Annotated in this window: 46 protein-coding genes and 1 tRNA gene (1 of these 47 running past the window's edge); 35 read left to right on the forward strand and 12 right to left on the reverse strand. The window is 73.7% G+C overall.

Going from position 1 to position 57,671, the window contains the following annotated elements; translation table 11 throughout:
* Positions 1-631: hypothetical protein (locus tag ACFT5B_RS08895; RefSeq protein WP_386797637.1), on the forward strand; the 631-nt coding region annotated here is incomplete at its 5' end.
* 126 nt (positions 632-757) lie between these two features.
* On the opposite strand, the gene ACFT5B_RS08900 is transcribed toward ACFT5B_RS08895, so the two are convergent.
* Entirely contained in the window at positions 758-1,438 is a 681-nt protein-coding gene (locus ACFT5B_RS08900; protein ID WP_386797638.1) for a TetR/AcrR family transcriptional regulator, read from the reverse strand.
* Positions 1,439-1,612: 174 nt separating this feature from the next.
* Here ACFT5B_RS08900 and ACFT5B_RS08905 point away from each other — a divergent pair, with 174 nt between their 5' ends.
* From ACFT5B_RS08905 to ACFT5B_RS08915, 3 genes are read left to right on the forward strand one after another with little or no spacing between them, the layout of a single operon-like run.
* Complete coding sequence (locus tag ACFT5B_RS08905; RefSeq protein WP_386797639.1) at positions 1,613-1,978, forward strand: hypothetical protein; 366 nt, start codon at positions 1,613-1,615, stop codon at positions 1,976-1,978.
* Between the two features lie 33 nt (positions 1,979-2,011).
* Positions 2,012-5,347, forward strand: coding sequence for an ATP-dependent helicase (locus tag ACFT5B_RS08910; RefSeq protein WP_386797640.1), 3,336 nt, complete (start codon positions 2,012-2,014; stop codon positions 5,345-5,347).
* On the forward strand, positions 5,344-8,880 hold the full coding sequence (locus ACFT5B_RS08915; protein WP_386797641.1) for a UvrD-helicase domain-containing protein: 3,537 nt from the start codon (positions 5,344-5,346) through the stop codon (positions 8,878-8,880). The genes ACFT5B_RS08910 and ACFT5B_RS08915 overlap by 4 nt, the downstream gene beginning before the upstream one ends.
* Before the next feature lie 37 nt (positions 8,881-8,917).
* Here the strand turns inward: ACFT5B_RS08915 and ACFT5B_RS08920 are convergent, their stop codons facing one another.
* Complete coding sequence (locus tag ACFT5B_RS08920; RefSeq protein ID WP_386797642.1) at positions 8,918-9,844, reverse strand: phosphotransferase; 927 nt, start codon at positions 9,842-9,844, stop codon at positions 8,918-8,920.
* Between the two features lie 66 nt (positions 9,845-9,910).
* Between ACFT5B_RS08920 and nudC the strand changes: the two genes are divergently transcribed.
* Positions 9,911-10,966, forward strand: coding sequence for an NAD(+) diphosphatase (nudC, locus tag ACFT5B_RS08925; protein WP_386797643.1), 1,056 nt, complete (start codon positions 9,911-9,913; stop codon positions 10,964-10,966).
* Positions 10,967-10,992: 26 nt separating this feature from the next.
* Entirely contained in the window at positions 10,993-11,844 is an 852-nt protein-coding gene (locus ACFT5B_RS08930) for a class I SAM-dependent methyltransferase (RefSeq protein WP_386797644.1), read from the forward strand.
* A gap of 21 nt (positions 11,845-11,865) precedes the next feature.
* Here ACFT5B_RS08930 and ACFT5B_RS08935 read toward each other — a convergent pair whose 3' ends face one another.
* Entirely contained in the window at positions 11,866-12,084 is a 219-nt protein-coding gene (locus tag ACFT5B_RS08935; protein ID WP_386797709.1) for a mycoredoxin, read from the reverse strand.
* A gap of 234 nt (positions 12,085-12,318) precedes the next feature.
* On the opposite strand from ACFT5B_RS08935, the gene ACFT5B_RS08940 reads away from it, so the two are divergent.
* Positions 12,319-14,406, forward strand: coding sequence for an ATP-dependent helicase (locus ACFT5B_RS08940; protein ID WP_386797645.1), 2,088 nt, complete (start codon positions 12,319-12,321; stop codon positions 14,404-14,406).
* Positions 14,407-14,994: 588 nt separating this feature from the next.
* The gene (locus tag ACFT5B_RS08945) at positions 14,995-15,288 is read left to right on the forward strand and encodes a WhiB family transcriptional regulator (protein WP_386797710.1); all 294 of its coding nucleotides are present in this window, start codon (positions 14,995-14,997) and stop codon (positions 15,286-15,288) included.
* Positions 15,289-15,338: 50 nt separating this feature from the next.
* Here the strand turns inward: ACFT5B_RS08945 and ACFT5B_RS08950 are convergent, their stop codons facing one another.
* On the reverse strand, positions 15,339-16,403 hold the full coding sequence (locus ACFT5B_RS08950) for a ThiF family adenylyltransferase (RefSeq protein WP_386797646.1): 1,065 nt from the start codon (positions 16,401-16,403) through the stop codon (positions 15,339-15,341).
* Between the two features lie 163 nt (positions 16,404-16,566).
* On the opposite strand from ACFT5B_RS08950, the gene ACFT5B_RS08955 reads away from it, so the two are divergent.
* Positions 16,567-17,073 carry a SprT-like domain-containing protein gene (locus tag ACFT5B_RS08955; protein ID WP_386797647.1) on the forward strand — a complete coding sequence of 169 codons (507 nt, stop codon included), beginning with the start codon at positions 16,567-16,569 and terminating at the stop codon, positions 17,071-17,073.
* Positions 17,074-17,083: 10 nt separating this feature from the next.
* Here ACFT5B_RS08955 and ACFT5B_RS08960 read toward each other — a convergent pair whose 3' ends face one another.
* Entirely contained in the window at positions 17,084-18,565 is a 1,482-nt protein-coding gene (locus ACFT5B_RS08960; protein WP_386797648.1) for a zinc-dependent metalloprotease, read from the reverse strand.
* A gap of 237 nt (positions 18,566-18,802) precedes the next feature.
* On the opposite strand from ACFT5B_RS08960, the gene ACFT5B_RS08965 reads away from it, so the two are divergent.
* The 4 genes from ACFT5B_RS08965 (at position 18,803) to ACFT5B_RS08980 (ending at position 24,327) form a co-directional block, all read left to right on the forward strand.
* The gene (locus ACFT5B_RS08965) at positions 18,803-19,795 is read left to right on the forward strand and encodes a nucleoside-diphosphate sugar epimerase (RefSeq protein ID WP_386797649.1); all 993 of its coding nucleotides are present in this window, start codon (positions 18,803-18,805) and stop codon (positions 19,793-19,795) included.
* Positions 19,796-19,844: 49 nt separating this feature from the next.
* Entirely contained in the window at positions 19,845-20,993 is a 1,149-nt protein-coding gene (locus ACFT5B_RS08970) for a PDZ domain-containing protein (protein WP_386797650.1), read from the forward strand.
* Between the two features lie 127 nt (positions 20,994-21,120).
* Positions 21,121-24,165: a UPF0182 family protein gene (locus ACFT5B_RS08975; RefSeq protein WP_386797651.1), complete on the forward strand. Its 3,045-nt coding sequence runs from the start codon at positions 21,121-21,123 to the stop codon at positions 24,163-24,165.
* An 85-nt stretch (positions 24,166-24,250) separates the two neighbouring features.
* Positions 24,251-24,327 (forward strand) — tRNA-Met (locus ACFT5B_RS08980).
* A 44-nt stretch (positions 24,328-24,371) separates the two neighbouring features.
* On the opposite strand, the gene ACFT5B_RS08985 is transcribed toward ACFT5B_RS08980, so the two are convergent.
* Positions 24,372-24,986 carry a low molecular weight phosphatase family protein gene (locus tag ACFT5B_RS08985; protein ID WP_386797652.1) on the reverse strand — a complete coding sequence of 205 codons (615 nt, stop codon included), beginning with the start codon at positions 24,984-24,986 and terminating at the stop codon, positions 24,372-24,374.
* Between the two features lie 91 nt (positions 24,987-25,077).
* On the opposite strand from ACFT5B_RS08985, the gene ACFT5B_RS08990 reads away from it, so the two are divergent.
* Together ACFT5B_RS08990 and ACFT5B_RS08995 are read left to right on the forward strand one after the other, a co-directional pair.
* Positions 25,078-26,961, forward strand: coding sequence for a DUF4012 domain-containing protein (locus ACFT5B_RS08990; protein ID WP_386797653.1), 1,884 nt, complete (start codon positions 25,078-25,080; stop codon positions 26,959-26,961).
* Between the two features lie 143 nt (positions 26,962-27,104).
* Positions 27,105-27,623 carry an LPXTG cell wall anchor domain-containing protein gene (locus ACFT5B_RS08995; protein WP_386797654.1) on the forward strand — a complete coding sequence of 173 codons (519 nt, stop codon included), beginning with the start codon at positions 27,105-27,107 and terminating at the stop codon, positions 27,621-27,623.
* A 54-nt stretch (positions 27,624-27,677) separates the two neighbouring features.
* Here ACFT5B_RS08995 and ACFT5B_RS09000 read toward each other — a convergent pair whose 3' ends face one another.
* The gene (locus ACFT5B_RS09000; RefSeq protein WP_386797655.1) at positions 27,678-29,174 is read right to left on the reverse strand and encodes a polysaccharide biosynthesis tyrosine autokinase; all 1,497 of its coding nucleotides are present in this window, start codon (positions 29,172-29,174) and stop codon (positions 27,678-27,680) included.
* Positions 29,175-29,471: 297 nt separating this feature from the next.
* Between ACFT5B_RS09000 and ACFT5B_RS09005 the strand changes: the two genes are divergently transcribed.
* The 8 genes from ACFT5B_RS09005 to ACFT5B_RS09040 all read left to right on the forward strand — a co-directional run bounded on the left by ACFT5B_RS09005 (position 29,472) and on the right by ACFT5B_RS09040 (position 37,059).
* Positions 29,472-30,857 carry a sugar transferase gene (locus ACFT5B_RS09005; RefSeq protein WP_386797656.1) on the forward strand — a complete coding sequence of 462 codons (1,386 nt, stop codon included), beginning with the start codon at positions 29,472-29,474 and terminating at the stop codon, positions 30,855-30,857.
* Positions 30,858-30,903: 46 nt separating this feature from the next.
* Positions 30,904-32,124 carry an O-antigen ligase family protein gene (locus ACFT5B_RS09010; protein ID WP_386797657.1) on the forward strand — a complete coding sequence of 407 codons (1,221 nt, stop codon included), beginning with the start codon at positions 30,904-30,906 and terminating at the stop codon, positions 32,122-32,124.
* Positions 32,030-32,809, forward strand: a complete 780-nt coding sequence (locus tag ACFT5B_RS09015; RefSeq protein WP_386797658.1) for a glycosyltransferase — start codon at positions 32,030-32,032, stop codon at positions 32,807-32,809. Before ACFT5B_RS09010 ends, ACFT5B_RS09015 begins: the two co-directional genes overlap by 95 nt.
* Positions 32,810-32,849: 40 nt before the next feature.
* Positions 32,850-33,803 carry a glycosyltransferase gene (locus ACFT5B_RS09020; protein ID WP_386797659.1) on the forward strand — a complete coding sequence of 318 codons (954 nt, stop codon included), beginning with the start codon at positions 32,850-32,852 and terminating at the stop codon, positions 33,801-33,803.
* Positions 33,800-34,765, forward strand: coding sequence for a glycosyltransferase family 2 protein (locus tag ACFT5B_RS09025; protein WP_386797660.1), 966 nt, complete (start codon positions 33,800-33,802; stop codon positions 34,763-34,765). The genes ACFT5B_RS09020 and ACFT5B_RS09025 overlap by 4 nt, the downstream gene beginning before the upstream one ends.
* A complete protein-coding gene (locus ACFT5B_RS09030; protein ID WP_386797661.1) occupies positions 34,762-35,847 on the forward strand; it encodes a glycosyltransferase in 1,086 nt (361 codons plus the stop codon). The genes ACFT5B_RS09025 and ACFT5B_RS09030 overlap by 4 nt, the downstream gene beginning before the upstream one ends.
* Positions 35,826-36,359: a CAP domain-containing protein gene (locus ACFT5B_RS09035; RefSeq protein WP_386797662.1), complete on the forward strand. Its 534-nt coding sequence runs from the start codon at positions 35,826-35,828 to the stop codon at positions 36,357-36,359. Before ACFT5B_RS09030 ends, ACFT5B_RS09035 begins: the two co-directional genes overlap by 22 nt.
* A 76-nt stretch (positions 36,360-36,435) precedes the next feature.
* Positions 36,436-37,059 carry a class I SAM-dependent methyltransferase gene (locus tag ACFT5B_RS09040; protein WP_386797663.1) on the forward strand — a complete coding sequence of 208 codons (624 nt, stop codon included), beginning with the start codon at positions 36,436-36,438 and terminating at the stop codon, positions 37,057-37,059.
* A gap of 4 nt (positions 37,060-37,063) precedes the next feature.
* Here ACFT5B_RS09040 and ACFT5B_RS09045 read toward each other — a convergent pair whose 3' ends face one another.
* Positions 37,064-38,821, reverse strand: coding sequence for an ABC transporter ATP-binding protein (locus ACFT5B_RS09045; protein WP_386797664.1), 1,758 nt, complete (start codon positions 38,819-38,821; stop codon positions 37,064-37,066).
* Positions 38,822-39,021: 200 nt separating this feature from the next.
* Here ACFT5B_RS09045 and ACFT5B_RS09050 point away from each other — a divergent pair, with 200 nt between their 5' ends.
* The 3 genes from ACFT5B_RS09050 (at position 39,022) to ACFT5B_RS09060 (ending at position 40,894) form a co-directional block, all read left to right on the forward strand.
* Positions 39,022-39,969, forward strand: a complete 948-nt coding sequence (locus ACFT5B_RS09050; protein WP_386797665.1) for a class I SAM-dependent methyltransferase — start codon at positions 39,022-39,024, stop codon at positions 39,967-39,969.
* A gap of 119 nt (positions 39,970-40,088) precedes the next feature.
* The gene (locus tag ACFT5B_RS09055; RefSeq protein ID WP_386797666.1) at positions 40,089-40,622 is read left to right on the forward strand and encodes a dsRBD fold-containing protein; all 534 of its coding nucleotides are present in this window, start codon (positions 40,089-40,091) and stop codon (positions 40,620-40,622) included.
* Positions 40,619-40,894, forward strand: a complete 276-nt coding sequence (locus ACFT5B_RS09060; protein ID WP_386797667.1) for an acylphosphatase — start codon at positions 40,619-40,621, stop codon at positions 40,892-40,894. Before ACFT5B_RS09055 ends, ACFT5B_RS09060 begins: the two co-directional genes overlap by 4 nt.
* 6 nt (positions 40,895-40,900) lie before the next feature.
* On the opposite strand, the gene ACFT5B_RS09065 is transcribed toward ACFT5B_RS09060, so the two are convergent.
* Positions 40,901-41,890: a LacI family DNA-binding transcriptional regulator gene (locus ACFT5B_RS09065; protein ID WP_386797711.1), complete on the reverse strand. Its 990-nt coding sequence runs from the start codon at positions 41,888-41,890 to the stop codon at positions 40,901-40,903.
* Between the two features lie 159 nt (positions 41,891-42,049).
* On the opposite strand from ACFT5B_RS09065, the gene ACFT5B_RS09070 reads away from it, so the two are divergent.
* From ACFT5B_RS09070 to ACFT5B_RS09095, 6 genes are all read left to right on the forward strand, one after another.
* On the forward strand, positions 42,050-43,360 hold the full coding sequence (locus ACFT5B_RS09070) for an ABC transporter substrate-binding protein (RefSeq protein ID WP_386797668.1): 1,311 nt from the start codon (positions 42,050-42,052) through the stop codon (positions 43,358-43,360).
* Between the two features lie 9 nt (positions 43,361-43,369).
* Positions 43,370-44,395, forward strand: coding sequence for a carbohydrate ABC transporter permease (locus ACFT5B_RS09075; RefSeq protein WP_386797669.1), 1,026 nt, complete (start codon positions 43,370-43,372; stop codon positions 44,393-44,395).
* Complete coding sequence (locus ACFT5B_RS09080; protein WP_386797670.1) at positions 44,395-45,279, forward strand: carbohydrate ABC transporter permease; 885 nt, start codon at positions 44,395-44,397, stop codon at positions 45,277-45,279. The genes ACFT5B_RS09075 and ACFT5B_RS09080 overlap by 1 nt, the downstream gene beginning before the upstream one ends.
* Positions 45,276-47,576, forward strand: a complete 2,301-nt coding sequence (locus ACFT5B_RS09085; RefSeq protein ID WP_386797671.1) for a glycoside hydrolase family 3 N-terminal domain-containing protein — start codon at positions 45,276-45,278, stop codon at positions 47,574-47,576. Before ACFT5B_RS09080 ends, ACFT5B_RS09085 begins: the two co-directional genes overlap by 4 nt.
* A complete protein-coding gene (locus ACFT5B_RS09090; protein WP_386797672.1) occupies positions 47,573-48,868 on the forward strand; it encodes an endo-1,4-beta-xylanase in 1,296 nt (431 codons plus the stop codon). Before ACFT5B_RS09085 ends, ACFT5B_RS09090 begins: the two co-directional genes overlap by 4 nt.
* A 113-nt stretch (positions 48,869-48,981) precedes the next feature.
* Positions 48,982-50,124, forward strand: a complete 1,143-nt coding sequence (locus ACFT5B_RS09095; RefSeq protein ID WP_386797673.1) for a DUF2235 domain-containing protein — start codon at positions 48,982-48,984, stop codon at positions 50,122-50,124.
* A gap of 243 nt (positions 50,125-50,367) precedes the next feature.
* On the opposite strand, the gene ACFT5B_RS09100 is transcribed toward ACFT5B_RS09095, so the two are convergent.
* Positions 50,368-53,067 carry a phosphoenolpyruvate carboxylase gene (locus ACFT5B_RS09100; protein ID WP_386797674.1) on the reverse strand — a complete coding sequence of 900 codons (2,700 nt, stop codon included), beginning with the start codon at positions 53,065-53,067 and terminating at the stop codon, positions 50,368-50,370.
* Between the two features lie 140 nt (positions 53,068-53,207).
* Here ACFT5B_RS09100 and ACFT5B_RS09105 point away from each other — a divergent pair, with 140 nt between their 5' ends.
* A complete protein-coding gene (locus ACFT5B_RS09105) occupies positions 53,208-53,747 on the forward strand; it encodes a DsbA family protein (protein ID WP_386797675.1) in 540 nt (179 codons plus the stop codon).
* A gap of 170 nt (positions 53,748-53,917) precedes the next feature.
* The gene (gene nhaA / locus ACFT5B_RS09110) at positions 53,918-55,312 is read left to right on the forward strand and encodes a Na+/H+ antiporter NhaA (protein ID WP_386797676.1); all 1,395 of its coding nucleotides are present in this window, start codon (positions 53,918-53,920) and stop codon (positions 55,310-55,312) included.
* 24 nt (positions 55,313-55,336) lie between these two features.
* Here nhaA and ACFT5B_RS09115 read toward each other — a convergent pair whose 3' ends face one another.
* Entirely contained in the window at positions 55,337-56,185 is an 849-nt protein-coding gene (locus tag ACFT5B_RS09115; RefSeq protein WP_386797677.1) for a hypothetical protein, read from the reverse strand.
* 165 nt (positions 56,186-56,350) lie between these two features.
* On the opposite strand from ACFT5B_RS09115, the gene ACFT5B_RS09120 reads away from it, so the two are divergent.
* On the forward strand, positions 56,351-57,265 hold the full coding sequence (locus ACFT5B_RS09120) for a VOC family protein (RefSeq protein ID WP_386797712.1): 915 nt from the start codon (positions 56,351-56,353) through the stop codon (positions 57,263-57,265).
* A gap of 12 nt (positions 57,266-57,277) precedes the next feature.
* On the opposite strand, the gene ACFT5B_RS09125 is transcribed toward ACFT5B_RS09120, so the two are convergent.
* A protein-coding gene (locus tag ACFT5B_RS09125) for a universal stress protein (RefSeq protein WP_386797678.1) crosses the window boundary here: on the reverse strand, positions 57,278-57,671 show its 3' portion. It continues 2 nt past the right edge of the window; 394 of the gene's 396 nt are visible here — the last part of the coding sequence; the start codon is cut by the window's right edge — 1 of its three bases falls inside, at position 57,671; its stop codon occupies positions 57,278-57,280.

A 57,671-nucleotide genomic window follows, 5' to 3' on the forward strand; every position in this document is an offset into this window, starting at 1 on the left:
CGCGTTCGCCGAGGGTGACGCTGGGTTCGCCGAGGGTGACGCCGCGTTCGCCGAGGGTGACGCTGGGTTCGCCGAGGGTGACGCCGCGTTCGCCGGCGGTGACGCTGGGTTCGCCGAGGGTGACGCCGCGTTCGCCGAGGGTGACGCTGGGTTCGCCGAGGGTGACGCCGCGTTCGCCGAGGGTGACGCTGGGTTCGCCGAGGGTGACGCCGCGTTCGCCGGCGGTGACGCTGGGTTCGCCGAGGGTGACGCCGCGTTCGCCGAGGGTGACGCTGGGTTCGCCGAGGGTGACGCCGCGTTCGCCGAGGGTGACGCTGGGTTCGCCGACGGTGACGTGTGGGCCGGTGCGCCGAGCCTCCGGATCGTGTGGGGTTCTTCGGCTCGGGGCAGCAGATTCCGGAGAGTCGCGTGCACGGCATCGCGCGCGGCGCCGAGCATGCGAGCATCCCCATGCTCGGTCGGACCCTTCTCGGTGAGTGCGTACTCTTTGCGCGACTCGCCGGGTGTGTCGCGCAAAGAGTACGCACTCACGGGAGAAGGGGGCCGGGCGCGCGCGTGGCTGATCGCATGCTCGACGGGCGTGCGGGCGGGCGAGACCACGGCCGAGCGGGTGGGTGCGGGGAGGTGGTGAAGGGCGTAAGGGAGTGCGCACGGCCCTAGGGCCGCAGCACGACAGCCCGAACCACCTGCCCGCGCCCACCCGCGCACCCGACCCCGCGGGCGTCGCACTCGGCGAACGCCCGAGCCGCACGGGGCGTCAGGTGGCGGGCGCGACGAACGAGCGCAGACCTCGCCACGCGAAGGTCGACAGGATGCTGCTGATGGTCGCGTCGTCGACGCCGCGACCGTCCCGACCGCCGTGGTCCTTCCGGCGGGCGGCGAGGCGCGCCTGCTCAGCGACCTCCGTGGCCGCGGACCGGGCGATCGCGGTGCACGTGCGCCCGAGGACGAGAGCCTGCTCGCGGTCCATGCGGCAGCGCAGGACGAGCACGTCGGCGAAGGCGTCGGCGTTGACGGCGTCGGGCCGGAGGACACGCTCGCGGACGGCGTCGTCGCGCATGACGTCCGACTCGAAGAGCAGCGCTGCGGACTGCCCGGCGTCCACGGCGAACGACACGTACGCCTCGACGACCGCCTGCACGACGTCGCCGCCGTCGAACGACACGGACGGGTCGGCGTCGCGGGCGGGCGCCAGGGCGGCGTCGACCGCGGCGACGAGCTCGGCGCCGCGCGCGTCCACGACCTCGAGGTAGAGCTCGAGCTTGGAGGGGAAGTGGCGGTACAGCACGGGCTTCGAGACGCCGGCCTCGTCGGCGAGGTCGTCCATCGAGATGTGGTGGTAGCCGTGCGCCGCGAACAGGCGCGTGGCGATGCCGAGGAGCTGGACCCGACGTGCGGCACGCGGGATCCGGTGGGTCAGCGTTGCGGTGGCGGGCACGTCGTTCCCCCCTTCGGGCCTGGCTTGCGAGCCGGTCATCGGATGGTAGAGGGCTCCGGTCGGGTGTCCAAGGGCTTGTACGCCTGGTGAGACGGCGGGCCGCTGACCTCGGTGAACGTTCCTTTCGTGGTGTCGCCGCGGCGTGGACATCTCGCCCGTGGCAGGATCCCGGCCATGTCGACAGGACCGGAAGGGCGCCGCGCGGGGACGTCGGGACGGCGCCTGCGGAGCGCGGCGCTCGTGCTCGCGCTGGGCTGCGTCATGACGGTCGCGTGGTGGAGCTGGGACGTCGAGGTCGGCGGCGGGATCTGCGGCAGCGCCTTCCACGTCCACCCGGGGAGCGGATACGCGGTCACGGGCGGGGAGATGTCCGACGACGTCCGTCGTGACCTGCGTGACGGGTGTCAGCAGGCCGGCGCGTGGCCCTGGCGGGCCGGCTGGGCGTCGCTCGGCGGGTGCGGCCTCGTCGCACTCGGGCTGGTCGCCGCCCCGCTCGTGCCGCACCCTCGCCGCGGTGAGGCTGGGTCCCCGCTGCCGTGACGTGGTGTCGGCGGCGCGTGGTGGGATGAGCCCGTGCCGCCCGCTCCCGCCGTCAGCCTCCTGCCGCCCGCACCGCTCGACCTGGGTGCCGCGGCGTCGGGCACCGGGCTCGACGGGTCGCAGACGGCGGCGCTCCAGGCCGCCGGGGAACTGGCGCCCGGGGAGGCGCTCGTCGTCCTGGGCGCGCCCGGCACGGGCAAGACGACGGTCGCCGTCGAGGCCGCCGCGCAGGCGCTCGCCCTGGGAGTAGCCCCGCACGAGGTGCTGCTCCTGGCGCCGTCGCGTCGTGCGGCGAGCTCCCTGCGCGACGTCCTGACGTACCGGGCGGCGCGGACCCTCTCGGCACCCCTCGTCCGGACCGCGGCGTCCGCGGCGTTCGCGGTGCTGTGCTCGCGCGCCGAGGCTTTCGGTGACCCGCTGCCCACCCTCGTGTCGGGCCCGGAGCAGGACCTCCTGCTGTCCGAGCTGCTGGCCGGCCACGTCGCCGGCGTCGGCGTGCCCCTGACGCTCCCGCCGGGCCTGCCCGACGACGTCCTCGGGCTGCGAGGGTTCCGCCAGGAGCTCCGCGACCTGCTGATGCGCGCGGCGGAGCACGATCTCCTGCCGTCCGAGCTCGCTGCGCTCGGCCGCCTCCACGACCGTCCCGAGTGGGAGCTCGCGGCCCAGCTCTACGACGAGTACCTCGCCGTCATGGCGCTCGGCACGGGAACCCCGGACCGGGGCGCGCGGGTCGACCCGGCGGTCGTCGTCGCCGAGGCCGCCGACGCGCTGCGCACCTGGGACGCGGACCTGCCGGGCGTGCCGCGCCCGCGCTGGCGGCTCGTCGTCGTCGACGACTACCAGGAGGCCACCGCGGCCACCGCGTCGTTCCTCGAGGTCCTGCGCGGCGACGGCGCGCGCCTCGTCCTGGTCGGCGACCCCGACGTCGCGGTGCAGACGTTCCGCGGCGCGAGCCCGGCCCTGCTCGGCCAGGCGGGCGCGCGGCCCGGCGCCGGGCCAGGGCACGTCGGCGCGTTCGACGCCCGGACGGTGCACCTGGCTGCTGCCTGGCGGCACGCCGCCCCGATACGAGACGTCGTCGCGCGGGTCGCGTCGGCCGTCCCGACGCTCGGTGCGGCGGCGCACCGGCGGGCGTCCTCGACTCCCGCGCCCGAGGACGAACCGAGCCCGCACGAGCCCTCCGTCGAGGTCGCGACGTTCGTCTCGGGAGCCGAGGAGGTCGCGCACGTCGCGCGCGTGCTGCGGGCCGAGCACCTCCTGCACGGCACGCCCTGGGAGCGCATGGCCGTCGTGGCGCGCGCCGGCGGACAGCTCGCGGCGCTTCGCCGCGGACTCCTCGCAGCCCAGGTGCCCGTCAACCTCCTGGGCTCCGACGTGCCGTTGCGCGACGAGCCCGCGGTGCGGCCGCTGCTCGCCGTCGTGGCGCTCGCCCTCGACCTCGAGGACGCGGCGGCGACGCCCGAGCCGGCCGACGGAGCCGCCACCGCGGCTGACCCGATCGTCGTGGCCGAGCTCCTCACGTCGCCGCTCGGCGGGCTCGACGTCGTCGGGCTGCGCCGCCTGCGCCGGGCGCTGCGCGCGGAAGAGCGTGCGGGCGGTGGCGGCCGGGCGTCGGACGCGCTGCTCGCGGAGGCCGTCGAGCACCCGGCTCGCGCGGCCACCCTCCCGGCCACTGTCCGCACCCCGGCCGAGCGGGTGGCGCGCGTCGTCGAGGCGGCCCGGGTGGCGTCGCGCGAGCCCGACGCCGACGCGCAGTCCGTCCTCTGGGCCGCGTGGGAGGCCACGGGGCTCGCCGACCGGTGGCAGCGCCTCGCGCTCGAGGGCGGGACGGCCGGGGCGCGCGCCGACCGCGACCTCGACGCCGTCCTCGCGCTGTTCCGCGCCGCGGAGACGTTCGTCGACCGGCTCCCGCAGGCGCCGGTCCGCGCGTTCCTCGACTACCTCGGCTCGCAGGACCTGCCCGCCGACACGCTCGCGGCCCAGGCCGTCGGCGCGGGCTCCGTGTCGGCGCTCACGCCCGCCGGCGCGGCGGGCGGCGAGTGGGACGTCGTCGTCGTGACCGGCGTGCAGGACGGCGTGTGGCCGGACCTGCGCCTGCGTGACTCGCTGCTCGGCTCGCAGGCCCTCGTCGAGCTGCTCGCACGACGCGAGGTCGGTGGCACCGAGGGCGAGACCGGGGCCGCGGCGCGCCGTGCCGTCCTCGCGGACGAGCTGCGCGCCTTCGCGGTCGCCGTCTCTCGCGCGCGGCGCCGGCTCCTCGTGACCGCCGTCGACGACGCCGACGAGCGCCCGTCCGTCTTCCTCGACCTGGTCGAGGCGCCGCCCGAGGAGGGGCGCACCCCGCGTCGCCGGGAGGCGTCGCTCGACCTGCGGGGTCTGGTCGCGTCGCTGCGGCGCCGGCTCGTCGAGGTCGAGGCGACGGGACCGCAGGCGGGAGGCGACCCGCCCGTCGCGCTGCCGCCCGACCGGGCCGCCGGGCTGCTCGCCGACCTGGCCCGCGCCGGCGTCCCCGGCGCCGACCCCGCTCACTGGTACGGCGCGGGCGACGTCACGAGCGACGCCCCGCTCCACCCGGGTGACGACCGCGTCGTCGTGTCGCCGTCGCGCGTCGAGCTCGTCGACGCGTGCGCGCTGCGGTGGGCGCTCGAGACCGCGGGCGGCACCGCGCCCGACGCGACGGTCCAGACGCTCGGCACCCTCGTCCACGCCGTCGCCGAGACCCTGCCCGACGGCGGCCACGCGGCGCTCGCGGCCGAGCTCGACCGGCGCTTCCCGGAGCTCGGGCTCAAGCCGGGCTGGCCGGCGACGCAGACGCGCCGCCGGGCCGACGCGATGGTCGAACGCCTCGCCGGGTACCTCCAGGGCCGCACGGCGCTCGCCGTCGAAGTGCCGTTCCGCGTCGACGTGGGGGAGCGCGCGACCCTGCGCGGCGTGATCGACCGCGTGGAGGCGACCGAGGATCCCGGCGCCGTGGAGGTCGTCGACCTCAAGACGGGACGCAACGCGCCGTCGAAGGCCGACACCGAGCAGCACGCCCAGCTCGGCGCCTACCAGCTCGCGGTCGAGCTCGGCGGCCTCGACGGCTCGAAGCAGCCCGAGGGCGGCCCCGGCGCCGACCTCCCCGACGGTGCTCGCCCGGCGGGGGCGCGGCTCGTCTACCTCGGCACGGGCCGGAACGCCGCGCTGCGCGACCAGCCCGCCCTCGACGACCAGCCCGACGGGGGCGCGTGGGCGGCCGAGCTCGTCGACGGCGTCGCGCGCACGATGGCCGGGTCGGCGTTCCTGGCGCAGGAGAACCGGCTGTGCGGGTCGTGCCCGGTGCGTCGCACGTGCCCCGCCCAGCCCGAGGGACGACAGGTGATCGCGTGACCGAGCAGCTCGACCGCATCCTCCCGCCCCCGGCCGTCCGCCGGCCGTACGCGGCCCTCGAGATCGCCGACGTCCTGGGCCGGCCGGCCCCGACGCCCGAGCAGGTCGCCGTGATCGAGGCCGACCCGGCCGCGCCGCTCCTCGTGATCGCGGGCGCCGGCTCGGGCAAGACGGAGACCATGGCGTCGCGCGTGGTCTGGCTGATCGCGAACGCGCACGTGCGGCCCGAGGAGGTCCTCGGTCTGACGTTCACGCGCAAGGCTGCCGGCGAGCTCGCGCTGCGCGTCCAGGACCGGCTAGCGCAGTTCGCGCGACGGACGGGCGCGGCGAGCGACGGGCTGGCGCTCCTCGACCGGCCCACCGTGTCCACGTACAACGCGTACGCGGCGGGGCTCGTGGGCGACCATGCCCTGCGGCTCGGGATCGAGCCGGGCTCCCGGCTGCTGTCCGAGGCGAGCCAGTGGCAGCTCGCGGCGGAGGTCGTGGAGTCCTGGGCGGGGGACCTCGGCACCGACGCGGCGGTGTCGTCCGTGATCGACGCCGTGCGGTCGCTGTCCGGGGCGCTCGCGGAGCACCTGCTCGAGCCCGCGGAGGCGAGGGCGCGGCTCGAGCGCCTCGCCGACGGCATCGCGGCCGTCCCGCTCGGCCGGCGCAGGACGCACTACGCCGACGTCACGAGCCTGCTCGCGAGTCTCGGCGAGCGGGGCCGCCTTCTCGACGTGGTCGCCGCGTACAGCGAGCGCAAGCGGAGGCTCGAGGCGCTCGACTTCGGCGACCAGGTCGCGATCGCGGCCCGGCTCGCCCGCGAGGTGCCCGTCGTCGGACGGCTGGAGCGCGGGCGGTACCGCGCCGTGCTGCTGGACGAGTACCAGGACACCTCGCACGCGCAGGTCGAGCTGCTCGCGGCGCTGTTCGGCGCGGGGCACGGCGTGACGGCCGTCGGCGACCCCAACCAGTCGATCTACGGGTGGCGCGGCGCGAGCGCCGGCGGCATCGGGCGCTTCCCCGAGCGGTTCCGCCTAGCGCCCACGTCCGCGAGCCCGCACGGAGCCCGCGCGCGCGTGCTCAGCCTGTCGACGTCGTGGCGCAACGACCGGGCGATCCTCGACGTGGCGAACCGGACCGCGGAGCCGCTGCGCGCGTCGTCCCAGGTGCCCGTGGACCGGCTCGCGGCTCGTCCCGGGGCAGGCGAAGGAGCGGTGCACGTGACGTTCCACGCGACGGAGGACGAGGAGGCCGCGCACCTCGCCGACGTGGTCGCTCGCGCACGCGACGAGGCGTCCGCGGCGGGCCGCCCGATGCCGTCCGCGGCGGTGCTGTGCCGTGCGCGACGCCAGTTCCTGCCCGTCGAGGCGGCGCTGCGCTCGCGCGGGATCCCGGTGGAGGTCGTCGGGCTGGGCGGGCTCCTGTCGACGCCCGAGGTCACGGACCTCGTCGCGTTCCTGCAGGTCGCGCACGACCCGTCGCGCGGCGACGCGCTCGCCCGCCTGCTCACCGGTCCGCGCGTCAACCTGGGCGCGGCCGACCTCTTCGCGCTCGCGAGCCGCGCGCGGGACCTCGCCGACGCGCAGGACCGCCGCGCGGGGCGAGCGGCCGACGGCGCCGACGGGCCCGACGCCACCTCGTCGGACGGTGGGGACCCGGCCGGCCGGGACGCGGCGCCGACCGACGGGCTCCCCGACGACGAACCGGCGATCCTCGAGGGCGACGTCGTCGACCACCGCTCGCTCGTCGACGCGCTCGACGACCTCCCGGCCCCGGGGCGCGCGGCCCGCGACGGCCGGACGCTCACCTCGGCGGCCCACGCGCGGCTCGGCTCGCTCGCGCGCGACCTGCGGGCCGTGCGCGCCCAGACGTACCTGTCCCTGCCCGAGCTCGTCACGCAGGCGGAGCGCGCGCTCGGCCTCGACATCGAGGTCGACGTGGCCGCAGCGCTGTTCGACGCGGGAGCGCAGGGCGGCAGCGAGCTCGGACGCGCGCACCTCGACGCCTTCCGCGACGTCGCCGTGGAGTTCTCCCAGTCCGCTGACACCCCGACCCTGGGCGCGTTCCTCGCGTGGCTCGGTGCCGCCCAGGCGCAGGAGGGCGGGCTCGACCTGCCGCTGCGCGACGTCGACCCCGACGCCGTCCAGGTCATCACGGTGCACGGCGCGAAGGGCCTCGAGTGGGACGTCGTCGTCGTGCCGGGGCTCGTGCAGCAGGCGTTCCCGCAGGTGCGGTTCGGCGAGGACGGCCCGACCGACTCGGGCTGGCTGACGGGCCTCGGCAACCTGCCCTACCCGCTGCGCGGCGACGCGCGCGACCTCCCGCGCCTCGCGTACGACGACGCCGAGGACGCCACCGGGCTGCGTGACGCTCTCGCTGCGTTCAAGCTCGCCTCGGGTGAGCACGAGCTCGCCGAGGAGCGGCGCCTCGCCTACGTGGCGTTCACGCGGGCCCGGCACGACCTGCACCTGTCCGGGTCGTGGTGGCGGACGGGGACGCGGCCGAGCGAGCCGTCGGTGTTCCTCACCGAGCTCGTCGAGTCGGGGGTACGGCCCGACGCGTGGGCCGACGTCCCCGAGGACGGCGCGTCGAACCCCCTCGCCGACCGGGTCCGCACCGGCTGGTGGCCCGCGGTCGCCGCCGACAGCCAGACGGCGGCGGACGGCGAGGCGGCCACCTCGGACGGCACGGACCTCGACGAAGCCCTCTCACCCGGTGTGGCGTCCGCCGGGGACGGTGCGGAGCCGGGCCCGTCGCCCGCGGTCCGCGCGGTCCGAGCCGCGGCCGCGGCGGTCCGCGACGCGGTCGCCGTCGGTGCGTCGGTGCTCGCCGCCGACCCCGCGGACGACGACGACCTCACCGCGCTCGCCCGCCTGCTGCTGGCCGAGCGCGCGACCCACGAGGCGGCCCGCGCCGAGGTGCCGTTCCCGGCGCACGTCTCGGCGTCGGGGCTCGTGGCGCTCGCCGCGGACCGGGACGCCTTCGCCCTGTCACGCCGCCGTCCGGTCCCGCGCAGGCCGTCGTCGCACGCGCGCCGAGGCACGGCGTTCCACGCGTGGGTCGAGCGGTACTTCGGTGCGGCGGCCCTGCTCGACGTCGAGGACCTGCCCGGCGCCGACGACGCCGACGTCCGCACCGACGAGCAGCTCGACGCGCTCCGGGCCACGTTCATGGGGTCCGTGTGGGCTTCGCGCGAGCCGCTCGCGATCGAGGTCGACGTCGAGACGCCGGTCGCGGGCGTCGTCGTGCGGTGCCGGATCGACGCGGTGTTCCCCGAGCGCATCGAGCCGCGGCAGGGCGAGCACGCGGGGCGTACGGGCGCCGTCGTCGTGGACTGGAAGACGGGCCGCGCCCCGCACGACGCCGAGTCGCGGCGGGCGCGCGAGGTGCAGCTCGCGGCGTACCGGCTGGCGTGGTCGCGGTGGTCGGGTCTGCCGCTCGAGGACGTCTCCGCGGCGTTCTACTACGTCGCGGACGACACCGTGGTGCGCCCGGTCGACCTGCTCGACGAGGCCGCGCTCGAGGCCCTGGTGCGCGGCGATCGTTGAGCCGCTCCGCCGCCACCGGCCCCCGGCGGGGGCGGGCCTACGACTCGCCGGCCCCCTCCTCGACGGCCTCCTCGAGCTCGTGGAGCATGTCGATGGCGTCGGCGACGACGTCGTCCTGCCCGGTGCGCACCCCGTGCAGCAGCCAGCGGACGAGCTCGAGCTCGCCCGCGAGCAGCGCGCGCTCCTCGAGGTGCGGGTCGGCGAGCTCGGTGCGGCGCAGCCGGTACGCCTCGAGGATCGAGTCGGTGGCGTCCTCGGGCGCCGCGACGAGCAGCCAGGCGAGGTCGTCCGCGGGGTCGGCGACGCGGGCGTCGGCCCACCCGGTCACGGTGCGCACGCGCGTCCCCGAGGTGAGCACCTGCTCCGGGCCGAGGTCGCCGTGCACGACGACGGGCTGGTACTTCCAGAGCGCGACGTCCTCGAGGGCGTCCTCCCAGCGGCGCAGCAGCATCGCGGGGACGTGGCCGGTCGCGGCGGCGTCGTCGAGCTCGGCGAGCCGGCGGTCGCGGTACTCGTCGGCGGTGTAGACGGGCAGCCCGGCGTCGGCGACGACGCTCACCGGCAGCTCGTGGATCGCGGCGACGACGCGGCCGAGGTCGGCGGCGAGGCCCGGGCCGGGGCCGAGGCGCTCGAGCTCGAGCGCCGCCCCGTCGAGCGCGGCGTGCACGACGGCGCGCCCGCCCTCGGGCAGGCGCGCGTACCCGCGGGGCGCGGGGACCGCGAACGGCAGGACGCCGGCCTCGACGTACGGCACGAGCCGGGCGAGCAGCGCGACCTCGGCCTCGAGCGACGCGCCCGCCCCCACGGTCCGGGGGGCGCGCACGACCCAGCGGGCGCCGTCCTCGTCGGTGACGACGGCGACGTCGAAGTCTCCGCGGTCGCGCACCGGCTCGACGGTCACCGCCTGCAGCCCACGCACCGCCTGGGTGGAGAGCGCAGCGAGGACGAAGGGCGAGCGGGTCACCCGCCCACGGTAGCGGGCGCGGGGGGACGCGCGGGGATCGACCCGCGGCGCGGCTACGGTGGGCGGGTGACCGACCTGCCGTCCGTGCTCCCGCTCGCCACCCCGCTGGCCCGGAGCGCCGAGCGCCGGGCCCTTCCCGGCGAGCTCGCCCGTTCCCTCGCCGACGACGCGACCCGTGTCCTCCTCGTGCATCGCGCGCAGGTGCCGGTGTCCACGGCCGACGGCGCGGCGCCCGTCGACGACGCCGGCTGGGGCGCAGGTCCGCAGGCCGCCGCCACCGAGCGGCTCGACCTCCTGCCGGCGTCCGCCGTCCGGGACGACGCGTTCGGGGCCCCCGACGCCGCCCAGCCCGTCGCGCGCTGGCTCCTGCTGGGCGAGCTCGACGGCGCGACCGTACTGGCGCTCGTCGTCCCGGACGCCGCGGACGCGACGGCTCCCGGCATCGAGGGCATCGCGCCGCAGGACGCGTGGTCGGGCCTGCTGCGTGAGCGGCGCTGGCGGACGGTCCGTGAGGCCGCCGTGACCGTGCCCGCCGACGAGGCGGCGCTCGCCGCCGAGGCGACCGCCCTCGCGCAGTGGCACGAGCGCAGCCCCCGTTGCCCGCACTGCGGCGAGCCGACCGTCGTCACCGACGCCGGCTGGGTCCGGCGCTGCGAGGCCGAGGGCCTCCAGCACTTCCCGCGCACGGATCCCGCGGTGATCATGGCCGTCGTCGACGACGGCGACCGGCTGCTGCTCGGCCGGTCGACCGCGTGGCCCGAGGGCCGGTTCTCGACGCTCGCGGGGTTCGTCGAGCCGGGGGAGTCCGCCGAGGAGGCGGTGCGCCGCGAGGTCCGTGAGGAGTCCGGCGTGGACGTCGGCGAGGTCGTCTTCCGGGCGAGCCAGCCGTGGCCCTTCCCGTCGTCCCTCATGCTCGGCTTCCGGGCGCGCGCCCGCTCGACGGCGCTCCACCCGGACGGCACGGAGCTCGCGGAGCTGCGCTGGGTCACGCGCGACGAGCTGCGGGACCAGGTGACGGCCGGAGCGTTGCTGCCGCCGGGGCGCGTGTCGATCGCGAGGGCGCTGATCGAGGAGTGGTTCGGTGGCCCGCTGCCGAGCCCGCTCGTCGGCGAGCGCCGGTGACCGCGCCGAGGGCCGAGCCGTCGGCCGTGGCGACCGACCTCGCGACGCCCTTCGACCGCTCGGAGCGCCAGATCTGGCGCGGCTCCGCGGACGCCTACGCCCGGTCGTTCGCGCACCTGTGCGCGCACCTGGCCCCCGACCTGCTCGACGCCGTGCTCGCGGACGGGGACCGGACGCCTCGGCTGCTCGACGTGGGCACGGGCACCGGCACGGTCGCGCTCGGAGCGCACGAGCGCGGCGCGGACGTGGTGGCGTGCGACGCGGACCCGGGGATGGTCGCGGCGGCCGTCGCTTCGGCCGGGGTTGGCGGTGCGCCGCGCCTGCCGGGGGTCGTCGCCGCGCTCCCCGCGCTGCCGTTCGCGGACGGGTCGTTCGACGCCGTCACGGCGGGCTTCGTGCTCAACCACGTGGGGCGCCCGCGCGCCGCGGCCACGGAGCTGGCGCGCGTCGTCCGGCCGGGCGGGCGCGTCGCGGCGACGATCTGGGCGGCTCCTCCGGCGGCGGGCCAGACGCTCGTCGGCCGAGCTCTCGCGGCGGCCGGCATCGAGCGACCCGCGAGCTTCCCGGCGCTCGACCGCGACGACGACTTCCCCCGCACCGTGGACGGCCTCGCCGAGGTGCTGCGGGGCGCCGGGCTGGTGGACGTCGTCGTCGAGGAGCGCCGCTGGGAGCACCGGGTGGACGCGGACACGTGGTGGGCGGGGCCGGCGTCGGGGGTCGCGACGACCGGCAAGACGCTCACGAGCGCAGCGCCGGAGGCGCAGGCGTCGGCGCGCGCGCACTTCGAACGGCTCGCGGACGAGCTGCGCGCCGACGACGGGCTGCTCGCGCTCCCGCACGTCGCGCTGCTCGGGTACGGGCAGCGGCTGCACGGCTGACGCGGTCGCCGCCGCGGCCCGTCAGAGGCGCGAACGGACCTCGGCGAGGCTCGGGTTCGTGGCCGCGGTGCCGTCCGGGAAGACGACCGTCGGGACGACCTGGTTGCCGTCGTTGATCTGCTCGACGTACGACGCCGTCTCCGGCTGCTGCTCGATGTCGACGACCGTGTAACCGATGCCCGCGGAGTCGAGCTGGGTCTTGAGGCGGCGGCAGTAGCCGCACCACGTCGTCGAGTACATGACGACGGTCCCGGGCTCGGGCAGGACGGGGGAGACGGCGGTCTCGGTCACGGAGCAACTCCTCAGCTGGTGCACGTCGAGCGCGGCAACACCCGCGCCAACCCCGTACAACGCCCACCCACCCAGGGTTCTTCCCGACTGCCCGGGCCGGGAGCCCGACCGTCCGGCCCCGGCTGCCGGCCGCCTGGGGACGAGCGCCGCGCCTGTCACCCGCGGCTGCGAGAATCGCAGGCGATGTCCACGTCCACGACTCCCGGCCCCGTCTCTCGCCCCGACGCCGCACCTGCGCCACCCCGCACCGCCGACGCCATCCTCGACGCGCTCGACCCCGAGCAGCGCGACGTCGCGGTCACGCTGCAGGGACCGGTGTGCGTCCTGGCCGGTGCAGGCACGGGCAAGACGCGCGCGATCACGCACCGCATCGCGTACGGGGTGCGCACGGGCGTGTACTCGCCGACCAGCGTCCTCGCGGTGACCTTCACGGCGCGCGCCGCGGGCGAGATGCGCACACGGCTGCGCCAGCTCGGCGTCCAGGGCGTCCAGGCCCGCACGTTCCACGCCGCCGCCCTCCGGCAGCTCGGGTACTTCTGGCCGCGCGTCGTCGGCGGGGCGCCGCCGCGGATCCTCGAGTACAAGGCGCCCGCGGTGGGCGAGGCCGCCCGCCGTCTGGGCGTCGCGGTCGACCGCGTGGCCGTCCGCGACCTCTCGTCGGAGATCGAGTGGGCCAAGGTCTCGCTCGTCACCGCGGAGGACTACGAGCGCGCGTGCGCCGCGGTCGACAGGGAGACGCCCGCCGGCTACGACGCGACCACGATCGCCCGCCTGATCGCCTCCTACGAGGAGGTCAAGACCGAGCGCGGCGTGATCGACTTCGAGGACGTCCTCCTCCTGCTCGGCGAGATGCTGCGCTCCACGCCGGCCGTCGCGGACGAGGTCCGACGCCAGTACCGGCACTTCGTCGTCGACGAGTACCAGGACGTCTCACCGCTGCAGCAGTTCCTGCTCGACCAGTGGCTGGGCGGCCGCAAGGAGCTGTGCGTCGTCGGCGACCCGAGCCAGACCATCTACTCGTTCACCGGCGCGACGCCGCACCACCTGCTGACCTTCTCCAAGACCTATCCGGAGGCGCACGTCCTGCGCCTCGTTCGCGACTACCGCTCGACGCCCGAGGTCGTGACGCTCGCCAACCGGCTCCTCGCGAGTACCGGTCGGCGCCGCGGCCCGGGCGCGCCCCTCGAGCTGATCGCGCAGCGCCCGTCCGGCCCGCCGGTCGCCTACACCGCCTACGACGACGACGAGTCCGAGGCCGCGGGCATCGCCGCCCGGGTGGGGCGTCTCGTCGCCCAGGGCGTGCCGGTCTCCGAGATCGCCGTGCTCTACCGGACGAACGCGCAGTCCGAGGCGTTCGAGCAGGCCCTCGCCGACGCCGGCATCGGCTACCTCGTCCGCGGCGGAGCCCGGTTCTTCGAGCGCAAGGAGGTCCGCGACGCGATCGTCCTCCTGCGCGGCGCCGCGCGGTCCGCCGACCCCGACCAACCCATGCCCGAGGCCGTGCGCGACGTCCTCATCACGGTCGGCTGGGCGCCCCAGCCCCCGGCCGCGCGCGGCGCCGTCCGCGAGCGCTGGGACGCGATGCAGGCCCTCGTGGCGCTCGCGGACGACCTGCCCGACGGTGCGACGCTCTCGGACCTCGTCGCCGAGCTCGACGAGCGCGCCTCCGCGCAGCACGCCCCCACGGTCGAGGGCGTCACGCTCGCGTCCCTGCACGCGGCGAAGGGCCTCGAGTGGGACGCGGTGTTCCTCGCGGGGATGAGCGAGGGCCTCATGCCCATCTCGCTCGCCGAGACCGACGACGCCGTCGCCGAGGAGCGGCGGCTCCTGTACGTCGGGATCACGCGGGCGCGCGAGCGGCTCGAGCTGTCGTTCGCGCGGTCGCGCCACCCGGGCGGTCGGGCGACGCGCAAGCGGACCCGCTTCCTCGACGGACTGTGGCCCGACGACCCGGCCGACCGGCAGCGCCGGGCGCGCGGCACGGGGTCCCGGACGGGCGGCGGCCGCGGCGGGCGCGCGGGAGTCCAGCTCACGGGCGAGTACGACCAGGCGCTGTTCGAGGCGCTGCGCGAGTGGCGCTCGGGCGTGGCGCGGGAGATCGACAAGCCGGCGTTCACGGTGCTCGTCGACTCGACGCTCGCCGAGATCGCGGAGTCGCGGCCGACGTCGGTCGCGGAGCTGGCGCGGGTCAACGGCATCGGGCCCGCGAAGATCGACCGCTACGGTGCGACGCTGCTCGAGCTCGTGCGCGCCGCGGCCGGGCCGTCGTGACGGGCCGGGTCGGGTTCGTCCGCGCGCGTCCGGTTGCCCGGGACGAGCCGCGTTCGCAGCGGAGAAAAACTTCTCGAGAACTCGTCCGTTAATAAGTTGTGCGCGCTGTGTGACGGGGCGTACGGTCGACGAGTCCGATGCCCGAGGGTGTCGTGCGGAACACCTCCGCACGGTGCCGAACGAGAGAGGAGGTGGGTGCACCGATGAACATCACGATGATCGAGATCATGGCTCCGAAGACCGGCTTTGCGCAGTCTGCGGGCTACAGCTCTGTCTCCACGCGTTCCCGGAAGCGCGGGACGCGCGGCGATCTCCCCGCACCCAGCTCCGTACCCTGGACATCCTTGTAGGTCGAACCGACCGAACAGCCTCCAGGCCGCGGAGCCCCGACAAGGATCCGCGGCCTTTCTCATGGGACCGGCGCCACCGGCGCCGTACCGAGGCCCTCCGGGTCCCTGTCGAAGCAGTCACACAAGCAACGACAGGACGAAACTGGAGGACATCGTGCGGCTCACGACGCTGCTCGACTCGATCCCGCAGGGCGGTTCCGGACCGTGGAACCCCGCCCCCGACACCCTCGCCCCGACCATGTCCGAGGCCGTCGGAGGCACGGCTGCCGAGTTCGACCGCATCCTCGCCGAGATCCTGCCCTGCCGTACGAACGACGCCGAGCTCTGGTTCGCCGAGCGCCAGGCCGACGTCGAGCGCGCGAAGGCGCTGTGCCACGACTGCCCGCTCATCGAGGGCTGCCTGGCGGGCGCCGTCGAGCGCCGGGAGCCGTGGGGCGTGTGGGGCGGTCAGGTCTTCGTGGACGGCGTGGTCGTCGCCACGAAGCGTGGGCGCGGCCGGCCTCGGAAGGTGCAGCCGGCCCAGGCCGCCTGAGCCTCGACCGGCGAGGACTCGAGGTCGAGGACCGGACCAGAGGATCGAGATCACATCTCAAGACCGTGGCACCCGCATCGTGGATGCGGGTGCCACTGTCGTACCCGGGGGACGGCGGCGGGCAGCCGGACCTCGAGTGTCGCGGTCGCGGTCGTCGTCGGCACGCCGTCGAGGTGGGCGAGGACCTGGCCGGCGGCGAGGGCCGCGGCCGTGGTCGCCGTGACGGTCTCCTCGGGGGCCGCCGCCCCGTCGTAGCGCTGCCGCAGCTGCACCGCCATCGTCGGCCAGCGGGAGTCGGCGTCGCGGCGGTGCAGGTCCACGCACCGCAGGCACGGGCCCTGCCCCGGCACCACGAGCGGCCCGACGACGGCGCCGGCCTCCTCCAGCACGACCGCGAGGTGGTGCGTGCCCGCGCCGACGAGGCGGGTGGCGCGAGCGACGTCTGGCGCGCGGTGCGTGACGAGGACGACGAGGTCCGGCTCGACCGACCCGGCCGCCGAGCCGGTGCGCACGCACGTGGCCGGCGAGCTGGACGCGACGTGGGCGGCGACCGACGCGTCGCGACGCCGGCCCACGTCGGCGAGCGTGAGCCCGCCCACCCCGACGTCCGTCCCGAGCACCGGGCGCGCGTCCTGCAGCAGCAGCGTCCCGACCCCGGCCGCCGCGAGCGACTGGGCGAGCGCCGCACCGGTGCGCCCGACGCCGGAGACGAGGACCGCGCGTCGGGCGCGGCGCTCGAGCACCGCGAGGCCGTGCGCGGCGTGCACGGCGCCGAGCGCCGGCGCGTCACCCGCACCCGCGCCGGGCGCCGTCACGCGGGCCGACCGGCGGGGGCCGACGGTCACCCCGGCCCGGTCGAGGACCGCGACGAGCTCGCGCGCGCGTCCGCGGTCGACCCCGGCTCGGGCCGCCGCCGGTAGCAGCGGCTTGTCGCCCGACGACGACAACCACCGGGTCTCGTGCGCCGCGAGGCCCTCGAGCCGCACGGCGCTGCGGGGGTCGGAGCCGAGCTGGAGCTCGCCCGTCGAGCGCCACAGCACCTCGAGGCCGGGGCGCAGGCGCAGCCGGTCGAGCCGGCCGGTGCTCGGCCTGGTGCGGGCGGTGCTGGTGGTCATGGCGACCTCCGGAATGGGCGGCAGGTGCCGCCCACCGTGGCACGTCCGCGTCACACGTGGGGCGTCGTCCACAGGGGTGCGTGCGGGCGTTCCCGCAGGCCCCGGCCGCGCCGCGCCCGACGTGGTCCTTTCGCCCGAGGTCAAGGGCGGTTATGGTCGGGACGTGGCCGACGTCACGCGCACGGTCGAGGTGCGACGCAGCCGGCGGCGGGTGAGCACGGTCAGCGCGTACCGCGACGGCGAGCGGACGATCGTGGCTATCCCGGCGCGCTTCTCGCGCGCCCAGGAGCGCGAGTGGGTCGAACGGATGTTGGCCCGGCTCGAGGAGAAGGAGCAGCGTCGCCGCCCGTCCGACGGGCAGCTGCTGCAGCGGGCGACCGAGCTGTCGGAGCGCTACCTGGAGGGGCGCGCCCACCCGTCGAGCGTGCGGTGGTCGACCAACCAGGGCCGGCGGTGGGGTTCGTGCACCCTGCTCGACGGCTCCATCCGGATCTCGGACCGCGTGCAGGGCATGCCGGGCTGGGTCCTCGACTACGTCCTCCTGCACGAGCTCGCGCACCTGCTGCACGCGGGGCACGGGCCCGAGTTCTGGGAGCTGCTCGAGGCGTACCCGCGCACCGAGCGGGCGCGCGGGTACCTCGAGGGCGTGACCTTCGGGAAGTCGTCCTGACGCGAGGCCCTCAGGCCTTCGGCTCGTCCTCGCCGGGCGCCTGCGCCCCGTCGTCGCCCGGAGCGCCGTCTCCCAGGATCTCGGCGAGCGCCGCGTCGAGGTCCGCGGACGACTCGGCCGCCTCGGTGCGCCGCGAGGCGTAGCCGGCGGGGTCGTCGAGGTCCTCGGCGGTGGGCAGCAGGTCGGGGTGGTCCCAGATGTGGTCGCGAGCCGCGGGCCCGCTGTCGGCACCGATGCGCGCCCACAGCGCGGCCGCGTCGCGCGACCGCCGGGGTCGCAGCTCGAGGCCGACGAGCGTCGCGAAGGTCTGTTCCGCGGGGCCGCCGGCGGCGCGTCGACGGCGGAGCATCTCGCGCAGCGGCACGGCGTGGGGGAGCTGCGGGAGCGCGGCCGTCGCGGTGACCTCGTCGACCCAGCCCTCGACGAGCGCCAGGGTCGTCTCGAGCCGCGCGAGCGTGGCCGTCTGCTCGGGCGTGTGCTGCGGGCTGAACACCCCGCCGCCCGAGAGCGCGCCGCGCAGCGCGTCCATGTCGGACAGGTCGACGTCCGCGACCTTCTCCTCGAGCGCCTGGAGGTCGATCGTGATCCCGCGGGCGTACGCCTCGACGAGGCCGAGGAGGTGGGCGCGGAGCCACGGGACGTGCGTGAAGAGGCGTGCGTGCGCGGCCTCGCGCAGCGCGAGGAACAGGCGGACCTCCTCGAGCGGCGCGTCGAGGCCCTCGGTGAACTCCGTGACGTTGCGCGGGAGCAGCACGGTCAGCGGGTCGGAGACCAGGGGGAGGCCGATGTCGGTCGCGCCGAAGACCTCGCGGGACAGCGTGCCGGCCGCCTGGCCGACCTGCATCCCGAACATCGCGCTGCCCATCGACCGCATCATGGTCGCGGGGTCGAGGCCGGAGAGCCCGCTCAGAGCGCCCGCGGGGAGGCCGGGCAGGTCAAGGCCGGGCAGCCCGGGCGCGCCCTCGGGCAGGTCGCCGAGCTGGTCGGCGAGGATCCCGGAGAGGGCGTCGGCCATCGACGCCGCCACGGGGGCCGCGAGCGCGTTCCACGCGGGCAGCGTCCGCTCGACCCACTCGGACCGGCTCCAGGCGGCGCGCGTCCCGCCCGCGGGCGGGAGCTCGGTCGCGGTGTCGAGCCACAGGTCGGCCACGGTCAGCGCGTCGACGACGGCGCGTGCCTCGCCCGCGGTGACCACCGGGTCGCCGCCGGTCACCGCGACCTGGCGGGCGACGTCGTGCGCGAGGTCCGTGTTGACGGGGCCCGTGCCCGGCTGCGTGAGCATGCGCTGGACGCGCTCGAGGATGGGCCCGAGGAGCTGCGGGTTGGCCGCCAGCTCGCTGTTCGCGCCGAGCGCCTCGGGGTCGAAGCCGTGGGCGCGCAGCTCGCGCATCGCCTCGTCCGCGTCGGCGCCGAAGACGGAGCGCAGGAGCTCCTCCCAGCCCGACCGGTCGGGCGAACCGCCGCGCGCGGCGTCGTCGGGCAGATCGGTCATGACTCCTCCTGGGAAGGTCCGCGGTTGCGCCTGACCCCGGTGTTACCTTGGTCATATCTGGCCGTCAGGGCAGGTCGTGGATGCAGCTGCCGGCGGCCTCGGTGCTTTTCACCGTAGCCGCTGCGGGGGTCGGAAGGGTGGTGGTGCGGCGTGCCGGACGCCGGACTTCGCTCTCAGCGCAGCCCGCGCCCCGCACCCGCTCCGGACGCCGGGACGAGCCGTGACCGCGTCGTCGTCGTGGGTGACGGCAGCCTCGCCGAGCGGGTCGCCGTGGGCCTGGGCGCGACGCACGTCCCTGAGCTCCCCGACGACCCCTCGGACCTCCTGCGCGACGCCGGCGCGCTCGTCGCCGTCGCGCACACGGCGGACTTCGCGCTCGAGACGACGGAACGGAACCGGCGCGAGCGCCTCGTCGAGCAAGCCCGCCGGGCTGCCCGCGCGGTGGTCGCCCACGGGCTGCACGGCGTCGTCGTGAGCTCCGCGATGGTGTGCGGCGCCTCGCCGGGCCGAACCGTCATCCGCGACGACGACCCGCGCGACGAGGTCGCGTCGACGTCGCCCGGCGTCGTCGGGCGGATCGCCGCGTTCGAGCGGGCGTTCGAGGCCGAGCTGACCACGGCAGAGGGCGGCCGGCACCGCTCGTCGGTCCTGCGGTGCGCGGCCGTCGTCGGGCCCGGCGTCGACACGCTCGTCACCCGGCACTTCGAGGCCCCACGCCTGCTCGTGGTCCGCGACGCCGCGCGCGAGTGGCAGCTCCTCCACGTCGACGACCTCGTCTCGGCCGTCCGCACGACGCTCGTGCAGGGGCTCACGGGCGTGCTGACCGTCGGCCCGGTGCACGACGACGGCACGCCCGACGCGCTCACGTCGGCCGAGGTCGCGGACCTCGCGGGCAAGCGCCTGCTCACGCTGCCGGCGTCGACGGCGTTCGCGCTCGCCGAGAGCCTGCACCGGGTGGGTGCGGTGCCGGCGCCGCCGGACGAGCTCGCGTTCGCTGTCTACCCCTGGACCGTCGACCCCGCGCGCCTCGTCGCCGCGGGGTGGCGGTCGTCGTGGACGACCGCGCGAGGCGTGGGCGCGCTCGTCGAGGGGCTGCGGTCGGGCCTGACGCTCGCGGGACGGCGCGTGGGGGCGCGCGACGCGGCCGCGCTCGGGGCGGCCGGGGCGGCCGTCGCGCTGCTCGGCACCGCCGCGGTGTGGCGCCAGGCGCGCGGGCACGGCCACCGATGACGGGTGCTACGGCCCGCCGGTTCGCTTCCTCCCAGGTTTCTCCGACAGGATGTCCCCTGTGTCCGGACCGATGAGCCCGCAGGGGGGCGCCAGCCCGTCCTGGGACGGCGCGTCCGGCCGTGCGCCCGAGGCTCCACCCGGGCCCGTCGTGACCCCGCGCACCCGGACCCTGTCGTGGGCCGGGCTCCTCACCGTCGTCCTGCTCGCCGTGCTCGTGTTCCTGCCGGCGCCCTTCGTCGTCAACAGCCCCGGTCCCACGTTCGACACGCTCGGGACCTCCGGCGGCAAGCCGGTCCTCCAGGTCTCGGGCGCGAAGACCTACCCGACGACGGGCGAGCTCCGGCTCGTCACGGTCCTCGAGGCGGGCGGGCCGGGATTCGCGGTCACGCTCGACCAGGCGGTCGAGGGCTGGCTCCGCAAGGACACCGTGATCCTGCCGCGCGACCTGGTGTTCCCCCCGGGGACGACCCAGGAGCAGGAGCAGCAGGAGTCCCACCAGCAGATGGTCTCCTCGCAGGAGTCGGCGACGGTCGCCGCCCTGACCGAGGTGGGCTACGAGGTTCCCGCGAAGCTGACGATCGTCGGCGCGGTGCCCGGCTCGGGCGCCGAGGGCGTCGTCGAGAAGGGCGACGTCGTCACGACGTTCGACGGCGCGAAGGTCACGACGTACACGGGTCTGCTCAAGGCCCTGGACGACACCACGCCCGGCGCCACCGTGACGCTCGGGGTCACGCGCGACGGCGCGAGCAAGGACCTCGCGGTCCGGACGTCGCGGGGGAGCGACGGCAACGCCCAGCTCGGCGTCTACATCGACCCGACGTTCGACTTCCCGGTCGACGTCACGATCAACCTCGCCAACGTGGGCGGGCCGAGCGCGGGCCTCATGTTCTCGCTGGGGATCGTCGACAAGCTCACCCCGGACGACCTCGCGAAGGGCAAGGCCGTCGCCGGCACGGGGACCATCGACGTCGACGGGACCGTCGGCGCGATCGGTGGCATCCGTCAGAAGATGGTCGGCGCCCGGCGCGACGGCGCGACCTGGTTCCTCGCCCCCAAGACGAACTGCGACGAGGTCGTCGGCTACGTGCCGGACGGCATGCACGTGATCGCCGTCGGGACGCTGCACGAGGCCCGCGAGGACCTGCGCTCGATCAAGAACGGCACCGCCTCCGGGCTCCCCACCTGCCAGGGACCCTGACCTTCTACCGCCCCCGGGCCCCGGACGCCGCGGACCGGTCGTTCCGACCCGTCCCGATCCGTCCACCTGTGGGAGCCTGAGGGCAGCCGCACGAGACCCCGCGTCCCAGCCATCCGAAGAGGTCGCCTTGTCCTTCGCCTCGTCCCCGTCCCAACCGCGCCGGCCTGCGTCCGGCGCCCGCACCCGCCGGCGCAGCCCCCTGCTGATCACGCTCCTCGTCCTCGTGGCGGTCGTCGTGGTCGTCGTGGTGGCGTCCCAGCTCGGCACCGAGGTGCTCTGGTTCAACCAGCTCGGCTTCGGCCGCGTGCTGCTGACCGAGTGGAGCACCCGGCTCGTCCTGTTCGTCCTCGGGTTCCTCGTCATGGCGGGCGGCGTCTACGCGTCGATTGCGGTCGCGTACCGCAACCGCCCGCTGTACGCGCCGAGCACGCCCGAACAGGCGACCCTCGACCAGTACCGCGAGGCGATCGAGCCGCTGCGCCGCGTCGTCACGATCGGCCTGCCGATCCTGCTCGGCCTGTTCGCGGGCGCCTCCGCCGCCGGCGCATGGAAGAAGGTGCAGCTCGCGCTGCACTCCCAGCCCTTCGGCACCAAGGACCCGCAGTTCCACCTGGACCTCGGGTTCTACGTCTTCTCGCTGCCGTTCTGGCGATTCGTCGTGGGCTTCCTGGTCGCCGTCATCATCGTCTCGGGCCTCGTGGCGATCGTCACCCACTACCTCTACGGCGGGATCCGCGTCGGCGCGGCGGCCGGCGGCCGCCTGGCGACGACGCGCGCCGCGCGCGTCCAGCTCTCGTTGACGGCCGCCGCCCTGCTGCTGTCGATGGCCGCGAACTACTGGCTCGACCGGTACTCGCTGCTCACCAAGAACGGCACCGACTTCGCGGGGGCCGGGTACACGGACGTCAACGCGGTCCTCCCGTCCAAGCTCATCCTCGCCGGGATCGCGGTGCTCGTGGCCGTCATCTTCGTCGTGACGGCGTTCCGCGGGGACTGGCGGCTGCCGGTCATCGGCGTCGGGCTCATGGTCGTCGCCGCGATCGCCATCGGGGGCATCTACCCGGCGGTCGTGCAGCGCTTCACGGTCAACCCGAACGAGCAGGCCAAGGAGTCGCCGTACATCCAACGGAACATCGACGCCACCAAGACGGCCTTCGGGCTCGACGACGTCGACGACCAGCAGTACAAGGCGACGACGACGGCGCAGAAGGGCGCGCTCAAGGAGGACTCGCAGACCACCGCGCAGATCCGCCTGCTCGACCCGCAGATCGTCAGCCCGTCGTTCCGCCAGCTCCAGCAGAACAAGCAGTACTACGACTTCCCCGACACGCTCGCGGTCGACAAGTACACGATCGACGGGAAGAGCCAGGACACGGTCATCGCGGCCCGCGAGCTCAACCTCGCCGGCCTGGGCGCGGACCAGCAGAACTGGACCAATGAGCACACCGTGTACACGCACGGCTACGGCGTCGTCGCCGCCTACGGCAACACGACGACGTCCGACGGGCAGCCGGCCTTCTTCGAGCGCGACATCCCGTCCGTCGGTGCGCTGGGCGCCTACGAGCCGCGCATCTACTTCGGTCAGAACCTGCCGGGCTACTCGGTCGTCGGTGCGCCGAAGGGCACGCAGCCGTGGGAGCTGGACTACCCGGACGACTCGTCGAAGGGGCAGGTCAACTACACCTACACGGGTGACGGTGGCCCGTCCATCGGCAACTTCGCGTCCAAGGTCGCGTACGCGATCAAGTTCGGCGACGAGCAGCTCCTCTTCTCCGACCGTGTCACGTCCGACTCGCAGATCCTCTACGACCGCGACCCGCGCGAACGCGTCCAGAAGGTCGCGCCGTACCTGACGCTCGACGGCCGGGTGTACCCGGCGGTCGTCGCGGGGCGTGTGGTCTGGATGGTCGACGGGTACACGACGTCGAACGGCTACCCGTACTCGACGGGCACCGCGCTCGACTCGGCGACGGCGGACGCGCTGACGCAGCGGTCCGACGTGATCGCTGCGCTCGCGCCGCAGGAGGTCAACTACATCCGGAACTCGGTGAAGGCGACCGTCGACGCGTACACGGGCAAGGTCACGCTCTACGCGTTCGACGAGACGGACCCCGTCCTGAAGGCGTGGCAGTCGATCTTCCCGAACACCGTCGAGCCGATGTCGCAGATCTCCGGCGCGCTCATGAGCCACGTGCGCTACCCGGAGGACCTCTTCAAGGTCCAGCGGACCCTGCTGTCCCGGTACCACGTCGACGACGCGTCGCGCTTCTTCCTCGGGCAGGACTTCTGGAGCGTGCCGAAGGACCCGACGGTCTCGACGAGCACCGGGGTCTCCGCCCCGCTCCAGCCGCCGTACTACCTGACGCTGCAGATGCCGGACCAGGATGCGCCGTCGTTCTCGCTCACCTCGGCGTTCGTGCCGGGCGGCAACACCGACAGACAGATCCTCACCGGGTTCCTGGCGGTCGACGCCGACGCGGGGAGCGAGGACGGCAAGGTGGCGTCGGGCTACGGCAAGCTCCGGCTCCTCGAGCTGCCGCGCAACGCGACCGTCCCCGGGCCGGGTCAGGTGCAGAACAACTTCAACACCAACGCGTCGGTCTCGGAGCAGGTCGGGCAGTTCCAGCGGTCGAACGCGCAGGTGCTGCAGGGCAACCTGCTGACGCTGCCCGTCGGTGGAGGCCTGCTCTACGTGCAGCCGATGTACCTCAAGTCGACCGGCGACACGTCGTTCCCGCTGCTCCGCAAGGTGCTGGTGGGCTTCGGTGACCAGGTCGGCTTCGCCGACACCCTCGACGAAGCGCTCAACCAGGTGTTCAAGGGCAACTCGGGCACCAGCGCCGACGACAGCAACAAGGGCACCGGAGGGACGGGGGAGAGCTCCGGTTCCGGCGGGTCGGAGGGCCCGGGCGGGACCGAGGGTTCCGGCGGCTCGGGCTCGGCGAGCTCGGGCGCCCAAGCCGACCTGGACCGCGCCCTCGCCGACGCCAACCAGGCGATCCAGGACGGTCAGAAGGCGCTCACGGCGGGAGACTTCGCGGGCTACGGAGCGGCGCAGAAGCGGCTGCAGACGGCGCTCGAGGCAGCCACGGCCGCCTCCGAGAAGCTGGACGGGTCGGGCTCCACCCCGAGCCCGACGTCGACGCCCACGCCGACCGGCTCGGGCGGCTGACAGCCCCCCACCACGGGCAACATGACGACCGGGGGCGGGCCGATTTGGTCCCGCCCCCGGTCGTCGCGTATGGTTACGGAGTCGACGCGGGGTGGAGCAGTTCGGTAGCTCGCTGGGCTCATAACCCAGAGGTCGCGGGTTCAAATCCCGCCCCCGCCACCAGAGAAAGGCCCTCGACCGGAAACGGTCGGGGGCCTTTCGCCTTGCTACGCGACGGCGTCGAACATCGCACCGACGAGGACGTCGACCGCCGGGAGGATCTCGTCGAACGTGCGACGGTACGCCGAGGCGCCTCGGCCGTAGGGGTCGGCCACGTCGTCCTCGTCCGGGTCCGCGGGTGCACCCCGGTGAAGGCGCGCGTCGTCGCGGAGCCCGCGGAGGCGCGCAGCCGACGGTGCGCCGCCCTCCCGGCGCCGCGGCGCCGGGAGCGTCATGAGGATCCTGGCGAGCTCGCGGAGCGTGAACGTCCGTCCGACCGCACCCGGGACCAGGTCGACGACGGCGGCACGGTGCTCGCGGGACAGCGCCAGCACCAGGTCCGCCCGTGCGACGAGGCCGGCATCGAGCTGGCGCGCGCGGAAGCCCGCCGGGTCCGCTCCGTGCAAGGCGAGCAGCTCGGCCGTCTCGGGCGTCATGGCGGCCCCGCTGAGGGCGCGGGTGCCCGCGGACGCCACCACCACGCCGGCCCCCGGGCCCAGGCGGGCGTCGAGCAGGCGTTCAGCGGCGGGGGACCGGCACACGTTGCCCGTGCACACCGCCAGGACGCGGAACGGTCCGTCGTCGGAACCGGTTCCGAGCTGCCTGATCGGTCCCCACGTCACCCGCCCATCGTCGCGCGCGCAGCGCCGACGCGCAGCGCCGACGCGCAGCGCCGGGGTGCAAGGCCGTGCGAGGCGGGACACGATGGGCCGCGTGACGCATCCGGGGTGGGGGCAGGAGTGGGACATCGGGCCGGTCGCCGCGCCGCCACGCCCACGACCGGCCGCCCGCCGGAGGACGCTTCCGCCCGAGCGAGGAGGCGACGGCCCACGGCACCACCGCCGGACCCTGCGCCGCCTCGCCCTGGTCGCCCTCGCCGTCGTCGCCGTCCTCGCCGCGCTCGCCGCCTGGCTCGTCGTCGACGCCGTCCGGGCGCAGCACGCGCTCGAGGCCGCCCGCGCCGACGTCGCGACGCTCGAGCGCCAGGTGCGCGCGGGCGACGACGAGGCCGCCTCCCGGACGCTGCGCGGCCTCGCCGCCGACACCGCGCGCGCCCGCTCCGCAGCGCACGGACCGGTCTGGTCGCTCGCCGCGGAGCTCCCGTACGTCGGGAGGAACACCCGTGCCGTCCAGACGGTGGCCCAGACCGCGGACGACCTCGCGCTGCGCACGCTCCCCGGGCTCGTCGACGCCGTCGCCGTGGTCGACCCGGAGGCGCTCGCTCCCGACGACGCGACCGTGGCGCTCGGCCCGGTCGAACGCGTCGCGTCGCGCGTGGTCGCGTCCGACGCCGCAGCCCGCAGCGCGCTCCAGCAGCTCGACGCCGTCGACCACGCCGGGCTCGTGGGCCCGGTGCGTGACGCCGTGACGTCGTTCCGCATGGAGGTGGCCGGCGTCGTCGCCACCACCGCGACGGCAGCCAAGGTCGCGGACCTGCTCCCGACGATGCTCGGCGCCGACGGCCCTCGTGACTATCTCGTCCTCGTGCAGAACAACGCCGAGCAGCGTGCCACCGGCGGCATTCCGGGGTCCGTCCTTCTGGTGCGGGCCGACCAGGGACGGGTCGAGGTGCTCGAACAGAAGCCCGGCACCGCGATCTCGACCCGCCGACCGGTGCTCCCGCTGGGCGACGCGGAGCGCGCGCTCTTCGGCACGAGACTCGCCACGGACATGCGCGACGTGACGTTCACACCGGACTTCCCGCGCACGGCGCAGCTCGCCAAGGCCCTCTGGGAGAAGCGTGAGGGCGGGACCGTCGACGGCGTGGTGTCGGTCGACCCGGTGGCCCTGGGCCTCCTGCTCGGGGCGACGGGGGACGTCGTCGTCGACGGGACGACGCTCAGCGGCCGGGACGCGGCCACGTACCTGCTCAACGGCGTCTACCTGGACCGGCCGGAGCCCGCAGCCCAGGACGCGTTCTTCGTGGACGCCGCGCGCGCCGTGTTCTCCGGGCTCTCGAGCGGCGAGGGAGACCCGCGGAAAGCCGTCGCGTCGCTCGCGGAGGCGGCGCGCGCCGGCCGGCTCATGCTCTGGTCGACCCATGAGGACGAGGAGGACCAGCTCGCGCCGACCGTGCTGAGCGGCCGCCTCGAGGGCTCACGCACCAGCCGGAGCGGCACGTCGCCGGTCGTCGGGATCTACCTCGAGGACGGGACGCAGGCCAAGCTCGGCTACTACCTCGACCTCGACCTCGACGGCCGGGCGACCGTGTGCCGTGCCGACGGGTCGCAGGCCGTCGAGCTCACCGTGACGCTCTCGTCGCGCGCGCCGTCCGCCGCCGCGGAGCTGCCGGGCTACCTCGTGGGTGTGTCCGACGTCGTCCCAGCCGGCGAGACCCGCACGAACGTGCTGGTCTATGCGCCGACGGGCGGCGGGATCGCCTCGTCGAGGGCGAGCGCGGGAACCCCGGGGCTGTTCGCGCAGGTCCACGACGGGCTCTCGGTCGGGGCCCGGACCGTCACCCTCGAGCCAGGCGGCAAGGCGACCCTCCGGCTCACGATCGACACCGGACCCGGGCAGTCGGGCGACGTCGTCGTGCGCAGCACCCCCACCGCACGCCAGGGAGGATCGACGGTCGTCCCGTCCTCGTGCGGGTGACCCGGGGTTTCGCATGCGCAGCGTCCGGGGTACCGTCACACTGGGATCGAATGTCCGTGCCTGCCTTCCGGCGGAGCACCACGACCGACACGTTGCCGAGGCCTTTCGGGGGAATGGCTATGAAGGCTCGCCGCACGCTCGCCATGATCACCACCGCCGCCGCGCTCACCTTGCTCCCGGCGGCCGCGTTCGCAGCCGACGACTACGGCGCGGGCGACTTCAGCGACACCTGTCCCGTCTCGGACGCGACGCCCGTCGTCGGCCAGACCGTGACGTGCACCCTGCACGGGCCCGCGAACACGGACGTCACGGCGACGGTCACCTCGGTAGACCCGGCCATCCCGTCGTCCGCGATCACCATCGCGGGCACCAAGGCGATCACCAAGACCACGGACGCGAGCGGAGCGGTCACCTTCGACCTCACCTTCGCCGAGCCCGGGACCTACACCTTCGAGCTCACCGCGACGGACGGGGGAGCGGAGATCTCGACCCAGCAGCTCGTCGTGTCGGCGGCTGCTGCGGGCGCGGGGAACGCTGCCGCTCCGGGGACCGGCTCGCTCGCGACGACTGGTGCCGACGTGCTGCCGTACGCGCTCGGTGCTGCGGGGCTCGTGCTGGTCGGTGCGGGCACGCTGGTCGTCGTTCGGCGCCGCCGGGCGTAGAGACACCCACGAGTCGGGCCTTCCTGCCTGGTCGGGCAGGTCCTCGAGTCCTCCCTAGTCCGGCAGGTCTTCGATCGGCTGGGCCTCGTGGCGACGTGCCCGGAGAACGTCGAGCTGCGTGTCCGTCATCGACCGACCGGGCCATGCCGGCGCTGCGGCCGCGTGTTCCGGCTCTGGCGCGGGGGCGGGCCGCACGGGTGACGGGCGCGGGGCGTAGCCGTAGGCGCCGTAGTAGCTGTCGTCGGACGCCTTGATCCGGTTGAGCACGATCCCCAGCACCCGGGCGCCGACGGTGTCCAGCGCCGTCAGAGCGTCCCGGAGCTGGTGGCGCCGGGTGATGCCCGCGGTGGCGACGACGATCGCGCCGTCCGCGATCCGCGAGAGGACGGCGGCGTCCGTCACGGGCAGCAGCGGTGGGCTGTCGAGCAGGACGATGTCGTGGTCGCGCGTGAGGTCCTGCAGCACCGTGGACATGGACGTCGAGCCGAGCAGCTCGCTCGGGTTCGGGGGGACCTGGCCGGCGGGGAGGATGCTGAGGCGGCCGTTGCCCCAGGGTTGGAGGACCTCGTCGAGGCCTGCGCGGCCGATGAGAACGGTCGTCAGGCCGACGGCACCCTCCAGCCCGGTGTACGCCGCGAGCATGGGGCGGCGCAGGTCGGCGTCGACGAGCGCGACCTTGGTGCCCGCGGCCGCGAGCGTGATCGCAAGGTTCAGTGCGGTCGTCGACTTGCCCTCCTGCGGCAGCGACGAGGTGACGACGATCGAGCGGGGCCGGTCGGCCACGTCGAGGAACTGGAGATTCGTGCGCAACCGCCGGAACGACTCGGCCCGCGGGCTCTGCGGGCTCGTCTCGAGAACGAGCGGATGGGACGCGGCCTGACGGTCGTTCGCGACCGTCCCGATCACCGGGACGTCCGTGACGCGCGCGACCGACTCCTCGTTGCGGATGCCGGTGTCGAGCGACTCTCGCAGGAACGCGACACCGACGCCCACGACGAGCCCGAGCAGGAGGCCCAGCGCGACGTCCACCCGCGTGTTCGGGGACGACGGCGAGGTGGGCGGCTCCGCGTCGCGCACGACCGTCACCTTGACCTTCGAGGACCCACCGTCCGACGGGGTCTCGAGGTCGGCGATCTCCGTGCGCAGGTGAGCCGCCACGGCGTTGGCGGTGAGCGCCGCGGTCGAGGGGCTCGGGTCCGTGACGGTCAGGTCGATGAGCGACGTCTTGTCGGGGGAGCTCGCCGAGACTCGCGACCCGAGCGCGCCGGCGCTCGTGCCCAGGCCGAGCTCGTCGATCACGGGGGTCAGCACCTTCGGGCTCGACACGAGCTGGACGTACGACGCCACCTGCTGCTGGGAGTAGCTCGCTCCCTGGACGAGAGCGCCGGTCGAGGCGTCGCCCTGCACAGAGACGTAGAGCTGCGTCGAGGCGGTGTACTGAGGTGTCTGCAGCGCTGCGAAGAAGAGAGCGAGCAGGCCGCCGAGAACCGTGCACCCGACGACCGCGACCCAGCGTTTGCGCAGCGTCGCGACGAAGTCCTGGAGCTCCACCCTGCATCCCCCGCCCGGCGTCGTCGAACCTTCAGGTCCCAACGTCACACGACCAGCGCCCGTTGTCGCGGTCAGCGCGCCGTCCGTGCCGCCGCAGACTTCGTCGCGCGGCGGCCGATGATGCGGGTTACCTTCGACGGGTCGTGCCGAAACCGCTCGCGGGCGGGACGAAACACGCCGGGGGGCGGGATGTCGAACCAGCACGTGCGGACGCTGCCGGGGCGGCCAGGGGGGACCACCGAGCCGGTGGCCCAGGTCCGAGGCCGCGTTCCCTCGCTGCGTCGCTACGCCGCGTGCGTGACCGTGACGGACGCCGCCGCGGTCGCTCTCGCCGTCGCCATCGCCTACGTCGTGCGGTTCGACGGGAACGGTGCCGCCAAGGTCGACGGCGGCTACTCGCCCACCTACCTGGCGGTCTCGCTGCTGCTCGGGCTCGTGTGGATCGTCGCGCTCAGCCTGGGTCGTACGCGCGACCGACGGCTCGTCGGCAACGGGCCGCGTGAGTACTCCCGCGTCCTCGGTGTGAGCTGGAGGCTCTTCGCCGCGGTCGCCGTCGTCTCCTACCTCCTGCACATGCAGATCGGCCGGGGCTACCTCGCGATGGCTGCCCCGATCGGCGTCGCGCTCCTCCTCGCCGAGCGGCTCGGTTGGCGGCGCTGGTTGCGTCGTCGTCGGCGGCGCGGCGAGCTGAGCTCCGGGATCGTGGTGATGGGCTCACGCACGCAGGCCACCGGCATGATCGACGAGCTCGCCGCCGCGCCGGACGCCGGCTACCGCGTCGTCGGCGTGTGCCTCGCGGGCGAGGAGCCCACCGGGCTCGTGCGGGGTGTGCCGGTGCTCGGTGGCGTGCTCGACGCGGCGCACGTTGCCGAGTCCACGGGCGCGGCGGCGGTGGCGGTGGCCGGGTCGGACGCCGTGTCGACCCAGGTGGTGCGCGAACTGGGATGGGAGCTCGAGGGCAAGGGCATCGACCTCGCGCTCAGCCTCGGACTCGTCGACGTGGCGGGACCGCGCGTCATGGTGAGCCCCGTCAACGGGCTCCCGCTCGTCTATGTCGACGAGCCGCGCTTCACCGGCCGCAAGTACGTCGCCAAGGCGGCCTTCGACTTCGTCGGCGCCTTCCTCGCGGTCCTCGTGCTCCTGCCCGTCCTCCTGGCGATCGGACTCGTCGTCGTGGCCACGAGCCGCGGGCCGGTCTTCTATCTGCAGGAGCGCGTCGGAAAAGATGGACGCCCCTTCCGCATGATCAAGTTCCGGACCATGGTCGTCGGCGCCGACGCCCAGCTCCGGCAGGTGCTGGCCGCCGAGGGAGTCGAGGAGATCGCGCCGTTCTACAAGCCGCGTTCCGACCCACGCATCACGCGGCCGGGCCGATTCCTGCGGACCTACTCGCTCGACGAGCTGCCCCAGCTGTTCAACGTGCTCCGCGGGGAGATGAGCCTCGTGGGGCCGCGCCCCCAGGTGGCGGCCGAGGTTGCGGTCTACGACCACCTCGCCTCGCGCCGCCTGCTCGTGAAACCGGGCATGTCGGGGCTGTGGCAGGTGTCGGGCCGCTCCGACCTCTCGCCGGACGAGGGCATCCGCATGGACGTGCGCTACGTCGAGAACTGGAGCATCGTCGGCGACCTCCTCATCCTGGTCCGGACGTTTCGCGCCATCCTGGTAGGCGCCGGTGCGTACTGAGCCGCGAAGCGTCCCGCTGACCGCGCTGTTCCTCGTTGTGTGCTTCGTGGCTGTCTCCCGGGGCGTGTTCCAGGTGAGCGTGGGGAAGACGGCGGGCTACGCCCTGCAGCTCGCCGCGTTCGTCGTACTGACGACGGTGCTGTTGGTGGCTGGCGCCCGTCCCCGTCCCTCGCTCCGCGTCCAAGGATCGCTCGGTTATGCGTTCGTCGTCGTGGTCCTGGCATCGTGCCTCGTGACGTCGTTCGTGCAGCACATCACGTACTTCTGGTACTACGCGGGCGTCATGGTCTTCTTCGCGGCGATGTTCGTCGTGTACGGGGGGTTCGAGTTCGCGGCGGCGAGGCGGATCGACGTCGGTGCCGCGCTGTCCGTCGTCACGGTGGCCCTCGTCGGGACGGCGTTCGTGCAGCAGCTCACGGGGTGGGACGCGTTGCCGGCGTCCGACGAGGCGAGCCTCGGGGGCACCGTGCGACCCGCCTCGCTCACCGGCTCGTTCCTCCACTACCCGCTGACGACGTCGCTGCTCTTCTTCCTCCTCCTGGAGGCCCACCGGCGCACGCACCGGCAGTACGTCCTCCTGGCCGCCTTGCTCGCGGGTGTCGGAACGGTGACGAGCTACTCCCGGTCGGGCTACCTCGTGCTGGCCGCGGGGGGCCTCTTCTACCTGGTCTCTGCCCGTGACATCGCGGCCCGCATGCGGTTGGTGGGCGCCGCCGTCCTCGCCGGCGTGGCGACGTTCTCGATCGGGCTCGGCCGCTCGTACTTCGACCGCGGACTCACCTCCTTCGACCTCTCGGGCTCGGGAAACAACGTGCGGGTCGAGCTGTGGCGCGAGTCGACGGTGCGCTGGCTGGACTCGAACCTGCTCGTCGGCCAGTACACGGGCATGGCCTCCAACGTCACCCGGAACCTCGCGGACGCGGCCGTCGGGGTCGTCGAGTCCGGGCTTTTCCAGCAGCTCCTCAGCTTCGGGCTGATGGGGACCCTGCTCTTCTACGCCCTCATGCTCGGCGTGCGCCGCAGTCTCCCGAAGGAGTCCCTCTGGCTCCGCGCGGGGCTGCTCGGGGCGCTCGTCGAGAGCGTCGTCTACCAGTCGATCGAGGTCTTCCCGTATGTCTTCTTCTTCTGCATGGCCGGGGTCGTCGGACAGTCCGCGGTGGAGCCTCGTCACCGTGACGTACGACAGCGAGGAAGCGCTGACCGCGTACTGGCGGGATCGGCTCCCGCCCGAGGTGGAGTGGGTCGTGGTGGACAACGCGTCCCGTGACGGCTCCGCCGCCTACGCGGAGGCACACGGCGCGCGCGTGCTGCGGCAGCCGCGCAACCGCGGCTTCGGTGTGGCCAACAACATCGGGCTCGAGGCGGCGCGAGGACAGTACGTCGCCTTCGTCAACCCCGACGTCGCCGTCGACCTCGGTTCGCTCGACGCCCTCGCGCGGGAGATCGACCGAGAGCGCGGCCTCGTGGCGCCGCAGCTCCTCCATCCGGACGGCTCGGTCCAGCCCAACGGCAGGGGCTTCCCGGCGCTGTCCCACAAGGTGGGCAACCGGCTCCGAGGGGAGGGCGCGTCGTCGTACCGGGTCGTTGCCGGTCCGAAGGAGACCCGCTACGTGTGCTGGGTGATCGGCGCGGCCGTCGCCTCGCGGCGCGAGTGGTTCCGGGCGCTCGGTGCGTGGGACGAGCGGTACTTCGTCTACTACGAGGACTCCGACCAAGGGATGCGAGCCTGGGCGGACGGGATGACCGTACGCCTCGTAGGCGACGTCCGATGGTGCCACGGGTGGACGCGGGCTACGACGCGGCTGCGGCTCCTTCCGTGGTGGCACGAGCTCCGGTCGATGTCCTCGTTCTACGCGCGCTACCCGGCGCTGCTTGTCGCGGGCCCCCACCTCCGGCGCCGATATCCGACGGTGTCGCAGTCGATCGGGAAGGTGCTGCAGCGTGAGCCGTGACGCGGAGCCCGGGGCGCCTGTGTTGCCTGTGACGCTGGCGATGACTGTGCTGAACGAGGCCGGCGGGCTTCCGCGCTTCCTGCGCTCGCTCGCCGAGCAGAGCCGGTTCCCGGCCCAGGTGGTCGTCGTCGACGGCGGATCCACGGACGGGACGGTCGGGCTGCTCCGGGCGTGGAAGGCGCCGCCGGGCGTGACGATCGAGGTCCTCGTCCAACCCGGCGCCGGGATCGCCCGAGGTCGCAACCTGGCGATCGAGCGGGCGCAGTACGAGCACGTCCTCGTGACGGACGGTGGCACCACGCTGTCGCCGCGTTGGGTCGAGGCACTGGTCGGCGCCCTCGAAGACGGCGCCGACGTGGCCTCGGGGTTCTTCGAGCCGGGCGGAAGCACGCCGTTCGCAAGGACGCTCGCGACGATCATCCTGCCTCGCCTGGACGAGATCGACCCGGCAGCGTTCTTGCCGTCCAGCAGGTCCGTCGGGTTCACCCGGTCGTCGTGGAAAGCGGTCGGTGGCTATCCGGAATGGCTCGACTACTGCGAGGACCTCGTTCTCGACCTGGACCTCAAGAACCACGGCGCGTCGTTCGCGTTCGTCCCCGAGGCAGTTGCGACCTGGGACGCGCGGCCCACTCTGGCGGCGTTTGCTCGGCAGTACTACCGCTACGCGCGGGGCGACGGGAAGGCCAAGCTCTGGCCGCGCCGGCACGCGATCCGCTACGGCGCGTACGCGCTGGGTGTCGCGCTTCTCGCGAGCCGCAGCGGCGCGGCTCGGATTGCCCTCGTCGCCGGGGGTGCGGTCTACCTCCGGACCTCCGTGCGTCGCGTGGTCGGCCGGGGTGCCGGGCCTGCGATGATGGCCGGAAGGCTCGCCGCCGTCCCGCTCGTCGTGCTGACGGGGGACCTGGCAAAGATGGTCGGGTACCCGGCAGGTCTGTCATGGAGGCGGCGGACCGGACGCGGTGGTGCCGCGCTCGGGGCGGAGGCTCGGCCGTGACCGTTCCCGCGCTGTCCATCGTTCTGCCCGTCCACAACGACGGGATCTACGCCGTCTCAACGATTGCGCGGCTGGCCAGCCAGACTCGCGGGGATTTCGAGTGTGTGGTCGTCGATGACGGGTCGACGGACGGCAGCGGGAACGTCATCGCGGGCGCTATCGCTTCCGACCGGCGCTTCAGGCTCGAACCGCTCGAACCGGCCGCAGGCCAGGGCGCCGCCCGAAACCTCGGTCTCCGGAGCACATCCGCGGAGTGGGTCTGGTTCGTGGACGCAGACGACGAGCCCCGTGATGATTTCGTCGAACGAATGCTCGAATGCGTGCAGCCGACTGTGGACCTCGTGGTGTGCCGGGCGCTCGAGCGCCGGGGAACCGTCGCAACACCGTTGCCACTACCTGGCGGGCGACCTCCGCTGAGCCCCGCAGAACTCGTGGGGGAACTGCTCCGCGGCAACGTGCGGGGATACGTGTGGAACCGGATCTTTCGGCGCACGGTGCTGGGGGCCGATCCGTTTCCGGACCTGACCTCGAAGCAAGACATCGTCGCGATGGTCGAGATCGCCCCGCGCTGTCGAGCTACCGCGGTGCTTGACGAGCCCCTCTATACCTACGTTCGGCGCGGCGACTCAGTCACTGGCGGTCGTGCTAACCGCGCGTCCAACGCCCTCGTCCCCGCTCGACGGGTAGCGGAGGCAGACTGGGCAGGCCGTCGGCTGTCAACCGCCGACGACCGCGCGTTGTACGCGCTCCTCGGGGCCACGTCCTACGCGCACGACGCGGCGCGGTTCGCGGGCGCTGGCTCGCGCGAGAGTGACACTCAAGCGCGGCGCCTGGTGACCACGCGCGGTCTCGCACGCGCCGTGCGCCTCGGCCGGCACGCGCTTGCGGTCAAGGCGGCCGCGCTCTGGGTCTCGCCTCGCCTCTACGTCCGCGCGATCGCTCTCGCAGGGCGGCGGTCATGATGGACGTCCTGCGCGTGCTGCCGCAGCTCAGACAGCACCACGTCGAGACCGCCGACCCTGCGGGTGGGGACCGGGTCACCGTCTTTCTTGCACCGAGCTACGAGACGACGAGCGCCGCGCCGCCGCGAGCGCGCCAGGTGAGCGGGCGAGGAATGTTGCGAGCCGTCTGGGGCAGCGACGCGCGCGTCCTCGAGATCTGGGAGCCGCTGTGGATGCGGCATCTGGCGCTGCACGCCGCGGTCGTCGCGACCTGGAAGGCGGCGAGCCTCGTCCGCCGCGGGCGGCAGCGTCCCGTGGTAGCGCACGCGATGGAGAACGCCGACCTGACTGCCCTGCTCGGTGCCGGGCGTCATGTGCCAGGGAGCGTCGAACGCGCCGCAGCGTTCTTCCTGGGGCGTTACGCGAGATGGTCGCTCAGCCGCGTGGTGTTCGCGACGCCGAGCTCACGCGACCTCTACCTCCGCCTGCCCGGGGCGGCCGGGGTTCCCGCTCGACTGGTGCTCGACCTGCCGACGGCCGCCCCTGAAACGAGCGACGGCAAGGGCGTCGTATTCGTCGGGCTCGCGGCCGAGCACAAGGGTGTGCGCGACCTTCTTCGGGCGTGGCCGGCCGTGGAGGCCGCGAACGCGTCGGCGCGCCTCGTGCTGGTCGGAGACGGCCCCCTGTCGGCCGAGATCGTGTCGTGGTGCTCCGAGCGGCCGAGCAGCAGGGCGTTCCGCGGTGCGCTGCCCCGTGACGAGGCCCTCGCGGAGGTGGAGAGCGCCGCCGTCCTCGCCGCGCCGTCCCGCCCCCGCCGTCGGTGGCGCGAGCAGGTCGGGCTGCCGATCCGTGAGGGGCTCCGGGCCGGCCGTACGATCGTCACAACGAACGAGACGGGGCTGGCACCCTGGCTGAGCGAGCACGGGCACCGGGTGGTTGCGACGGGTGACGTCGAGGCGCTCGCACAGGCGCTGGTCGGCGCACTCGAGACGCCGCTCGACCCCGACGACGTCCGGGCGGCGCTGCCGTCCGTCGACTCCCGTGTTCGCGCGACCGCCGAGCTCTATGAGGGCCTCGTCCCGTGGCCGGAGCCCCGGGCGTGACCGGGCGTCGCGTCGGCCTCGCGGTGACCCTCTTTCTGGCCGGGCTCGCGTGCCTCGCGACCGCCGGGGTGCTGATCGCCCGCTCCGATATCGGCGACTCGCCTAGCGGGACGACCCCGACCGCGGCCGCGCCCACGCCCAGCGACCCGGCCCAGTACGCGCGGGACCTGGTCTCGGCGGCCAACGCTCGGAGGCACGACGCCGGTCTTGCGCGGCTCACGGCGTCGAGCTGCGCCCGCGACGCTGCGAAGCGCCGTGCCGAGGCGCTCGTGGGGACGGCCCCGCTCACGCATGCGCCTCTCGCGCCGGTGACGGAGACCTGCACGGCGTCCCGGACCGCAGCCGAGAACCTCGCGCGGGCGGAGAGCGACCCGGTGCAGGTAGTCGACGCGTGGATGGGCTCCGCCGGGCACCGCCAGAACATCCTCGACCCGGCGTTCGGCTCGGTCGGGGCGTCGTGCGCGAAGGACGGAGCCGCGATGCTTTGCTCGATGGTGTTCCTGGGCAGCTGACGATCGTGCCCGGGCGACCCGGGCGGTCGCCACCTAGGCTCGGGTCGACCGGTGGTCAGGGGGAACGGAGCGCGTCATGAATCTGCCAGGAAAGATCCGCACGGGACGGCGTCTCGCGGGGCAGCTGGCCCGCACGCCCAGCGAGCTCCGCAACGTTCCGCGGACCGTGAGGAGCCAAGGGACCCCGCTCGACGTCGGCCTCCCGTGGCTCGCGTTCGTGGTGATCGACCGGCTCGACGAGATCGTCGGGCCAGAAAGCAGCGTGTTCGAGTTCGGCGGGGGCGGCTCGACCGTCTGGTTCGCAGAGCGCGCCCGACAGGTGACGAGCATCGAGCACGACCCCGAGTGGGCGGCGCTCCTGGAGGAGCGGTTCGCGGCCACTCCGAACGTCGACGTGCGCCACGTCGCGGCGGCAGGCGGCTCGTACGACGAGTACGTCGCATCGGTCGAGAGCTTTCCCGACGACTCGCTCGACGTCGTGCTGGTGGACGGCAGGAGCCGCGTCCGCTGCGCGCTCGCAGCCATGCCGAAGGTGCGTCCTGGTGGCTTCCTGGTGCTGGATGACTCGCAGCGGAAGTACTACGGTCCGGCCCACGAGGCGCTCGCGCCGTGGCCGCACGAGACGCTCCAGGGAATGGCGCCGTACAAGTTCGACTTCGGTGTCACGACGTTCTGGCGGCGGCCGGCTGAGGGCGACTGACCGGTCAGAGCGCCTGCGCGCGCGTGATGCCGGTGATGTCGCTGAAGAACGAGTTCTGCAGGCGGAGGCGGTCGACGGTGTCGAAGTCCTCAACACGCCCGTCGACGACGACCATGACACGGTCACAGACTGAGAGTGTCGACAGACGGTGCGCGATGAGGAACACAATCACGCCTGGCCGAAGCCTGGCGAGCGTCTCTTGTACCAACATCTCGGACTTGACGTCGAGCGCGCTCGTGGGCTCGTCGAGCACCAGCACGTCGGGGTCGGCAGCGAGGGCCCTGGCGAGGCACAGACGTTGACGCTGGCCGCCGGACAGCCCGGACGAGCGCTGGCCGAGCTGCGTGGCATACCCGTCGGGCCATGACAGGATCTCGTCGTGCAGCCCCACGCGGACGGCGGCGTCCTCGACCGCGTCGTCGGCGATGTCGTCTCGGTAGAACCGGATGTTGTCCGCGACGGAGCCCCAGACCACCTGAGAGCTCTGCGGCACGTACGCCACCCGGGAGTGCCAGTCGGAGTTGCGGAACTGCTGCGCCTCCTGGCCGTTGACGAGCAGTGCGCCTCGGTCCGGCGGTCGGAGCCGCAGGAGGATCTGCGTGAGGGTCGACTTGCCCGCACCCGACGGCCCGACGATACCCACGACTTCGTCAGCTCCGACGTCGAAGCTGACGCCGTGCAGGACGTCGTGCCCGTCGTCGTATGCGAAGACCACGTCGCGCATCCCGATACGCGCGATCGGTGGCAGCGGCACGTTGCCTTCAGGCGTGGGGTGCTCCCGGTACCGAGCGATCGCCGCCTCGACGTCGCGTAGGAAGGGCAACTGAAGGTCGAGCCCGCTCAGCGAGGTCTGAAGCTGCTGCCCGTAGCCGAGAGAGCGCACGAGAATGAGAACGACAGCGGCGAGTGACGCGACCGCGCCGACGTCGGACCACCAGATCACGGCGAGGGTGGTGACGAGCAGCAGAATCGCCGCACTTTGAAAGAGCGACGGTGCGGTTGCGACGAGGAAGCGCGTCGAGAACCAAGGGCGCCGAAGTGCCAAGGTCTGCTCGTCGAAGGACCTCGAGAGTTGGTCGGCTCGTCCGAAGACCTCAATCTCCTCGGCGAGGGCGGAGGCTTCTTCGATCGACGCAGCGTACTCGACCGTCGCGCGGCTCACCTGCGCTGCGCTGCGCTGCACCGCCCGTCCGAGCGGGCGGAGAAGCAGAAGGAGCAGGGCCGAAACCACGACGAGCGCGAGCGCGCCGATGAGGCTGATCGCGAGGGCGGACGCGAACATCGCGAAGAACAGCAGCCCCCACGACATGGCGCGCGCCACCTCGATGACGGCGAGTGCTGCCTTCTCCGCGTTGGTGGTGACCAGTGCTTGAAAACTGCCGGCCCGCTCGCGGGACTTGAGGTCCCATGACGCGCGGGAGAACGCGTCAAAGAGTCGCCTCCGAAGGGTGGTCATGGCTTCTGCGCTAATCCGTGAAGGCTCGTACGCGAGGTAGAGCTGGAGGACGGCACGGAGCAGCGTGAGCGCGAGGGCCAGAATGACGACGGCTGAGACTTGCGGTGTCCAGCTCCTCGCTCCGAGGCTCAGGGCGACTGCGTCGTCGCCCTGCGAGAGAGCGACGGCGACGGCAGCGACGAGCGCGAAGAGGAACGCCTCGACGACCCCCGCCACGACGGCGGCCGTGGCGAGCAGGATCAGCCTCCGGCGTGCGGATCCGAATGTCCGGGTGACCTCCCGGAATGCGGCCAGAAACGTGCGCAAGCTGCGTGCAACGGCACCGCGGCGCGGTCGAGCTGCATCGTCCAGTGTCCTCGCCCCCTCCCACGACGACGCTAGTGGCGGCCCCGAGATGCGGCGCGGCGAACAGCGGTGAGCACGCGCGCGACGACGGCCCGCGAGGTCTCACCGGGCGCCGAGAAGCGATTGTCTGGGAGTCATGCGGACGCGGCGCCAGGCTACACATGGGGACCGCTCACCGCAGCCACGGACGAGTGGCTCCGCATGCAGGAGGGCGCCTTCGGAACCACCATGGGGTGATGGCGACCACGGGGGCAGCTCGCATCGCGCGAATCGGCAAGCGGTACGTCAAACCGGTCGTGTCCGACCAGGTCTGGCTGACCGCCAAGACGTCGGTCCGAACGTTTCTCGGGCGTCGTATCGAGGACGGTGCGCCGCCGCGCGGCGACATGCACTACTTGGATTTTCTTCGAGAGCTGCACACGGTCGTGCAACCTGCGACCTACCTCGAGATCGGAGTCCGTTGGGGCAGCAGCCTGGCGCTCTCGCGCACCAGGAGCCTGGGGATCGACCCCGCCTACAACATCACGTCGGAGCTCGACCTGCCCCTTCGTCTCGAGCGCACGACGAGCGACGAGTATTTTGCGCGCGAGGACGCGTGTCGTTGGCTCGGTGGGCCGGTAGAGATGGCGTTCATCGACGGCATGCACCTGTTCGAGTACGCGCTGCGCGACTTCATCAACGTCGAGCGGCATTCGCGACGTTCGAGCGTGATCGTCTTCGACGACATGCTTCCGAGGACCACCGACGAAGCGGCCCGCGAGAAGCACACGGACTCCTGGACCGGCGACGTCTACCACGTGCACGAGGTGCTGCGGCAGGAGCGCCCCGATCTGACGCTCATCGTCGTGGACACGGCGCCCACCGGGCTGCTGCTCGTCACGAACCTGGATGCGGAGTCGACGGTCCTCGAGGATCGTTACGACGAGTTCGTCGCGGCCTACTCGTCGAGCGATCCGCAGCCGGTGCCTCGGCGCGTGCTCGACCGCCAGGGCGCGCGACACCCGGCCGAGGTGCTGGCCTCTCCCGCGTGGGAGGCGCTGCGAGCGTACCGGGAGGCGTCCCCACCGCTCGGAGCGGTCGGGTTCCCGCACTTCGAGTCGCTGACGTAGACGTGTCGCGAGAATCGCCGACGCGCCGGAATGCCGTCGCGACTCCGGGCTTTCTCGGCGTTCGGACCGGTGCACCCTCGAGCGGGCGCGCGCATGATGGGGGGACGGAGGTGAGTCCGATGAAGGCTTCGGTCGGGGATCGCGTCATCACGGTGTCGGGCACGGTCGGGACGGCGGCGCGCGAGGGTCGGGTGGTCGAGCTGCGCCACCTCGACGGGTCGCCGCCGTTCGTCGTCGAGTGGGCTGACTCGGGGGAGCGCAGCGTCGTCTTCCCCGGCCCGGACACGGTGCTCGAGCACGACGACGGCCCGCCGGCGGTCGCCGAGGACGTCGGGACGCCGCCGGGTGCGCAGGAGGACGCGCAGGTGCCCGCGCACACCACGTGGCGGATCCAGGTCGACGTGTTCGAGCACGAGGGTCACACGCACGCGCAGGCGATCCTGGTGGCGCCGGGTGAGGACCTCGGCTCGGGCCTCGACGAGCTCCGGTCGGTCGGCCAGGCGCGGCGCGCACCGGGCGACGCGGACCTGCCGCTCGTGGGTGACGAGCTCGCCGTCGGGCGGGCCCTGCGCCGGCTGGCTTCCCGGCTGCTGGGGGACGCCGAGCAGGACATCGCGCACGCGACCGGCGACCGCTCGCACGTGCACGCATGACGGACGCCGGGCCGGGGGAGCGGGAGCGGCTGCGCGCCGTCGTGCACGGCCGTGTGCAGGGCGTGGGGTTCCGCTGGTCCGTGGGCCGTGAGCTGTCCCGGCTGGGGTTGCGCGGCTCGGCCGAGAACCACGACGACGGGACCGTCGTCGTGACGGCTGCGGGGTCGCGCACGGGGGTCGACGGCTTGGTCGCGTGGCTGTGCGGCGACGGGACGCCCGGCGAGGTGGTGCGCGTGGAGCTCGACCGCGGCCCGGCGGCGGGCGGGTCGTAGCGCGGCTCAGGCGACCGGCGCGCCGATCCGCCGACACGTGGCGCGCTCGACCAGCTCGGTCGGGAGCCGTACGTGCACGTCCCGCTCGACCCCGTCGATGACGTCGACGAGCAGGCGCAGCGCCTCGGCACCCATCTGGTGCAGCGGCTGGCTGATGGTGGTGAGCGGCGGAGTCGACAGCGCGGACTCGGGCACGTTGTCGAAGCCGATGATCGAGACGTCGTCGGGCACGCCGACGCCCAGCTCGCGGGCGACCTCCATGGTTGCGAGCGCCGAGAGGTCGTTGGCGGCGAAGATCGCGGTGGGCCGGTCGGGGCGGCTCAGCAGGTCGCGGGCGGGGCCGGCCGCGGCGTCCCGGATGTAGGAGCCGACGCGGACGAGGCTGGGGTCGACGTCGATCCCCGCGTCGACCATCGCCTGGCGGAAGCCGGCCTCGCGCAGGCGGGCCGACTCGAGGTCGCCGCGGCCCGCGAGGAAGCCGATCCGGGAGTGCCCGAGGTCGAGCAGGTAGCGGGTGGCGGCGACGGCGCCCGCGTAGTTGTCGGAGTCGATCGTGGGCAGCCCGGACGGTCCGGTGTGCGGGTCGACGGCCACGACGGGCACGCCGTGGTTGGTGTCGACGACCGTGGGCGTCACGATGACCGCGCCGTCGATGAGCGTGCCGGACAGGCGCGAGAGGTGCCGGCGCTCCCAGCCGACGTCGGCGCCGCGGCTGCCGCCCGAGTAGGCGAGCAGCTCGTAGCCGGTGCCGGCGATCGCGTCGGACGCCCCCTTGAGGAGCTCGGTCGAGAACGGCTCGAACTCGGCGACGAGGATCCCGAGCACGTGGGTGCGCCGCGACCGCAGGCTCTGCGCGCCGAGGCTGGCCTCGTAGCCGAGGCGCTCGATCACGCCCTGGACCCGGTCGAGCGTCTCCTGAGCGACGCCGTAGCGCCCGTTGACGACCTTGGACACGGTCGCCACGGACACGCCGGCCTCGCGGGCGACGTCGGCCATCTTGACCCGGGGGGCGAGGTTCACAGGGACGATCATAGGCGGCGTCCGTCCGTCACTAAAACGTTATCGATAACGGTTGACACACGCGCCCCGCCCGCGCCAGACTCGCAGCCGTCACCCTCCGACAGCACCCGTCGACGACGACGAAAGGGTTCAACGATGACCAGAAAGTTCCGCGGTGCGGCTCTTGTCGCGCTCGGTGCGAGCGCAGCGCTCGCCCTGACCGCCTGCTCGGGCGACGACGGAAACGGCGGCGGCGGCGACGCGTCCGACTCCGGCCCCGTCACCCTGCACATGTGGACCAACGCCTCGACCGGTCCCGGCACCGAGTACTTCGCGCAGTTCGCGAAGGACGTGCACGCGAAGTACCCGAACATCACCCTCGACATCCAGAACATCCAGAACGAGAACTACGACGGCAAGCTCCAGACCGCCATCAACTCGGGTTCCGCGCCGGAGATCTTCTACCAGCGCGGCGGCGGCAAGATGGGCGACATGGTCGACGCCGGCCAGGTGCTGGACCTGACCGACCTCGTCACCGACGAGACGACGACCGCGATCGGCGACGGCGTCCTCAAGTCCGAGCAGATCGACGGCAAGACGTACGCGATGCCGTACACCGTCACGCCGGGCGGCATGTGGTACAGCAAGGACCTGTTCCAGCAGGCCGGCATCAGCGCCAACCCGACCACGATCGACGAGCTGAACACGGCCGTCTCGCAGCTCAAGGCGAAGAACATCACGCCGATCGCGCTCGGGGCCAAGGACGCCTGGCCCGCCGCGCACTGGTACTACTGGTTCGCGCTGCGCGAGTGCTCCGAGGACACGCTGAACTCGACCGCGAAGAGCCTCAAGTTCGACGACCCGTGCTGGACCAAGGCGGGCGACGACCTCGACGCCTTCGCGAAGACGCAGCCGTTCAACAAGGGCTTCCTGTCCACCTCGGCGCAGCAGGGCGCAGGCAGCTCGGCGGGCCAGCTCGCCAACCACAAGGCGGCTCAGGAGCTCATGGGCGCCTGGGAGCCCGGCCAGGTCGCGTCGCTGACGCCCGACCAGAAGCCGCTCCCCGACCTCGGGTTCTACGGCTTCCCGGCCGTCAACGGCGGCCAGGGCGACCCCAAGGCGATCATGGGCGGCGTCGACGGGTTCTCGTGCTCGGCCAAGGCCCCCAAGCAGGCCTGCGCCGACGTGCTGAACTTCCTCGTCACGAAGGACACGCAGGAGCAGTTCTACAAGGCCTTCCAGGCCGTGCCGGTCAACAAGGAGGCGCAGTCGGTCGTCACCGAGTCGTACCTCAAGGAGGCCATCGCCGCCTACAACGAGGCCCCGTACGTCTCGCTGTGGCTCGACACCCTCTACGGGCAGAACGTCGGCAACGCGCTCAACACGGCCGTCGTCAACCTGCTCGCGGGCAAGGGCTCCGTGGCCGACATCATCACCAAGGTCAACGACGCCGCGGCGAAGGGGTGATCTGAGCACATGAGCGATTCTCCGGTCGAGAACTCGCTGGCTGTGCAGGACCAGGATTCGACCGCGAATCTCTCCACCACCGGGGACGGCGCGAAGTCCGCGCCGTCCCCGGCGGCCCGCCGTCGGCGCGGGATCGGATGGAGGCAGCGGCTCGAGATCACGCTCCTGTCGGGCCCGGCGATCATCGTCTTCATCGGCTTCGTCATCCTGCCGGTCGTGCTGGCCGCGTACTACGGGTTCTACAAGTGGAAGGGCTTCGGGGCCCCCACCGACTTCGTCGGCCTCCACAACTACGTCATCATCCTCAAGGACCCCGAGTTCCACTCGGCGCTCCTGCACAACGGCTTCATCCTCGTGCTGTCCCTGATCATCCAGGGGCCCGTCGGGATCCTGCTGGCGCTCCTGCTCAACCGCAAGATGCGGGGACGCTCCCTCATCCGCGTCCTGATCTTCGTGCCGTGGGTCGTCTCGGAGGTCATCGCGGGCACCGGCTGGAGCCTCATGCTCCAGACCGACGGCGCGGTCAACGACCTCCTGTCGAAGATCGGCCTCGGCCACTTCCAGGCCGAGTGGCTGTCCGACCCGCACATCGCGCTGTGGTCGCTCATGGCGATCCTCACGTGGAAGTACATCGGGTTCGCCGTGATCCTGTTCATGGCCGGCCTGCAGAACATCCCCGAGGAGCTCTACGAGGCCGCCTCGCTCGACGGCGCCAGCTACTGGCAGACGCAGCGCACCATCACGCTGCCGCTGCTCGGCCCGACGATCCGGATCTGGGCGTTCCTGTCGATCATCGGGTCGCTGCAGCTCTTCGACCTCGTCTACATCGTGTGGGGCCAGTACGTCGCCGGCACCGCGGGCGTCTCGACGATGGCGACCTACATGGTCCAGTACGGCCGCAACGCCGGGAACTTCGGCTACGGCTCGGCCGTCGCCGTCGTCCTGTTCCTCATCTCCCTGATCGTCGCGCTCGTCTACCAGCGCTTCGTGCTGCGCCGCGACACCGAGGGCGCCCTCACCGGAAGGAGCAAGTGATGGCCGCCACCACCGTCGCCCCGACCGGGGCCGCGACCCCCGAGATCCCCGTCCGCAAGAACAAGAAGGTCGCCTGGGGCAGCCCGACGACGTACTTCATCGCGCTGCTCCTCGTCGCGGTGACGCTCGCCCCCGTCGCCTACATCGTGCTGGGCGGCTTCCGGACGAACGCCCAGATCACGACGAACCCGTCGGGCCTGCCGTCGCCGTGGGTCGCGAAGAACTACACGAGCGTGCTGCAGAACTCGGTGTTCTGGCAGCAGCTCGGCAACTCGACCCTGGTGGCCCTCGTGACCACCGCGGGCGTCGTCGTCCTCGGGGTCATGGCCAGCTACGTGCTCGCCCGGTACCGCTTCCGCGGGCGCGGCGCCATGTACTCGCTGTTCGCGGCCGGGCTCATGTTCCCGATCACGGTCGCGATCACGCCGCTGTACATCCTCATCAAGAACATCGGCCTCATCAACAACCTGGGCGGCGTGATCCTCCCGCAGATCGCGTTCGCGCTGCCGACCACGATCATCATCCTGGTGCCGTTCCTGCGCGCCATCCCCGAGGAGATCGAGGAGGCGGCGTGGCTGGACGGCTGCGGCCGGCTCGGCTTCTTCTTCCGGATGGTCCTGCGGCTCTCCCTGCCGGGCGTCCTGACGACCGGCATCCTCGCGTTCGTCGCGAGCTGGAACAGCTACATCCTGCCGCTGTTCGTCCTCAACGACCTCGGGAAGTACACGCTGCCGCTCGGCGTGCAGGCGTTCTCGTCGCAGTACTCCCAGGACACGGCCCAGGTGCTCGCGTTCACGTCCCTGTCGATGATCCCGGCGCTCGTCTTCTTCTCGCTCTTCGAGCGCCGCATCGTCGGCGGTCTGCAGGGGGCGGTGAAGGGATGAGCCACCTCACCAGCCAGCAGGAGGAGCGCGCCCGTGAGCTCCTCGCGCGCATGACCCTCGAGGAGAAGCTCGCACAGGTCGTCGGCTTCTGGGAGAAGGAGGACGGCGAGGCGGTCGCACCGCTCCAGGGCGAGTTCGGCGCCACGTCCGGCCTCGACGACTTCGCGCGCGACGGCCTCGGCCACCTCACGCGCGCCTACGGGACCCGTCCCGTCGACGCCGGGGAGCGCGCGGCCTGGCTGCGCGGCTTCCAGCGGCGGCTCGTCGAGCAGACCCGTCTGGGCATCCCCGCGATCGTGCACGAGGAGTGCCTCACCGGGCTCTCCGCGTGGGGCGCGACGACCTTCCCCACGCCGGTCGCGTGGGGCGCGTCGTTCGACCCCGAGCTCGTCGAGGAGATGGGCGCCGCGATCGGCGCGTCCATGCGTGCGCTCGGCATCCACCAGGGCCTCGCGCCCGTGCTCGACGTCGTCCGCGACCCCCGCTGGGGCCGCGTCGAGGAGTGCATCTCCGAGGACCCGTACGTCGTCGGCACGGTCGGCACGTCCTACGTGCGCGGGCTCCAGTCCGCGGGCGTCCACGCGACGCTCAAGCACTTCGTCGGCTACTCGGCGTCGCAGGCGGGCCGCAACTTCGCACCGGTCCACGTCGGCCCCCGCGAGCTCGCTGACGTGCTGCTGCCACCCTTCGAGATGGCGGTGCTCGACGGCGAGGTCCGGTCGGTCATGAGCGCCTACACCGAGATCGACGGCGTCCCCGTCGCCTCGAACCCCGAGCTGCTCACCGGCGTCCTCCGCGACACCTGGGGCTTCGACGGGACCGTCGTCGCCGACTACTTCGGCGTCGCGTTCCTGCATCACCTCCACCACGTCGCCGACTCGCTCGGCGAGGCGGCGGGCCAGGCGCTCGCGGCGGGCGTGGACGTCGAGCTCCCCACGGGTGACGCGTACCTCGCGCCGCTCGCCGAGCGCGTGCGGTCCGGTGCGGTCGACGAGGCGCTCGTCGACCGGGCGGTGCTGCGCGTGCTGCGCGAGAAGGCAGAGCTCGGGCTCCTCGACCCGGGGTTCGCCGCCGGGCTCCAGGAGGCGGACGGCGCGCCCGCGCCGATCGACCTCGACCCGCCCGAGCACCGCGCTCTCGCGCTGCGCCTGGCCGAGGAGTCCGTCGTGCTCGTGACCAACGACGGGACGCTGCCGCTGGCCGGTCCGGGCCGCACCGCGCCCGGCCGGGTCGCGGTGATCGGACCGAACGCGGACCGCTCGGATGCCCTGTTCGGCTGCTACTCGTTCGTCAACCACGTGCTCGCGCAGCATCCCGGGGTCGAGCCGCGGATCGACGCGCCCACGGTCCTCGAGGCCCTGCGCGCCGAGCTCGACGGCACCGAGCTCGTGGTCGCGACGGGCAGCCACGTCGACGACGACGACCGGTCCGGATTCGCGGAGGCGGTGGACGCGGCCCGCGGCGCCGACGTCGCGGTCGTCGTCGTGGGGGACCAGGCCGGCCTGTTCGGCCGCGGGACCTCCGGCGAGGGCTGCGACACCGACGACCTCGAGCTGCCGGGCGTCCAGCGCGAGCTGGTCGAGGAGGTCCTCGCGACCGGCACCCCCGTGGTCCTCGTCCTGCTCACCGGCCGCCCGTACGCGGTGGGCTGGGCGATCGAGCGCTGCGCCGCGGTCGTGCAGACGTTCTTCCCGGGCGAGGAAGGCGGTACCGCGCTCGCGCGGGTGCTCGCCGGCCGGGTCAACCCGTCGGGGCGGCTGCCTGTCAGCCTCCCGCGGTCGGCCGGGGCGCAGCCGTACTCGTACCTGCACCCCGCGCTGGGCGAGGGAGACGAGGTCAGCAACCTGCCCACGACCGCGCCCGCCCCCTTCGGGCACGGCCTGTCGTACACGACGTTCGAGCACACCGACCTCGAGGTCGGGGGCGAGACGCCGACCGACGGCGTCCTCGGCGTGCGCGTCCGCGTCACCAACACGGGCGACCGGGCGGGCGACGACGTCGTGCAGCTCTACGGCCGCGACCTCGTCGCCTCGGTGACGAGGCCCGTGGCCCAGCTGCTCGGCTACCGGCGCCTCCACCTCGAGGCGGGGGAGTCGGCCGTCGTCGAGCTCCGCGTCCCGACGACGCGGCTCGCGTTCGCGGGCCGCGACCTGGCCCGCGTCGTCGAGCCGGGCGAGATCGACCTCTGGGTCGGGACGAGCGCCGTCCGGGACGTGCAGGTGCGCACGCGCCTCGTCGGCGACGTGCACCACGTCGACGTGTCCTCGCCGCGCTGGACCACGGCGGAGGTCCGGTGAGCGTCGTCGCGGCGACCGCCGCGACGGACCCGCGGTACGCCCACCGGGTCGGGCAGGCGCGCGTGCGCGTCCTCGACCCGGCCGGGCGGCCTCGGGCCGGCGAGCTCGTGACCGTCGCGCAGAAGGCGCACGCGTTCGGCTTCGGCTGCACGGGCGCCGACCTCCTGCACCTCGCGGGCGTGGGCGACGAGCGCGGCCCCGGCGAGGAGCCGGCGGCCGCGGCCGTCGTCGCCCAGTGGCTGGGGCTGTTCGACACCGCGACGCTGCCGTTCTACTGGGCACGGTTCGAGCCCGTCGAGGGCCGGCCCGACACCGACCGGATGCTGCGCGCCGCACGGTGGTTCGTCGAACGGGGCGTCACCGTCAAGGGGCACCCGCTCGTCTGGCACACGCTCGCGCCGTCGTGGCTGCTCGGCCGGTCCGACGGCGAGGTCGAGGACGCGATCCGGGCCAGGATCACGCGGGACGTCACCGCGTTCGCCGGGCTCGTCGACCTGTGGGACGCGATCAACGAGGTCGTGATCCTGCCGGTCTTCGACAAGGAGGACAACGCCGTCACACGGCTCGCGCAGTCGCGCGGACGGGTCGAGACGGTCCGCCTCGCGTTCGACACCGCGCGCGCCGCCAACCCGGCCGCCCGGCTCGTGCTCAACGACTTCGACCTGTCGGAGGACTACGAGCACCTCGTCGAGGACTGCCTCGAGGCGGGGATCCGGATCGACGCCCTGGGCCTCCAGACGCACATGCACCAGGGCTTCCGGGGCGCGGACGCGATCCAGCAGATCCTCGACCGGTTCGGCCGGTTCGGGCTCCCGCTCCAGCTCACCGAGACGTCGCTCGTGTCCGGCGAGCTCATGCCGCCCGAGATCGTCGACCTCAACGACTTCCAGGTCGACGACTGGCCGTCCACGCCCCAGGGCGAGGAACGGCAGCGGGACGAGGTCGTCGCGCACTACGAGACCGTCGTCGCGCACCCCGCGGTCGAGTCCCTCACGTACTGGGGGATGACCGACGCCACCGCGTGGCTCGGGGCGCCGTCCGGCCTCGTCCGGCGGGACGGCACCCCGAAGCCCGCCTACGACGCGCTGCGCGGGCTCGTCCGCGGGCAGTGGTGGCTGCCGCCGACGACCGTCCGCACGGACGACGACGGCACCCTCGAGGTCCGCGGCTTCGCGGGCCGGTACGCGGTGTCCGCCGGTGTCGCCCCCGAGGCGGCCGGCCCCCTGGCCCCGGCCGGAGCCACGCTCGAGGTGGCGCCCGGGGAGAGCCGGGCGGACGTCGTCCTCGGCTGACACGTGCCGCGCGCGGTATCACCGCGCGCGGCACCGCCCTCCATCCCCGCAAGACGCCGACCACCGGGCTCGACCCGGCGGCCGGCCCGGGCGGTCGGGTCGAGGAGGACACGATGAAACGGCTCGTGGTGTGCTGCGACGGCACGTGGGGCTCGCCGGTGAACGCGAGCGTCACCAACATCGAGAAGATCGCGCGCGCGATCCGGACCGACAAGCCCGTCGAGGGCGTGCAGCAGATGGTCTTCTACGTCGGCGGGGTCGGGGCGCGCGGCTACCTCGCGGACAAGATCCTCGGCGGCGCGTGGGGCTACGGGATCACGACGAACGTCGTCGAGGGCTACCGCGTCATCGCGATGAACTACGACCCCGGCGACGAGATCTTCGTGTTCGGGTTCTCGCGCGGCGCGTACACGGCGCGGTCGGTCGCGGGGATGATCTCCTCGGTCGGGCTGCTGCGGCCCGAGTCGCTGCTCCGCGACGGGCTCGCCAAGGCCGAGCGTGCGTACCGCGACTACGGTCCGGACGGCAAGGAACGGCGGGCCGCGTTCCGGACCGCGAACTGCTACGACAGCACCCCGATCACGTTCCTCGGCGTCTTCGACACCGTCGGCGCGCTCGGCGTCCCGCTCCCGTTCCTGCGCAAGGCCAAGTTCCACGACGTGACGCTGTCGGCGTCGGTGCGGTGCGCGCGACAGGCGCTGTCCATCGACGACCGGCGCATCAAGTTCGAGCCCAGCCTGTGGGAGGTGCCCGCCGACGAGCCGCCCGGGCGCGTCAAGCAGGTGTGGTTCCCCGGCTCGCACAGCGAGGTGGGCGGCGGGACCGCGAACCGTGGGCTGTCCGACGTCGCGCTGCGCTGGATGGTCGGCGAGGCCGCGGAGGTGGGGCTGGTCGTCGACCCGGACCGGATCGAGGCGCAGGTCGAGCCCGAGGCGCGGTTCGTCAGCCACCCCGGCCCCGGGCCGCTGTTCGGGACGCTCAACCTGTTCAGCGCCCTGCACCGTCACCCGCGCTTCCGGCGCGGGCGAGGGCACTGGCGGCGCGCGCTCGACGGGATCGAGGCGCCCCACGCGCCCGCCCTCGTCTACCGGACGACGATCGCCGAGCACGCCGACCGGATGAGCCGCGTCGAGGGCTCCGCGTACCAGCGCGACGCCGTGAACATCGGTTGGTGGCGGGCGCGCGTCGGCGGCGCGCTGCCGGTCGAGCCGATCGCTTGCGAGGCGCACGACGACCGCCAGGTCGAGCTCGTCTGACCGCCCCACCCCGCGAAGTACTCCGGATGCCGGGGACTTCGCGGGGTATGCGGGATGCCGGGGTACTTCGCGAGGTATGCGGGATGCCGGGGTGCGTCGCGAGGTATGCGGGATGCCGGGGTACCTCGCGAGGTATGCGGGATGCCGGGGTACGTCGCGCTCGGACGACGACGGCGCCGCACCCGGGCGGGGAGCGGCGCCGTCGTCGTCGGCGTGGCCGGGGCGTGCGCCCCGGGCACGCGGTCAGCCGGTGTTCTGGACGCCCGCGGCGACGCCGTTGAGCGTGAGCAGCAGGAGGCGCTGCTGGGTCGCGACCTCGTCGGCGGGCAGGTCGCCGGCCCGCAGGGCGCGCAGCGCGCGGAGCTGGAGCAGCGAGAGCGCGTCCACGTAGGGGCTGCGGAGCTGCACCGCACGGCCGAGGACACGGAGGTTCGCGAGCACGCGCTCCTTGTCCGTGACCTTGAGGACCCACTCCTGGGTGAGCTCGAGCTCCGAGAGGACCAGGTCGGCCAGGTCGTCGCGGTCCCCGAGCGCCAGGTAGCGCCGCGCGATCCGCATGTCCGTCTTGGCGAGCGACATCTCGATGTTGTCGATCATCGTGGCGAAGAGCGGCCACTCGGCGTACGCCGTGCGCAGCAGCTCGAGGTCGCCGACCTCCGCGAGCGCGCTGCCCAGCCCGAACCACGCGGTGAGGTTGATGCGGGCCTGCGTCCACGCGAAGTTCCACGGGATGGCGCGCAGGTCGTCGAGGGAGTTGACGGACAGGCCGCGCTTGGCGGGACGGGAGCCGAGCGGGAGCAGCCCGACCTCCTCCTGCGGCGTCACGTGCGCGAACCACTGCGGGAAGCCGTCCGACTTCACGAGCTCGAAGAACCGAGCCCGGGACACGGTGTCGAGCTTGCCGCCGAGGTCGGCGAACCGCTCGGCCGCACCGGCGTTGCGCTGTTCGATCGAGGGCGCGTCGTGCAGCAGCGTCGCCGCGGCGACCTGCTCGATGTGCCGGACGGCGATGATCGGGTTGCCGTAGCGCGCGGCGATGACCTCGCCCTGCTCCGTGAGCTTGAACCGGCTCTCGACCGAGCCCGGGGGCTGCGCGAGGACGGCGCGGTTCGCGGGGCCGCCGCCACGCCCGACGGCGCCGCCGCGGCCGTGGAACAGCGTGAGCTCGATCCGGTTCTCCTCGGCCCACGCGACGATCCGGCTCTGCGCGGTGTACAGCTCGAGGGTCGCGGAGACCGGGCCGACGTCCTTGGAGGAGTCGGAGTACGCGAGCATGACCTCCATGCGGCGGTCGGTCTGCGCGAGGCGCTTCTCGACGCGAGGGTCATGGACGATCTCGCCGAGGATGCGCGGGCTCGCCTCGAGGTCCGCGAACGTCTCGAACAGCGGGATCACGTCGATCACGGGCGGCGTGCCGCCCGGTCCGACCGCGTGCTCGGCGAGCGTGTAGACGTTCGCCAGGTCCGCGGAGCTCTGCGTGAACGACACGATGTAGCGGCGCGCCGCGATGATCCCGTAGCGGGCCTGCACGTCGACGATCGCGCGGAAGACGGACAGCACCTCGCGGCTGCGGTCGCTCAGGCGGGACTCGTCGACTCCGCCCTCGGGTGTCCGGCCGCCGTCGGCGAGGACCTTCTCGATCTCCTCGAGCGTCTCGCGGTGCACCTGGGAGTGCTGGCGCACCTCGAGCTCGGCGAGGTGGAACCCGAAGGTGCGGACCTGCCAGACGAAGTCCTGCAGGTCGCCGTACGCGACGCGCGGGGCGCCGGCGGCGACGAGCGAGTCCTGCACCGTGACGAGCTCGTCGAGCAGCTCGTCCGCGCCCGTGTAGGCGACGGGCTCCTCGCCGGCGAGGGTCGCGGCGAGCCGCCGCGCGACCACGAGGATCGCCTGCCGGTGCGGCTCGTCGGGCGACCGGGCCTCGACCTCGTCGGCGAGCTCCGGGTCGAGCTCGCGGAACCGGGCGAGCTGTGCGACGAGCGCGTCGGACGGGGGCGTGGTCGCGGCGTCGACGGTGGTCGCGCGGCCGATGCGGACGGCCACGTTCTGGTAGGCGTGCAGCACGTGCTCGTTGGCGATCGCCGCCGCCTGGCGCGTGATGTCGGCCGTGACGTTCGGGTTGCCGTCGCGGTCCGCGCCGATCCACGAACCGAGCTTGACGAACGGCTCGACGGCCGGCGCCTCGGCGCCCGCGCGGTCGCCGTTCACCCAGCCGTCGAGACGGCGGTACACCTGCGGGAACGCGGTGAAGAGGGTCTCGTCGAACACGCCCATCGCGGTCCGGACCTCGTCGAGCGGCGACGGCTTGCTGGTGCGCAGCGGGGCCGTGCGCCACAGCTCGTCGACCTCGGAGAGCAGGCGCCGCGTGTTGTCGGCCAGCGCGACGCCGCCGAGCTGCTCGAGCTCGCGGCGCTCCATGAGGACCGTGATGCGGCGGATGCACGCGGCGACCGCGCGTCGTCGGGCCTCGGTGGGGTGGGCCGTGAGGACCGGCCGGAACTCGAGCGCCTTGAGGCGCCGCGCGGACTCGGCCGGACCGACCTCGCCCACGAGCTGCGCGTACGCGGCGGGCAGCGAGTCCTCGGCGCGCGCCTCGGTGGGGGACAGGCCCGCCTCGCGCTGGCGCAGCACCCGGACGCGGTGGTTCTCCTCCGCCAGGTTCACCAGGTGGAAGTAGGCGGTGAACGCCTTGGCGACGTCCTCGGCGCGCTGGGCCGAGAACCCGGCGATGAGCTCCTCGGCCTGCTCGATCGACGCCGACGTCCCGTTCTCGGAAGCCGCCTGGATGGTCAGCGCGCGGAGGCGCTCGACGTCGTCCAGGAGGTCCTGGCCGCCCCACTCGCGGAGCACGGTGCCGAGCATCTCGCCCAGCAGCCGGACGTCCGCGCGCAGCGGCTCGGGCATCTCGTCCCGGGCATGTCCGCGTTCTACGTCGTTCGACATCACGGGTCCGAGGGTACCCACCTGTCCGTACCACCCGTGCCCACGGCCGGATCGTGGGACCGTGCCGCCGTCGACGACGCGGGTGCCGCCGTCGGCGAACACGGCTGCGCGGGTGGGCCTCGGGGGCGGAAGATGGGCGCATGGGTCACCGCGACGCTCTCGTCCCCGTCCAGCCGCACATCCGCGGCAACCCCGACGCCCCCGTGACGATCGTCGAGTTCGGGGACTTCCAGTGCCCGTTCTGCCGCGACGCCGCGCCCGTCATCGACGAGCTGGTCGAGGCGTCGAACGGGCACGTCCGCCTGGTCTGGCGCCACTTCCCGCTGTTCGAGGTGCACCCGTACGCGCTGACCGCGTCGCTCGCGGCCGAGGCCGCAGGCAGCCAGGGCCGGTTCTGGGAGATGCACGACGCGCTGTTCGCGCACCAGGACGACCTGTCAGACGCCGGCCTCGTGGCGCTCGCGCGCGAGGTCGGGGTGGGCGACGACTGCGTGGTCGGGGAAGCGGCGCAGGAGTTCGGGGACGTCGTCGAGGCGGACTACGCCGACGGCCTCGCCCACCAGGTGGCCGGGACGCCGACGCTCTTCGTCAACGGCGTGCGGTTCCAGGGCCGGGTCACGAGGGACCGCCTGCGTGCCGCCGTGGAGGCTCTCAAGCTCACCAAGGCCGTCTCGCAGTGACCTCTCCGCGACCTGTCGGGACGAGGTGAGGTTCGGGCCTCGCGAGCTTCCGACAGGTCGCGCCGACGGGCGACCGGTCAGGACGGGGTGAGCCTCGAGGCTCACCCCCGTTCTGACAGCACAATGGTCCGTGCCGGCCGGCGAACCACCGCACCGACCCGAGGAGCCGCATGTCCGAGCCGCTCGCGCTCTCGTTGACCCCACCCCGCCCGGGGCCGCCCCTGCGCGTGCAGATCCGGCCCGTCGCGCCGAGCCTGCGGCGCTTCCTCGCGACCGAGGCGGGCGGTGCCGCGCTCCTCCTCGCGGCGACGGTCGCGGCGCTCGTGTGGGCCAACGCCTGGCCGTCGGCCTACCGGAGCTTCTGGTCGACGGAGTCCGGCGCGCACGTCGGCGACATGCACCTCGACCTCACGCTCGGCGAGTGGGTCAACGACGGACTCATGGTCGTGTTCTTCCTGGTCATCGCGCTCGAGATCGCGCGCGAGGTCTCCACGGGCGAGCTCCGCGACCGCCGGACCGTCGCGGTGCCCGCGCTCGGGGCTCTTGCCGGGCTCGCCGTCCCGGCGCTCGTGTTCGTCGCGTTCACGCACGGCACGGGCGACGTTCACGGCTGGGGGGCGGTCATGTCGACGGACACCGCGTTCCTCATCGGCATCCTCGCGCTCTTCGGGCCCCGCTGCCCCGACCAGCTCCGCCTGTTCCTGCTCACGCTGGCCGTCGTCGACGACATCGGCGCGATCACCGTGATGGCCCTCGTCTACACGCCGTCGGTGCACGTGCTCCCGCTGGTCGTGGCGGCGGCGATCGGCGTCGTCGTGCTGGTCATGCGCTGGCTGGGCGTGTGGCAGCTGCTCCCGTACGTCGCGGCCGGGATCGCGCTGTGGTTCGCGATGCACGCGTCGGGGGTGGAGCCGACGCTCGGTGGCGTCGTCCTCGGCCTCCTCGTCCCGACGGCAGCCCCGCGCCGGCGCCAGGTGCAGGACGTCGCGCGCTTCGTCCGGCTGTTCGAGCTCGAGACGACGGCGGAGCGCGAGCACCAGGCCGAGCTCGCCGGGCGCGCAGCCGTCCCCGTGAACGAACGGCTCCAGCGCGCGCTGCACCCCTGGTCGGGGTTCGTGATCGTGCCGATCTTCGCGCTCGCCAACGCGGGCGTGCGGCTCGACGGCCAGGCGCTCCAGGACGCGCTCCACTCGCGCGTCGCGATCGGGATCGCGATCGCGCTGGTCGCCGGGAACCTCGTCGGCGTGTTCGGGGCGTCGTTCGTGGCGCTCCGCACGGGCGTGGGGGTGCTCCCCGGCCGCGTCCGGTACGGGCACCTGCTGGGTGGGGCGATCCTGTGCGGCATCGGCTTCACGATCTCGCTGTTCGTCACCGACATCGCGTTCACCGACGAGGCCACGAAGGCGGAGGCGAAGGTCGGGATCCTGGCCGGGTCGCTCGTCGCCGCGCTGCTCGGCACCGCGGTGCTGCGGTTCTTCGGCGAGCGGTCGTCGCTGTGCTCGCCGGGCGTCGAGGCGCTGCCCGCCGCGCTGCCGCCGCGGCCGTGGGTGTCGCCCGCGTCCTGAGCTGTCCCGACGGCGTCCCGTGCCTCAGTGGGTGGTGACGGGCGCGAGGTAGAGGCTGGGTGCGCACCCGACCTCGCCCGGATCGAGCTGCACCCGGTCGAAGCCGGTGAAGCTCCGGGCCCGTTCGTCGTCGTGCCGGACGGCGACCACGCAGTCGCGCGTGGACAGGAGCCCGACCGCGGCGACGAGCTCGTGGCCGTCGCGTTCGACGCGGACCGAGAGCGGGGCGGCGAAGCGCGCCGCGAGCGCCCGCTGCGCGGCTGGGGCCGTCGCGTCGTCGGGGAGCGCGTCGAGTGCCGCGCGGACCTCCTTCTCGGCGTTCGCGGGGAACGTCGGCAGCGGGGTGGGGGACGGCGTCGCGGTGGGGGTGCCGCCGGGGCAGGGGATCGGCTCCCGGTCCGCGACGTCCTGGCCCGTACGCACGACCAGTCGCCAGCACGCCCGCGCCGAGCCCGCGGTGCGCTCCTTGCCGAAGATCGCCTGCGCGGACTCGCCCGGGACGTCGACCGCGACGACCAGTTCGACCCGCGCCCCGCCCTCGCCGTCGGTCCGCCCGGACCAGGCCAGGGGCGCGACGTCGTAGGTCGCGTCGGGGACGTCGGTGGGCACGCGCGGGTCAGTGACGGCTTCCTGCGCGAGCCGGTCGGCGTCCGCCGTGCGCCCGTCGGTGGCGATGTCGTCGGCGATCCCGACGACGACGCGGTCCGCGAGGTCGCGTGCGACCCGGTCGCCGTCGGCGGGGCGGAGCGAGACCGCGACGAGCACGGGGACCGCGACGACGGCGAGGACCACGACGGCGACCACGACGACGAGCGCCGTGCCGAGCCGTCGACGCCGCCTGTCCGTGGGCTGTGCGGGATCGGTGCCGGTCACGGGGGGATCATGGCACGACGCCCCGTCGAGACGCGGGAACGCCGGTGCGCGGTTGTCGCGGGGGAATGCGGGAAACCCTGCGGATGGTTGTAGGGACAACTCACGATTCTGGAGGACCCCGTGCCCGCTCCCACCTCGAGCGATCTTCTCCCCGCCGCCACGTCGATGGCCGCGGTCACGCTGCTCGTGCGCGACCTCGACCTCATGACGCGCTACTACCGCGACGCGCTGTCCCTCGACGTGCTCGACGACGCCGTCGTGCCCGACGTGCTCGCGTCGCCCGAGGCCCTCGGCGCGGGTGGGGCGGGGAGCGCCCGGCGTGAGACCGTCGTGCTGGGGCGGGGGAGCGTGCCCGTCGTCGTGCTGCGCCGCGAACCCGCGCTGCCGCTTGCCCGCCGCGGCGAGGCCGGGCTCTTCCACACGGCGGTCCTGTTCGACGACGCCCCCGCGCTCGCGCAGGCCCTCGCGTCCGTCGCGCGGACCGCCCCCGGCACGTTCGTCGGGTCGGCCGACCACCTGGTGTCCGAGGCGTTCTACTTCACCGACCCCGAGGGCAACGGCGTCGAGCTCTACCACGACCGTCCGCGCGACCTGTGGGCCTGGGACGAGCAGCCCGACGGCCGCCGCGAGGTCCGCATGGACACCCTGCACCTCGACCCGAACGACTTCATGGGCACGCACCTGCCGTCCGCCGGGGACGCCGGGGCGGCGGCGGTCGGAGGCGCCGCCGGTGCTGTCGTGGGGCACGTGCACCTCAAGGTCGGCGACGTCGACGCAGCCCGGGGGTTCTACGTCGGCACGCTCGGCTTCGAGGAGACCGCCCGGGTCCCCGGTGCGCTGTTCGTGTCCGCGGGCGGGTACCACCACCACCTCGCCGCCAACACGTGGCAGTCGCGAGGCGCGGGGCCGCGCGCGTCCACGCTGGGGCTGGGCACGGTGGCCGTCCGCCTCCCGTCCGACGACGCCGTCACCGCGCTCGCCGACCGCCTGCGGCACGCGGGGGTCGCCACGCGCCACGACGGCGCGGCGCTACGGTTCGAGGACCCGTGGTCGAACGTGATCGAGGTCGTGGGCGCCTGAGCGCCGGTCTCGCTAGCGCGGGCCCTTGACCACGAGCACCGGGACCGGCGCGTCGAGGAGGACGCGCTGGGTCGTGGTGCCGAGCAGGAACGTGCCGACGTCGGGGCGCTTGCGGGCACCCAGCACGACGACCTCCGGGGAGACCTGGTCGACGGCGTCCAGGATCGCCTCAGCGGGCAGGACGTCGGGGTCGCGCCGCAGCACCGCGGCGTCGGCGAGGCCGGCGGGAAGCTGCTCGCGCGCGTGGGCGAGCTCGTCGTCGGGGTCGACGCCGTCCGACCGGTCGGCGCCCGGGACGCTCAGCGTGAGGAGCGTGAGGGTGGTGCCGCGCCGCTCCGCCTCGCCGACCGCGACACGCAGGGCCGCGTCGCCTTGGGGGGTCAGGTTGTACGCGAGGAGCACCGTC

This window comes from Luteimicrobium sp. NPDC057192 (genome assembly GCF_042670205.1).
Classification (GTDB): domain Bacteria; phylum Actinomycetota; class Actinomycetes; order Actinomycetales; family Cellulomonadaceae; genus Luteimicrobium.

What these genes read in the sequence shown, in the direction of transcription:
- ACFT5B_RS09095 (WP_386797673.1), top strand. Translation starts at nt 48,982, where the DNA reads ATGAAACGGCTCGTGGTGTGCTGCGACGGCACGTGGGGCTCGCCGGTG.
- nhaA (WP_386797676.1), top strand. Translation starts at nt 53,918, where the DNA reads ATGTCCGAGCCGCTCGCGCTCTCGTTGACCCCACCCCGCCCGGGGCCG.
- ACFT5B_RS08940 (WP_386797645.1), top strand. Translation starts at nt 12,319, where the DNA reads ATGTCCACGTCCACGACTCCCGGCCCCGTCTCTCGCCCCGACGCCGCA.
- ACFT5B_RS08970 (WP_386797650.1), top strand. Translation starts at nt 19,845, where the DNA reads ATGTCCCCTGTGTCCGGACCGATGAGCCCGCAGGGGGGCGCCAGCCCG.
- ACFT5B_RS09065 (WP_386797711.1), bottom strand. Translation starts at nt 41,890, where the DNA reads ATGGCCGACGTCGCCCGCGAGGCCGGCGTGTCCGTGGCGACCGTGTCC.
- ACFT5B_RS09020 (WP_386797659.1), top strand. Translation starts at nt 32,850, where the DNA reads ATGACTGTGCTGAACGAGGCCGGCGGGCTTCCGCGCTTCCTGCGCTCG.
- ACFT5B_RS09050 (WP_386797665.1), top strand. Translation starts at nt 39,022, where the DNA reads ATGGGGACCGCTCACCGCAGCCACGGACGAGTGGCTCCGCATGCAGGA.
- ACFT5B_RS08935 (WP_386797709.1), bottom strand. Translation starts at nt 12,084, where the DNA reads ATGTACTCGACGACGTGGTGCGGCTACTGCCGCCGCCTCAAGACCCAG.
- ACFT5B_RS09060 (WP_386797667.1), top strand. Translation starts at nt 40,619, where the DNA reads ATGACGGACGCCGGGCCGGGGGAGCGGGAGCGGCTGCGCGCCGTCGTG.
- ACFT5B_RS08995 (WP_386797654.1), top strand. Translation starts at nt 27,105, where the DNA reads ATGATCACCACCGCCGCCGCGCTCACCTTGCTCCCGGCGGCCGCGTTC.
- ACFT5B_RS09075 (WP_386797669.1), top strand. Translation starts at nt 43,370, where the DNA reads ATGAGCGATTCTCCGGTCGAGAACTCGCTGGCTGTGCAGGACCAGGAT.
- ACFT5B_RS09040 (WP_386797663.1), top strand. Translation starts at nt 36,436, where the DNA reads ATGAATCTGCCAGGAAAGATCCGCACGGGACGGCGTCTCGCGGGGCAG.
- ACFT5B_RS09030 (WP_386797661.1), top strand. Translation starts at nt 34,762, where the DNA reads ATGATGGACGTCCTGCGCGTGCTGCCGCAGCTCAGACAGCACCACGTC.
- ACFT5B_RS08960 (WP_386797648.1), bottom strand. Translation starts at nt 18,565, where the DNA reads ATGACCGATCTGCCCGACGACGCCGCGCGCGGCGGTTCGCCCGACCGG.
- ACFT5B_RS09055 (WP_386797666.1), top strand. Translation starts at nt 40,089, where the DNA reads ATGAAGGCTTCGGTCGGGGATCGCGTCATCACGGTGTCGGGCACGGTC.
- ACFT5B_RS09080 (WP_386797670.1), top strand. Translation starts at nt 44,395, where the DNA reads ATGGCCGCCACCACCGTCGCCCCGACCGGGGCCGCGACCCCCGAGATC.
- ACFT5B_RS08905 (WP_386797639.1), top strand. Translation starts at nt 1,613, where the DNA reads ATGTCGACAGGACCGGAAGGGCGCCGCGCGGGGACGTCGGGACGGCGC.
- ACFT5B_RS09120 (WP_386797712.1), top strand. Translation starts at nt 56,351, where the DNA reads ATGGCCGCGGTCACGCTGCTCGTGCGCGACCTCGACCTCATGACGCGC.
- ACFT5B_RS09100 (WP_386797674.1), bottom strand. Translation starts at nt 53,067, where the DNA reads ATGTCGAACGACGTAGAACGCGGACATGCCCGGGACGAGATGCCCGAG.
- ACFT5B_RS08945 (WP_386797710.1), top strand. Translation starts at nt 14,995, where the DNA reads ATGTCCGAGGCCGTCGGAGGCACGGCTGCCGAGTTCGACCGCATCCTC.
- ACFT5B_RS09105 (WP_386797675.1), top strand. Translation starts at nt 53,208, where the DNA reads ATGGGTCACCGCGACGCTCTCGTCCCCGTCCAGCCGCACATCCGCGGC.
- ACFT5B_RS08950 (WP_386797646.1), bottom strand. Translation starts at nt 16,403, where the DNA reads ATGACCACCAGCACCGCCCGCACCAGGCCGAGCACCGGCCGGCTCGAC.
- ACFT5B_RS09085 (WP_386797671.1), top strand. Translation starts at nt 45,276, where the DNA reads ATGAGCCACCTCACCAGCCAGCAGGAGGAGCGCGCCCGTGAGCTCCTC.
- ACFT5B_RS09070 (WP_386797668.1), top strand. Translation starts at nt 42,050, where the DNA reads ATGACCAGAAAGTTCCGCGGTGCGGCTCTTGTCGCGCTCGGTGCGAGC.